The 55,145-nt window shown below is 60.4% G+C and carries 57 protein-coding genes and 3 tRNA genes (1 of these 60 running past the window's edge); 35 read left to right on the forward strand and 25 right to left on the reverse strand.

The genetic code is table 11. The features are described 5' to 3' along the window. The 3 genes from RVY79_RS09575 to RVY79_RS09585 form a co-directional block, all read right to left on the reverse strand. Nucleotides 1-69: transfer RNA gene (locus RVY79_RS09575), tRNA-Leu, on the reverse strand. 36 nt (nucleotides 70-105) lie between these two features. Next, nucleotides 106-192 (reverse strand) — tRNA-Leu (locus tag RVY79_RS09580). 31 nt (nucleotides 193-223) lie between these two features. After that, a tRNA-Leu gene (locus RVY79_RS09585) sits at nucleotides 224-310 on the reverse strand. 203 nt (nucleotides 311-513) lie between these two features. Between RVY79_RS09585 and rnr the strand changes: the two genes are divergently transcribed. From rnr to hemH, 10 genes are all read left to right on the forward strand, one after another. Continuing rightward, nucleotides 514-2,928: a ribonuclease R gene (gene rnr, locus RVY79_RS09590; RefSeq protein ID WP_317463919.1), complete on the forward strand. Its 2,415-nt coding sequence runs from the start codon at nucleotides 514-516 to the stop codon at nucleotides 2,926-2,928. A gap of 31 nt (nucleotides 2,929-2,959) precedes the next feature. Then, on the forward strand, nucleotides 2,960-3,745 hold the full coding sequence (rlmB, locus tag RVY79_RS09595) for a 23S rRNA (guanosine(2251)-2'-O)-methyltransferase RlmB (RefSeq protein WP_317463920.1): 786 nt from the start codon (nucleotides 2,960-2,962) through the stop codon (nucleotides 3,743-3,745). 172 nt (nucleotides 3,746-3,917) lie between these two features. Next, a complete protein-coding gene (gene rpsF / locus RVY79_RS09600; protein ID WP_317463921.1) occupies nucleotides 3,918-4,340 on the forward strand; it encodes a 30S ribosomal protein S6 in 423 nt (140 codons plus the stop codon). Nucleotides 4,341-4,363: 23 nt separating this feature from the next. Next, nucleotides 4,364-4,591 carry a 30S ribosomal protein S18 gene (gene rpsR / locus RVY79_RS09605; RefSeq protein WP_040244525.1) on the forward strand — a complete coding sequence of 76 codons (228 nt, stop codon included), beginning with the start codon at nucleotides 4,364-4,366 and terminating at the stop codon, nucleotides 4,589-4,591. Nucleotides 4,592-4,609: 18 nt separating this feature from the next. Then, on the forward strand, nucleotides 4,610-5,461 hold the full coding sequence (locus tag RVY79_RS09610; RefSeq protein WP_317464296.1) for a hypothetical protein: 852 nt from the start codon (nucleotides 4,610-4,612) through the stop codon (nucleotides 5,459-5,461). A 15-nt stretch (nucleotides 5,462-5,476) separates the two neighbouring features. Continuing rightward, nucleotides 5,477-5,923, forward strand: coding sequence for a 50S ribosomal protein L9 (gene rplI / locus RVY79_RS09615; RefSeq protein WP_317463922.1), 447 nt, complete (start codon nucleotides 5,477-5,479; stop codon nucleotides 5,921-5,923). A 195-nt stretch (nucleotides 5,924-6,118) separates the two neighbouring features. Further along, entirely contained in the window at nucleotides 6,119-7,507 is a 1,389-nt protein-coding gene (gene dnaB / locus RVY79_RS09620) for a replicative DNA helicase (protein WP_317463923.1), read from the forward strand. A gap of 65 nt (nucleotides 7,508-7,572) precedes the next feature. Continuing rightward, a complete protein-coding gene (locus RVY79_RS09625; protein ID WP_317463924.1) occupies nucleotides 7,573-7,872 on the forward strand; it encodes a hypothetical protein in 300 nt (99 codons plus the stop codon). 345 nt (nucleotides 7,873-8,217) lie between these two features. Beyond that, nucleotides 8,218-8,520, forward strand: a complete 303-nt coding sequence (locus tag RVY79_RS09630; RefSeq protein ID WP_317463925.1) for a DUF6482 family protein — start codon at nucleotides 8,218-8,220, stop codon at nucleotides 8,518-8,520. A gap of 372 nt (nucleotides 8,521-8,892) precedes the next feature. After that, nucleotides 8,893-9,879 (forward strand): ferrochelatase, encoded by a 987-nt coding sequence (hemH, locus tag RVY79_RS09635; RefSeq protein WP_317463926.1) that lies wholly within the window; start codon nucleotides 8,893-8,895, stop codon nucleotides 9,877-9,879. Nucleotides 9,880-9,960: 81 nt separating this feature from the next. Here the strand turns inward: hemH and RVY79_RS09640 are convergent, their stop codons facing one another. The 7 genes from RVY79_RS09640 to RVY79_RS09670 form a co-directional block, all read right to left on the reverse strand. Continuing rightward, entirely contained in the window at nucleotides 9,961-10,359 is a 399-nt protein-coding gene (locus RVY79_RS09640; protein ID WP_317463927.1) for a Na+/H+ antiporter subunit G, read from the reverse strand. A 10-nt stretch (nucleotides 10,360-10,369) separates the two neighbouring features. After that, nucleotides 10,370-10,639 carry a K+/H+ antiporter subunit F gene (locus RVY79_RS09645; RefSeq protein ID WP_317463928.1) on the reverse strand — a complete coding sequence of 90 codons (270 nt, stop codon included), beginning with the start codon at nucleotides 10,637-10,639 and terminating at the stop codon, nucleotides 10,370-10,372. Continuing rightward, complete coding sequence (locus RVY79_RS09650) at nucleotides 10,633-11,130, reverse strand: Na+/H+ antiporter subunit E (protein WP_317463929.1); 498 nt, start codon at nucleotides 11,128-11,130, stop codon at nucleotides 10,633-10,635. Before RVY79_RS09650 ends, RVY79_RS09645 begins: the two co-directional genes overlap by 7 nt. Beyond that, a complete protein-coding gene (locus tag RVY79_RS09655) occupies nucleotides 11,127-12,641 on the reverse strand; it encodes a monovalent cation/H+ antiporter subunit D (protein WP_317464297.1) in 1,515 nt (504 codons plus the stop codon). The genes RVY79_RS09650 and RVY79_RS09655 overlap by 4 nt, the downstream gene beginning before the upstream one ends. Continuing rightward, the gene (locus tag RVY79_RS09660) at nucleotides 12,638-12,988 is read right to left on the reverse strand and encodes a Na+/H+ antiporter subunit C (RefSeq protein WP_133695012.1); all 351 of its coding nucleotides are present in this window, start codon (nucleotides 12,986-12,988) and stop codon (nucleotides 12,638-12,640) included. The genes RVY79_RS09655 and RVY79_RS09660 overlap by 4 nt, the downstream gene beginning before the upstream one ends. Next, entirely contained in the window at nucleotides 12,988-15,786 is a 2,799-nt protein-coding gene (locus RVY79_RS09665) for a monovalent cation/H+ antiporter subunit A (protein WP_317463930.1), read from the reverse strand. Before RVY79_RS09665 ends, RVY79_RS09660 begins: the two co-directional genes overlap by 1 nt. Nucleotides 15,787-15,877: 91 nt before the next feature. After that, nucleotides 15,878-16,054 carry a hypothetical protein gene (locus RVY79_RS09670; RefSeq protein ID WP_317463931.1) on the reverse strand — a complete coding sequence of 59 codons (177 nt, stop codon included), beginning with the start codon at nucleotides 16,052-16,054 and terminating at the stop codon, nucleotides 15,878-15,880. Nucleotides 16,055-16,362: 308 nt separating this feature from the next. On the opposite strand from RVY79_RS09670, the gene RVY79_RS09675 reads away from it, so the two are divergent. Continuing rightward, a complete protein-coding gene (locus RVY79_RS09675) occupies nucleotides 16,363-17,652 on the forward strand; it encodes a lytic murein transglycosylase (RefSeq protein WP_317463932.1) in 1,290 nt (429 codons plus the stop codon). 71 nt (nucleotides 17,653-17,723) lie between these two features. Here RVY79_RS09675 and RVY79_RS09680 read toward each other — a convergent pair whose 3' ends face one another. Next, nucleotides 17,724-18,434: a 16S rRNA (uracil(1498)-N(3))-methyltransferase gene (locus RVY79_RS09680; protein WP_317463933.1), complete on the reverse strand. Its 711-nt coding sequence runs from the start codon at nucleotides 18,432-18,434 to the stop codon at nucleotides 17,724-17,726. A gap of 117 nt (nucleotides 18,435-18,551) precedes the next feature. Here RVY79_RS09680 and phaR point away from each other — a divergent pair, with 117 nt between their 5' ends. The 5 genes from phaR to coq7 all read left to right on the forward strand — a co-directional run bounded on the left by phaR (nucleotide 18,552) and on the right by coq7 (nucleotide 22,559). Continuing rightward, nucleotides 18,552-19,010, forward strand: coding sequence for a polyhydroxyalkanoate synthesis repressor PhaR (gene phaR, locus RVY79_RS09685; protein WP_317463934.1), 459 nt, complete (start codon nucleotides 18,552-18,554; stop codon nucleotides 19,008-19,010). Between the two features lie 79 nt (nucleotides 19,011-19,089). Beyond that, complete coding sequence (purD, locus tag RVY79_RS09690; protein WP_317463935.1) at nucleotides 19,090-20,391, forward strand: phosphoribosylamine--glycine ligase; 1,302 nt, start codon at nucleotides 19,090-19,092, stop codon at nucleotides 20,389-20,391. A 138-nt stretch (nucleotides 20,392-20,529) separates the two neighbouring features. Then, nucleotides 20,530-21,402 carry a phosphoribulokinase gene (locus RVY79_RS09695; protein WP_280538755.1) on the forward strand — a complete coding sequence of 291 codons (873 nt, stop codon included), beginning with the start codon at nucleotides 20,530-20,532 and terminating at the stop codon, nucleotides 21,400-21,402. Between the two features lie 37 nt (nucleotides 21,403-21,439). After that, on the forward strand, nucleotides 21,440-21,781 hold the full coding sequence (locus RVY79_RS09700) for a histidine triad nucleotide-binding protein (RefSeq protein ID WP_317463936.1): 342 nt from the start codon (nucleotides 21,440-21,442) through the stop codon (nucleotides 21,779-21,781). A gap of 136 nt (nucleotides 21,782-21,917) precedes the next feature. Beyond that, complete coding sequence (coq7, locus tag RVY79_RS09705) at nucleotides 21,918-22,559, forward strand: 2-polyprenyl-3-methyl-6-methoxy-1,4-benzoquinone monooxygenase (protein ID WP_317463937.1); 642 nt, start codon at nucleotides 21,918-21,920, stop codon at nucleotides 22,557-22,559. A gap of 134 nt (nucleotides 22,560-22,693) precedes the next feature. Here the strand turns inward: coq7 and speD are convergent, their stop codons facing one another. The 4 genes from speD to RVY79_RS09725 form a co-directional block, all read right to left on the reverse strand. Next, nucleotides 22,694-23,488 (reverse strand): adenosylmethionine decarboxylase, encoded by a 795-nt coding sequence (speD, locus tag RVY79_RS09710; protein ID WP_317463938.1) that lies wholly within the window; start codon nucleotides 23,486-23,488, stop codon nucleotides 22,694-22,696. A gap of 182 nt (nucleotides 23,489-23,670) precedes the next feature. Then, entirely contained in the window at nucleotides 23,671-24,090 is a 420-nt protein-coding gene (locus RVY79_RS09715; RefSeq protein WP_317463939.1) for an OsmC family protein, read from the reverse strand. Nucleotides 24,091-24,233: 143 nt separating this feature from the next. After that, nucleotides 24,234-24,902, reverse strand: a complete 669-nt coding sequence (gene murU, locus RVY79_RS09720) for an N-acetylmuramate alpha-1-phosphate uridylyltransferase MurU (protein WP_317463940.1) — start codon at nucleotides 24,900-24,902, stop codon at nucleotides 24,234-24,236. Next, on the reverse strand, nucleotides 24,899-25,933 hold the full coding sequence (locus RVY79_RS09725) for an aminoglycoside phosphotransferase family protein (RefSeq protein ID WP_317463941.1): 1,035 nt from the start codon (nucleotides 25,931-25,933) through the stop codon (nucleotides 24,899-24,901). Before RVY79_RS09725 ends, murU begins: the two co-directional genes overlap by 4 nt. A 217-nt stretch (nucleotides 25,934-26,150) precedes the next feature. Between RVY79_RS09725 and RVY79_RS09730 the strand changes: the two genes are divergently transcribed. The 8 genes from RVY79_RS09730 (at nucleotide 26,151) to RVY79_RS09765 (ending at nucleotide 34,531) form a co-directional block, all read left to right on the forward strand. Next, the gene (locus tag RVY79_RS09730) at nucleotides 26,151-28,571 is read left to right on the forward strand and encodes an LPS-assembly protein LptD (protein ID WP_317463942.1); all 2,421 of its coding nucleotides are present in this window, start codon (nucleotides 26,151-26,153) and stop codon (nucleotides 28,569-28,571) included. A 67-nt stretch (nucleotides 28,572-28,638) separates the two neighbouring features. Next, the gene (locus RVY79_RS09735) at nucleotides 28,639-29,946 is read left to right on the forward strand and encodes a peptidylprolyl isomerase (RefSeq protein WP_317463943.1); all 1,308 of its coding nucleotides are present in this window, start codon (nucleotides 28,639-28,641) and stop codon (nucleotides 29,944-29,946) included. After that, the gene (gene pdxA / locus RVY79_RS09740) at nucleotides 29,946-30,965 is read left to right on the forward strand and encodes a 4-hydroxythreonine-4-phosphate dehydrogenase PdxA (RefSeq protein ID WP_317464299.1); all 1,020 of its coding nucleotides are present in this window, start codon (nucleotides 29,946-29,948) and stop codon (nucleotides 30,963-30,965) included. Before RVY79_RS09735 ends, pdxA begins: the two co-directional genes overlap by 1 nt. A 34-nt stretch (nucleotides 30,966-30,999) precedes the next feature. Further along, nucleotides 31,000-31,815 carry a 16S rRNA (adenine(1518)-N(6)/adenine(1519)-N(6))-dimethyltransferase RsmA gene (gene rsmA, locus RVY79_RS09745; RefSeq protein ID WP_317463944.1) on the forward strand — a complete coding sequence of 272 codons (816 nt, stop codon included), beginning with the start codon at nucleotides 31,000-31,002 and terminating at the stop codon, nucleotides 31,813-31,815. Then, a complete protein-coding gene (gene apaG, locus RVY79_RS09750; RefSeq protein WP_317463945.1) occupies nucleotides 31,812-32,195 on the forward strand; it encodes a Co2+/Mg2+ efflux protein ApaG in 384 nt (127 codons plus the stop codon). The genes rsmA and apaG overlap by 4 nt, the downstream gene beginning before the upstream one ends. 14 nt (nucleotides 32,196-32,209) lie before the next feature. After that, nucleotides 32,210-33,028 carry a symmetrical bis(5'-nucleosyl)-tetraphosphatase gene (locus RVY79_RS09755; RefSeq protein ID WP_317463946.1) on the forward strand — a complete coding sequence of 273 codons (819 nt, stop codon included), beginning with the start codon at nucleotides 32,210-32,212 and terminating at the stop codon, nucleotides 33,026-33,028. Between the two features lie 26 nt (nucleotides 33,029-33,054). Beyond that, nucleotides 33,055-33,387: a thiosulfate sulfurtransferase GlpE gene (gene glpE, locus RVY79_RS09760; protein ID WP_317463947.1), complete on the forward strand. Its 333-nt coding sequence runs from the start codon at nucleotides 33,055-33,057 to the stop codon at nucleotides 33,385-33,387. A gap of 4 nt (nucleotides 33,388-33,391) precedes the next feature. Continuing rightward, nucleotides 33,392-34,531 (forward strand): polynucleotide adenylyltransferase, encoded by a 1,140-nt coding sequence (locus RVY79_RS09765; RefSeq protein WP_317463948.1) that lies wholly within the window; start codon nucleotides 33,392-33,394, stop codon nucleotides 34,529-34,531. Between the two features lie 115 nt (nucleotides 34,532-34,646). Here RVY79_RS09765 and RVY79_RS09770 read toward each other — a convergent pair whose 3' ends face one another. Further along, nucleotides 34,647-35,993 (reverse strand): gluconate:H+ symporter, encoded by a 1,347-nt coding sequence (locus tag RVY79_RS09770; RefSeq protein ID WP_317463949.1) that lies wholly within the window; start codon nucleotides 35,991-35,993, stop codon nucleotides 34,647-34,649. 157 nt (nucleotides 35,994-36,150) lie between these two features. Here RVY79_RS09770 and RVY79_RS09775 point away from each other — a divergent pair, with 157 nt between their 5' ends. Beyond that, the gene (locus tag RVY79_RS09775) at nucleotides 36,151-36,690 is read left to right on the forward strand and encodes a gluconokinase (RefSeq protein WP_317463950.1); all 540 of its coding nucleotides are present in this window, start codon (nucleotides 36,151-36,153) and stop codon (nucleotides 36,688-36,690) included. Between the two features lie 35 nt (nucleotides 36,691-36,725). On the opposite strand, the gene RVY79_RS09780 is transcribed toward RVY79_RS09775, so the two are convergent. Beyond that, nucleotides 36,726-37,733 (reverse strand): LacI family DNA-binding transcriptional regulator, encoded by a 1,008-nt coding sequence (locus RVY79_RS09780; protein ID WP_317463951.1) that lies wholly within the window; start codon nucleotides 37,731-37,733, stop codon nucleotides 36,726-36,728. A 108-nt stretch (nucleotides 37,734-37,841) separates the two neighbouring features. Beyond that, nucleotides 37,842-38,768 (reverse strand): lysine exporter LysO family protein, encoded by a 927-nt coding sequence (locus RVY79_RS09785; RefSeq protein WP_317463952.1) that lies wholly within the window; start codon nucleotides 38,766-38,768, stop codon nucleotides 37,842-37,844. A 242-nt stretch (nucleotides 38,769-39,010) separates the two neighbouring features. On the opposite strand from RVY79_RS09785, the gene RVY79_RS09790 reads away from it, so the two are divergent. The 6 genes from RVY79_RS09790 (at nucleotide 39,011) to RVY79_RS09815 (ending at nucleotide 42,979) form a co-directional block, all read left to right on the forward strand. Further along, nucleotides 39,011-39,568 (forward strand): DJ-1/PfpI family protein, encoded by a 558-nt coding sequence (locus tag RVY79_RS09790; RefSeq protein WP_317463953.1) that lies wholly within the window; start codon nucleotides 39,011-39,013, stop codon nucleotides 39,566-39,568. A gap of 524 nt (nucleotides 39,569-40,092) precedes the next feature. Continuing rightward, nucleotides 40,093-40,503 (forward strand): hypothetical protein, encoded by a 411-nt coding sequence (locus RVY79_RS09795; protein WP_317463954.1) that lies wholly within the window; start codon nucleotides 40,093-40,095, stop codon nucleotides 40,501-40,503. An 89-nt stretch (nucleotides 40,504-40,592) separates the two neighbouring features. Then, complete coding sequence (gene csgH / locus RVY79_RS09800; RefSeq protein WP_317463955.1) at nucleotides 40,593-40,973, forward strand: curli-like amyloid fiber formation chaperone CsgH; 381 nt, start codon at nucleotides 40,593-40,595, stop codon at nucleotides 40,971-40,973. 29 nt (nucleotides 40,974-41,002) lie between these two features. After that, entirely contained in the window at nucleotides 41,003-41,572 is a 570-nt protein-coding gene (locus tag RVY79_RS09805) for a hypothetical protein (protein WP_317463956.1), read from the forward strand. Between the two features lie 24 nt (nucleotides 41,573-41,596). Beyond that, entirely contained in the window at nucleotides 41,597-42,043 is a 447-nt protein-coding gene (locus RVY79_RS09810; protein WP_317463957.1) for a curli assembly protein CsgF, read from the forward strand. Between the two features lie 45 nt (nucleotides 42,044-42,088). Beyond that, nucleotides 42,089-42,979 carry a CsgG/HfaB family protein gene (locus RVY79_RS09815; protein WP_317463958.1) on the forward strand — a complete coding sequence of 297 codons (891 nt, stop codon included), beginning with the start codon at nucleotides 42,089-42,091 and terminating at the stop codon, nucleotides 42,977-42,979. Nucleotides 42,980-43,059: 80 nt separating this feature from the next. On the opposite strand, the gene RVY79_RS09820 is transcribed toward RVY79_RS09815, so the two are convergent. The 6 genes from RVY79_RS09820 to edd all read right to left on the reverse strand — a co-directional run bounded on the left by RVY79_RS09820 (nucleotide 43,060) and on the right by edd (nucleotide 50,379). Next, nucleotides 43,060-44,031 carry a carbohydrate kinase gene (locus RVY79_RS09820; protein WP_317463959.1) on the reverse strand — a complete coding sequence of 324 codons (972 nt, stop codon included), beginning with the start codon at nucleotides 44,029-44,031 and terminating at the stop codon, nucleotides 43,060-43,062. Next, nucleotides 44,028-45,686, reverse strand: coding sequence for a glucose-6-phosphate isomerase (gene pgi / locus RVY79_RS09825; protein ID WP_317463960.1), 1,659 nt, complete (start codon nucleotides 45,684-45,686; stop codon nucleotides 44,028-44,030). Before pgi ends, RVY79_RS09820 begins: the two co-directional genes overlap by 4 nt. A 120-nt stretch (nucleotides 45,687-45,806) precedes the next feature. Then, nucleotides 45,807-46,682, reverse strand: a complete 876-nt coding sequence (locus RVY79_RS09830) for an aldo/keto reductase (protein ID WP_317463961.1) — start codon at nucleotides 46,680-46,682, stop codon at nucleotides 45,807-45,809. Then, a complete protein-coding gene (locus RVY79_RS09835) occupies nucleotides 46,679-47,551 on the reverse strand; it encodes a D-hexose-6-phosphate mutarotase (RefSeq protein WP_317463962.1) in 873 nt (290 codons plus the stop codon). The genes RVY79_RS09830 and RVY79_RS09835 overlap by 4 nt, the downstream gene beginning before the upstream one ends. Then, on the reverse strand, nucleotides 47,548-48,507 hold the full coding sequence (glk, locus tag RVY79_RS09840; RefSeq protein WP_317463963.1) for a glucokinase: 960 nt from the start codon (nucleotides 48,505-48,507) through the stop codon (nucleotides 47,548-47,550). The genes RVY79_RS09835 and glk overlap by 4 nt, the downstream gene beginning before the upstream one ends. After that, a complete protein-coding gene (gene edd / locus RVY79_RS09845; RefSeq protein WP_317463964.1) occupies nucleotides 48,508-50,379 on the reverse strand; it encodes a phosphogluconate dehydratase in 1,872 nt (623 codons plus the stop codon). Nucleotides 50,380-50,557: 178 nt separating this feature from the next. Here edd and gap point away from each other — a divergent pair, with 178 nt between their 5' ends. From gap to RVY79_RS09865, 4 genes are all read left to right on the forward strand, one after another. Continuing rightward, nucleotides 50,558-51,559, forward strand: coding sequence for a type I glyceraldehyde-3-phosphate dehydrogenase (gap, locus tag RVY79_RS09850; RefSeq protein ID WP_317463965.1), 1,002 nt, complete (start codon nucleotides 50,558-50,560; stop codon nucleotides 51,557-51,559). Between the two features lie 370 nt (nucleotides 51,560-51,929). Next, nucleotides 51,930-52,214 (forward strand): hypothetical protein, encoded by a 285-nt coding sequence (locus tag RVY79_RS09855; RefSeq protein ID WP_317463966.1) that lies wholly within the window; start codon nucleotides 51,930-51,932, stop codon nucleotides 52,212-52,214. 75 nt (nucleotides 52,215-52,289) lie between these two features. Then, nucleotides 52,290-53,606: a diguanylate cyclase gene (locus RVY79_RS09860; RefSeq protein WP_317463967.1), complete on the forward strand. Its 1,317-nt coding sequence runs from the start codon at nucleotides 52,290-52,292 to the stop codon at nucleotides 53,604-53,606. A gap of 82 nt (nucleotides 53,607-53,688) precedes the next feature. Next, nucleotides 53,689-54,495, forward strand: coding sequence for a dienelactone hydrolase family protein (locus tag RVY79_RS09865; protein ID WP_317463968.1), 807 nt, complete (start codon nucleotides 53,689-53,691; stop codon nucleotides 54,493-54,495). A gap of 57 nt (nucleotides 54,496-54,552) precedes the next feature. Here RVY79_RS09865 and pncB read toward each other — a convergent pair whose 3' ends face one another. Continuing rightward, nucleotides 54,553-55,145, reverse strand: partial view of a nicotinate phosphoribosyltransferase gene (gene pncB / locus RVY79_RS09870; RefSeq protein ID WP_317463969.1) — the 3' portion only. Its footprint extends 580 nt past the window's final position; 593 of the gene's 1,173 nt are visible here — the last part of the coding sequence; the start codon falls outside the window, past its right edge; the stop codon is at nucleotides 54,553-54,555.

Raw genomic sequence — 55,145 nt, forward strand, 5'->3', positions numbered from 1 at the left:
GAGAGGACTTGAACCTCCACGTCCATACGGACACTAGCACCTGAAGCTAGCGCGTCTACCAATTCCGCCACCTGGGCGCGGCATGCACTTTACTGATGTTTTTGATGGTGCCCGGAAGAGGACTTGAACCTCCACGTCCATACGGACACTAGCACCTGAAGCTAGCGCGTCTACCAATTCCGCCATCCGGGCGTTGCCTCGTATCAATCCAGCGGGGGATCGATGGTGCCCAGGAGAGGACTTGAACCTCCACGTCCATACGGACACTAGCACCTGAAGCTAGCGCGTCTACCAATTCCGCCACCTGGGCAAGGCGCGGTGTATAATACCCATTTTGGGCGTGAATGCAAGCCACTTCGCCATGCTTCATGTCTTGCGCCGTGAAAGGCAGGTAGCCGCCATGGTTGGGTCGACTGGCTGTGCCCGCTATACTGGCAGCATGATTGAATTTCATAACAACGCCATCGGCGCACGACGTTTACTTGCCACTTCGCCTGTAAGGAAGTCATTACCATGAACCATTGGACACTCAGTGACGATCCGCATGCGGAACGTGAAGCGAGTAAATACGATAACCCTGTCCCCAGTCGCGAATATCTTTTCGCCCGGCTGGAAGAGTACGGTAAGCCCATCACACCCGAAGACCTTAGCCGCATGCTGGCGGTGGATGACGAGGAGCGTCTGGAAGGCGTGCGTCGTCGCCTCGCGGCGATGGAGCGCGAGGGTCAGATTCTGCGCAATCGGCGTGGCGCCTACGCATTGATCGATAAGCTCGACCTCATCAAGGGTAAGGTTCAGGGGCACCGCGACGGGATGGGTTTCTTGATCCGAGAAGACGGCAAGAAGCCCGACTTGGTGGTGCCGCCACGTCAGATGCGGCGTGTCTTCGACGGCGACCAGGTGCTGGTGCGTGTCAGCGGTCGTGATCGGCGCGGGCGCGATGAAGCGACCATCGTCGAGGTCATCGCCCGTAACACGCAGTCGCTGGTGGGTATCTACCGCCAGAATACCGCCGAATTCGGCGTGCTGATTCCCGAGAAATCGCGCATCGCTCAAGAAGTCATCATCCCGCATAGCGTCAGCGGTGGCGCGCGTGACGGACAGATCGTCTCGGCCCGTATCACTCAGCAGCCGGCGACGCGCGTCCAGCCAGTGGGTGAGGTCACGGAGGTGCTCGGCGAACGCATGGATCCCGGGATGGAAATCGATATCGCCATCCGCAGTTACGAGATTCCTGCCGAGTTTCCGCCCGACGTGCATGCCGAGATCGCCGATATGTCCACCTCCGTGGACGAGGCCGACAAGGCACACCGCATCGACTTGCGCGACGTGCCGTTGGTGACCATCGACGATGAGTCTGCCAAGGACTTCGACGATGCCGTCTGTGCTTGGAAGACCAAGTCCGGAAGCTGGAAGCTGCTGGTGGCGATCGCCGACGTGTCGCACTATGTCCGCCCGGGCAGCGCGCTGGATCAAGAGGCGATCACGCGCGGCACCTCGGTTTACTTCCCCGGTCAGGTCGTGCCGATGCTGCCGGAGTTGCTCTCGAATGGGTTGTGCTCGCTCAATCCCGAGGTCGATCGTCTGGCGCTGGTCTGCGAGATGAACATTTCGCCGAACGGCGCGATCAGCCGCTATCGCTTCTACGAGGCAGTCTTTCAGTCCCATGCGCGCCTGACCTACAACAAGGTCGCCGGGATCCTCGATGACGAAGGTCCCGAAGGCGATGCACTGCGTGAGCAGTATCGCGACCTCGTGCCGTCGCTCAAGAATCTCAAGAGTCTCTACACGATTTTGCGGGAAGCCCGCGAGGCACGCGGCGCCATCGATTTCGAGACCACCGAGACGGAAATCGTCTTCAACGACGCGCGCAAGATCGAGAATATCGTGCCGCGTTCGCGCAACGACGCGCACAAGATCATCGAGGAGTGCATGCTGGCCGCCAACGTGGCGACGGCGCGCTTTCTCGATAAGCATGACCTGCCGGCGCTGTATCGCATTCACGAGAAGCCCTCGCCGGAACGCCTGGATAAGCTGCGTCTGTTCCTCAACGAGCTGGGGCTGTCCTTGGGTGGGGGCGACGATCCCACGCCGCAGGACTATCGCGATCTTGCCGAGACGATCAAGGGTCGCCCCGACGCCGACGTCATTCAGACGGTAATGCTGCGTTCGATGAGTCGTGCGGTCTATTCGCCGCAGAACGATGGCCACTTCGGTCTGGCGTATCCCGCCTATGCGCATTTCACGTCGCCGATCCGGCGCTATCCGGACCTGCTTGTACATCGGGCCATTCGCTCGGTGATTCGCGGGCCGCGGCAGACCAACACGGTGTTGCGTGCCGAAGGTGCGCCGGTAGAGCCGCCCAGCAAATGGGCACCGTATAGCTTCGAGCAGATGCTCGAGCTCGGCGAACATTGCTCGATGACCGAGCGTCGTGCCGACGATGCCACGCGTGATGTGGAGGATTGGCTGAAGTGCGAATTCATGTCGGACAAGGTCGGTGAGATATTCGAAGGCACCATCGCCTCGGTGACGCAGTTCGGCGTTTTCGTGCGTCTGGATGAGGTCTATGTCGAGGGGCTGGTCCACGTGACCTCGCTGCCGTCCGATTATTATCACTACGAGGCCGAGAAACACCGCCTCAAGGGTGAACGTAGCGGGATGTCCTATCGGCTGGGCGATGGCGTCACCGTGCAGGTGGCGCGTGTCGATCTGGATGATCGCAAGATCGACTTCGAGCTGGCCGACGAGAAACCGCGTCCGCAGAACCCCGCCCGGCGCAAGAAGTCCGCTACCGATGGATCCTCGGCACGCGGCAAGCAAGGCGCAGGGCAAGCCGGCAACGCGACCAAGAAGGAACGTGACGGCAACAAGCCACGTCGGCGTTCGCGAGGTGGCAAGGGCGGTGGTAAAGGTGATAAGCGTTGACCAGGCGCCGTGATTCGGGACACAGGGCATCATGAAAGCTAAATCTTCTCGGGCGCGTATCGCGACGCCTGAAGGCTTGGACCCCGTTTATGGTGTGCACGCCGTGCGGGCATTGTTCGAGCGCGGTCAGCCACCACGTGAACTCTGGATTCAGGAGGGACGTGCCGAGGCGCGCCTGGACAGCCTTTTGGACAGCGCCCGTCAGGCAGGTGTCAAGTGCGTTGGTGTCGCTCGCGAAACGCTCGACGGTGTGGCGAAAGGCGCCGTGCATCAAGGCGTGATCGCCTTCGCGCCACCGCTGCAGGCTGAGAGCGAGGAAGCGCTGTGGTTTCGCCTGGGCGCCTGGCAACAGCCGTCCCCGCCGTTGCTGTTGATACTCGACGGGGTGACCGATCCGCATAACTTCGGCGCCTGCCTGCGCAGCGCCGATGCGGCGGGAGCGCACGGCGTCATCGTGCCCAAGGACAAGGCTGCACCCCTCAATGCCACGGTGCGCAAGGTGGCCTGCGGCGCCGCCGATGTCACGCCCGTCTATCAGGCGACCAACCTGTCGCGTGCGATGGCGCGCCTCAAGACGCATGGCGTGTGGATCGTCGGGACGGCGGGGGAGTCGGCGCAAAGTCTTTACCAGGTGGACCTATCCGGCCCGGTGGCCATCGTCATGGGCGCTGAAGGTAAAGGCATGCGTCGACTCACCCGTGAGGGGTGCGATCTACTCGCCAAATTGCCCATGACGGGCAGCGTGTCAAGCCTCAATGTCTCGGTCGCCACAGGCGTGTGCCTGTTCGAGGCCGTGCGCCAACGCCACGCCTCTTGATGACCGGTCGAGACAAGTTGCAAGCAGGCTGGACGATCACTACAATTGATCGGCTTTCTGGACGCCATTTAGTGGGTTCGGAAACATAGAGACTTTCTCTCCTTGCTTCTCGTGGCCCTGTACGTGCCAAGTGACGGGCCTCGTGGAAGCTGTCAAACCGTAAGGAGCTATCATGCGTCATTACGAAATCGTGTTCATGGTCCACCCGGATCAGAGCGAGCAGGTGCCCGCCATGGTCGAGCGCTATACCGGGCTCGTGACCGACAACGGCGGCACAGTGCATCGCCTGGAAGATTGGGGGCGCCGTCACCTGGCCTACCCGATCAACAAGATCCACAAGGCCCACTATGTGCTGATGAACATCGAGTGCAGCGGCGAAACTCTCGACGAAATCGAGAATATCTTCCGTTTCAACGATGCCATCATCCGTAGCTTGGTGGTGCGTTGCAAAGAGGCGGTCACCGAAGCGTCTCCGATGATGAAGCCGGCCGAAGAAAAGCCGCGTCGTCGTGAAGAGAAAAGCGAGCGTCCGAACGTTGAGCGTTCCGAAACGAACGCCGACGCTGATGCCGACGCCGAAGCTGAAGCCAACTGATTCGTACCTCTGGAGGATAAACCATGGCACGCTTTTTCCGTCGCCGTAAGTTTTGCCGCTTCACCGCCGAGGGCGTGAAGTACATCGATTACAAGGACCTGGATACACTCAAGTCCTATATCACTGAAACCGGTAAAATCGTACCCAGCCGCATTACCGGCACCAAGGCTCGTTATCAGCGTCAGCTGTCCACGGCCATCAAGCGCGCTCGTTATCTGGCGCTGCTGCCCTATACCGACAGCCACCAGTAAAACAAGGCGACTGGCGTGATGCAGGCACTGGCCCGTTGGGTGATGCGCGGTACGCCGCAAGCGGCGATGGTCGCGTTGATTGCGGCGCTGATTCCCTGGCTGTTCTGGCTAAGTGCCGCCGTTGCGGCGTTGGTAACGTTACGTCGTGGTCTGGGCTCCGCTCTGCCCGTATTGATCGCCGCTGCGCTGCCAGCCGGTTGGTGGTGGGTGCAGGGTGATGCCGTTCCGCTTGCCAGCGTGCTGCTGGTGACGTTGATGGCGACGATATTGCGTTCCCGGATGCGTTGGAGCGAGACCTTGATCGCCGGCACCTTGGTATGTGTGGTGCTGGTGCAGTTAGGCATCTTCCTGCCACCGGGCGGGGCTGGGCCGTTGCTTGAGCAGGTGCGTCAGAATTCGGCGGACGTCGATGCCATGCTCACCGAGTTGAGCGCTCAGGGCGTTTCCAGCGAGCAATTGGCGGGCATGCTGATCGGCGGTGTCACCGGGCTGGTGGTACTGCTCGCAGCAGTCGCTTGTTTGGCACTAGCGCGTAGTTGGCAAGCGGGGTTGTATAACCCCGGTGGCTTTCGCGACGAGTTCCATGCGCTGCGCTTGAATATCAAGGAGCTATTGCTGCTGGTAGGCGTGAGTGTACTGGGCGTGTTGGTGGCCATGCCGATGGCCACGATGTTGGCGTGGATACCGTTGCTCGTGGCAGGCATTGCGCTGGTGCATGGTTGGATTGGATTGAAGGGGATGAGCGGGTTCTGGTTGGTCGGCTTTTATGCACTGCTGCTGACGACCTGGCCCACGATTCTGGTTGTGCTGTTGCTGGCCGTTATCGATATTTTCGCGGATTTCCGCGCACGCTTGGTCGGCAACCACTGATGAGAGGTTAACGAGATGGACGTCATTCTGCTCGACAAGATTGGCAAGCTGGGCAACTTGGGTGATCAAGTCGCCGTCAAGGCCGGTTACGGCCGCAATTACCTGGTGCCCTATGGCCTCGCCGTGCCGGCTACCAAGGAAAACGTTGCCGCTTTCGAGGCGCAACGTGCCGAGCTCGAAGCACAGGCTGCCGAGCGCAAGGCGGAAGCCGAAGCGCGCGCCGAGCAACTGTCCGAGATCGAGCTGTCGCTGGTCGCCAAGGCCGGTGAAGAAGGCAAGCTCTTTGGCTCGATCGGTCCACGCGACCTGGCCGATGCGCTGACGCAGGCGGGGCTCGACGTGGTCAAGAGCGAAGTGCGTATGCCGGAAGGCCCGATTCGCCGGACCGGCGAATACGACATTACGCTGCAACTGCATGCGGAAGTCTCCTCCAGCGTTCGCATCGTGGTCGTGGCCGAGTAATCGACCACGACCAGGCAGATATGCCGGAATGGGGCGCGAAGGGTAACCTTCGCGCCCTTTTTGTGCCCACAGCGTCCGTTTCGTGAACATGGCGCTGAGATGCAACGTCAGGGGTATCACGGCATCATGGGCATGGTCGACGCGGCGAATGTTTGTACGTCGCCGACCTCGATATCGACCGGTCAGGAAACGAGCATGAGCGAATACGTCGAGCACGATCAGGAAACTGCGGCCCTCAAGGTACCGCCACACTCGCTGGAAGCCGAGCAATCAGTGCTCGGCGGACTGATGCTGGAAAACAGCGCTTGGGATATGGTTTCCGAGCGCCTGACCGCCGACGATTTCTATCGTTACGAGCATCGCCTGACCTTCAATGCGATGGCACAACTGGCCGACGCGGGACATCCGCTCGACGTGGTCACACTCTCGGAGGCGCTGGAAAACCGCGATCAGTTGGAAAGCGTGGGAGGGCTAGCATACTTGGCCGAACTGGCGCGCAACACGCCGTCGGCCAGCAATATTCGCGCGTACACCGACATCGTGCGCGAGCGTGCCACGCTGCGCAAGTTGATCCAGGCCGCCAATCAGATCGCCGAGGGGGCCTTTGCTCCGCAGGGGCGGCCCTCCGATGAGTTGGTCAACGAGGCTGAGCGCCTGGTGTTTCAGATCAGTGAAGATCGCCCCAAGTCCGGTGGGGCGATCGGCATGAGCGACCTGCTCAGCAAGGCCGTTGACCGCATCGACGAGCTGTTCAACATGCAGGGCGAGATGACCGGCCTTTCCACCGGCTTCCGCGATCTGGACGAGATGACTTCGGGGCTGCAGCCTTCGGACATGGTGATCATCGCCGGCCGCCCGTCGATGGGTAAGACGACGTTTGCCATGAACGTGGTCGAACATGCGGTTATCTCCAGTGACAAGCCAGTGGTGGTGTTTTCCATGGAGATGCCTGCCGATGCCTTGATGTTGCGTATGTTGTCTTCGCTCGGGCGTATCGACCAGACACGCATGCGCACCGGGCAGTTGGAAGACGAGGACTGGCCACGCTTGACCTCGGCGGTCAACCTGCTCAAGGACAAACAGCTCTTCATTGATGACACGGCGGGGTTATCGCCGAACGAGATGCGCGCGCGGGCGCGGCGCTTGGCGCGTGAACATGGCAACCTCGGATTGATCATGATCGACTATCTGCAGCTCATGCAGATCCCCGGCTTTTCCGAGAACCGTACCGGCGAAATTTCCGAAATCTCGCGCTCGCTCAAGGCGCTGGCCAAGGAGTTCAATTGTCCGGTAGTCGCGCTGTCGCAGCTCAACCGTTCGCTCGAGCAGCGGCCCAACAAACGCCCGGTGATGTCGGACCTTCGCGAGTCGGGGGCCATCGAGCAGGATGCCGACGTCATCGCTTTTGTCTATCGCGATGAGGTCTATAACCCTGACAACCCCGACAACCATGGCCTGGCTGAACTGATTATCGGCAAGCAGCGTAACGGCCCGATCGGTACCGTGCACATGGCCTTCATCGGTAAGTACACGCGCTTTGAGGACCTCGCCCCCGACAGCTACGGTCAGCATATGGGCGAGTGACAACGGCAAGGCAAACAGGCCGGTGTTGCCTTATAATGCCGGCTCGCAAGTGAACAGGAGGGGAGATGGCGAGCGGATTTCAACGTGGCAAGAAGCGTACCCCCAAGCTCGAGGGACGTGGTCAACTGGAAAGCGTCGAGCGTGAAGGGCCGTTCAAGGAGTGGTTGGGGATGCCCGACCTCTACCGTTATACCTTGGTCGTCGACGGCGAAACCTACAGCTATCAGACCGAAGATGCCGAACTGCCCGTCTCAGTCGGGGATCGCGTGGTGTTTCGCTACAAGGAAACCCGTGCGGGCAACTGGGTTGATCGTAACTCCTTGGGTGTGGCGATCGATCCATCCACCTATCAGCGCGATTCTTGATACGTTGCGTTGATAGTGTTCCGGGGCCGGTACGCCGGTCCCTGGTAAGTGGCGGGCGTCGAGTCACGGGGCTTCTCGCTGCTTGAGTGTTCCCGTCTTTCCCGTGTGCATTTTCTCTTTGCCCAGCAAGTGCTGGAACTTAACGCACCGCAATGCGTCTCAAGGGTATTCTTTTCATCTTACCGATCAAGGTTTGGGTGAATAGTACGTTCCTTGTCGAGATATTTGTCGTTTCCCTCGCCATACTCATTGCAACATTCTTGTCATTTGCACGAGGCAAGCTGGGCATGCGCCGTGGCAAGCGGTGAACGTCTTGGCGGGTTTTATTTTCTCAAGGAGAACATTATGGAAATCAACGAGCTCAAACGTTTTGTGGATGCGGAGCACCATTTCGAGATTCGCGTCATCAGTCATGCGGGCAGTCGTTTGTACCGGGTTGAGGTGGAAGACCTCGAAGGTCAGCACTATCCGCTGATGCGACGTGGCAAGCCGATGCTGTTCCGTGCTCTGGATGATGTCTACGCCGAACTCAAGCGTGCAGGTATTCATCGTGCCTATCTTGTGCAATGGGTGGCGCACGACGAGGTGGTCGGCCGTGATACGCACTATCAGTCCCCACTAACCTCGCGCATGCCGCTGGTATTTTGAGTTCCCACGTATGATACACCCGACGTGCGTACAGCACTCCACTCACCAACTGCAATGCTGAATTTTTAGCCCGGCGAGATGCCGGGGCCTGGGTGCCGAGGCACCGGGCATTTCCCCCTCCCTTGGAGTATCACTCTCCATAGTCTTTTGCATGCTGGTCCCGATCATAAGTCGGGTATCTACATCAGCGCATCGAGAAATGTCTCGGCCCGCTCGCGCTTTTGAGCCGACATCCTGGCGAGTACTGGCGTATTGAATTGGATATAATTGATCCAATTACTATACAAATCGTGTCTATAGAATAACGCGATAAGCTCAACCTGTTTGTGGCTTGTTACACTACGCGACACGGTCTTTTATAGGAGAGGTTTCATGGGGTCAGCTCCCTTTGGTGTCATGCTCGTCAATCTTGGCACGCCCGAAGCCCCCACCACGTCGGCGGTACGTCGCTATTTGGCAGAGTTTTTGGGCGACCCACGCGTCATCGACTTGGCGCGCATTAAATGGTTGCCGATCCTGCACGGGGTGATCCTGCGCATACGGCCGCCGCGCGTGGCCAAGGCATATGCTTCTGTGTGGCAGGACGAAGGCTCGCCGTTGCTTGCCATCGGGCGCCGCCAGCAACGTGCCTTGAAGGATAGACTGGCAACACGCATGGGTACCGAGATTCCTGTCGAACTGGCGATGACTTACGGCAAGCCGAGCATGGAAGAGGCCGGCCTGGCTTTCCGCAATGCTGGCGTCGAGCGAATCTTGGTGCTGCCATTGTATCCGCAGTACTCCGCTACAACGACGGCGGCGGTGTTCGACCGGCTGGCTCGCGCCTTGGCGCCATGTCCACACTTGCCGGAGCTACGTTTCGTACGGGATTATCATGATCATCCGGCCTACATCGAGGCGTTGGCGGAAAGCATTCGCGAACATTGGGCGACGCATGGCCGCCAGCCGCGTTTGTTGTTTTCGTATCACGGCATCCCCAAACGGTATGCCGACGCAGGCGATCCCTACCCTCGACATTGCGAAAAGACCAGTCGCCTGGTGGCCGACGCGTTGGGGCTCGAGTCCGATGCGTGGCTGCAAACCTATCAGTCGCGTTTTGGGCGTGAGGAGTGGCTCAAGCCATATACCGACGATACGTTGAAGGCGTGGGGGGCCGAGGGCCTCGACGGTGTCGACGTTATCAGTCCGGCCTTCGCTGCCGACTGCTTGGAAACACTGGAAGAACTGGAGGTCGAGAATCGCGGTTACTTCACCGAGGCGGGCGGCGGCGACTATCGATACATTCCCGCGCTCAATGACCGCGCCACGCATATCGACATGCTGGCCTCGCTCGTCGAACAACATACTCAAGGTTGGTAGACAGGCGGCTGACTGATGCAAGAGCCGCCCGAGCCTTTGCACGGCGCGGGCGCTCTTGCGTGGTTGTGGTGTGGATTCGGCTCAAGGGAGTTTTGAATCGCCTTGGGGCGCTTCCTCAACGGTTTGCTCGTCGTCTTCTTGAAACTCCTTGGGTTCGCCGCGCGTGCGAGGATCGCGTGCGAGTTTCTGGTGCAGTGCACTCTTGCTCAGCATGTGCGCCGACACCGGGGCGGTAATGAACAGGAAGATGGTGATCAACAACTCGCGCAAGCTGGGGCCACCATCGAGCAGGCTGAAATAAGTGATAGAGGCCAGCAGTACACAGCCAACGCCCAGCGTGGAGATCTTCGAAGGGCCGTGTAGACGCATATAGAAATCCTTCATGCGCGTCAGGCCTAGCGAGCCGATCAAGGCGAAGATGCTACCGGCGATCAGGAAGAAGGCGATGACGCCCTCCATCAGGGTGTATAACGCAATCATGATCCCTCCGCTATTCGATGATATCGCCGCGCAGCAGGTACTTGCATACCGCCACGGTGCTCACGAAACCGAGCATGGCGATCAGTAGCGCCGCCTCGAAATAGGTGCGATCCCCTAGCCAAATGCCGAACAGCACGATCAAAGCGATGGAATTCACGTACATGGTGTCCAGCGCCAGGATGCGATCAGGCAGGCTGGGGCCGACCGTGACTCGGTAAAGATTGAGGACGATCGCGATTGCAAACAGCGCCACGCTGATCTTGAGGGCAACATCTAGCATTCGAAGATCTCCTTGAGCGGACGTTCGTAGCGCTCATGGATATGACGCTTCATGTCGTCGATATCACCCACATCCAGGACATGGATCAATAGGGTCTTGCCGTCCATGCGCAGATGAGCCGAAACCGTCCCGGGCGTGAGGGTGATGGTGCTGGCCAGCATGGTAATCGCAAAATTCTCCTGTAGCTCGAGCGGATACTCGACGAAGGCGGGGCGCGCCCGGCCTCGCGGGTCGAGTATGACCTTGGAAGCTTCCAGATTGGCGATGATGATATCGATCAACACCCGGAAGAAATAGCGCACCATGAGCCAAGGCCGTTTGATCCTGGGTTGCGCCTCCCAGAAGGGCTCGGTGATCAGCGGAATGACGATGGCCAGAAATCCACCGAGTAGCCATTGCCCCAGTGCGACACTGTTCATCAACAGCAGCCACACGATCAGCAACAAGACGGACAACAACGGCATCGGCAGCCACTTGCGAGGACGAATCATGCGTCACCTCCAGTGTCGCCACGGGCGATGATAGCCTGCACATAGGCGTCACGGTCGAGCAATTGGGCGGCGGTCGCCTGGGTGAACGCTGTGATGGGACCGGCAAAGGCGACTATGAGCGGTGCACAGCCGATCAGCATTAACGTGCCGGCAGCACGCAGAGGACCCAGCGTGGCGCCGGTCTTCTCGCCCGAGGCCCGCCAGAAGATGGTCGAACCGGTGCGCGATAGTGCTACCAGGGTGGCCAACCCGCTCGTCAGCAGTATTGGCCACAGCCAATACTGCTGCGCCGTCGACGCCGCCTGAAGAAGCAGTGCCTTGCCAAAGGCTCCGGACAAAGGTGGCAAGCCGGCCATGGCGATTGCCCCGGCGAAGAACAGCAGTCCCAGCATGGCGGGCTGGGTCAGCGTGCGGGACTGTACGATGCGTGCTCCGGCCTTGCCGCGTTGTTGCGCGATGGCATCGACCAGCAGGAACAAGCCGCCACTGATCAGGGTCGTATGGATCAGGTAAAACAGCAGCGCACTCAGTGCGGCCTCGCTGTTCATGCCGATACCCGCCAGGAGTGTGCCCACCGAGATCAAAATCAGATAGGCCACTTGGGTACGCATGTCGCGTGCGGACAGTACGCCCACGGCACCGAGTGCGAGCGTGACCAAGCCTAACCACCATACCCATGGCTGGGCGAGGTTGGCCAAGGGGCCGGCCTGCTCGCCGAAGATCAGCGTGTAGACACGAATGATCGCATAGATCCCGACCTTGGTCATGACCGCGAATAGGGCTGCTACCGGCGCAGGTGCGGCGGCGTAGGCGCGTGGCAGCCAGAAATATAGTGGCAGCATGGCCGCCTTGAGTCCGAACACGATCAGCAGCAGAAGGGCGCCCGCCTTGACAAGCCCGATATCGGCGGGGCTCAGGGTCGGGATGGCCATCGATATGTCGACCATGTTAAGCGTCCCCGTCGTTCCATAGAGCACGCCGAGTGCAATCAGAAACAGCATCGATCCGAGCAGGTTGAGCGCCACGTAATGAAAGCCGGCATGTGTGCGTGCCTTGCCGCCGCCATGCATCAACAGTGCATAGGAGGCGATGAGCAACACCTCGAAGAAGACGAATAGATTGAAGATATCGCCGGTCAGGAAGGCCCCGTTGATGCCCATCAACTGCAGTTGAAAGAGTCCGTGAAAGTTGGAGCCCTGCTCATCATCACCGGCGCAGGCGTATAGCAAGCTGCCCAACGCCAGTAGTGATGTGAGCATCACCATCAACGCGGAAAGACGGTCAAGCACCAGGATGATGCCGAACGGCGGCTGCCAGTCGCCCAGGGCGTAATAGCGTATGGTGCCATCGGTGCTTTCGGCGACCAGCAAGATCCCCACGACGACCAGCGCAAGCGTGGCGAGCACGCTGGTCGTGCGGCGCAGAGTCAGTGCTCCGCCACGGTGGATCAGTAGTGCTAATCCGGTGAGCAGCGGCAGCAGAACCGGCAGAATGATCAAGTGCTGCATCAGGACTTGTCCTCCCGCGGCTCGTCGATGCGATTGCCGTTGACGTGATCACTGCCCACATCGCCGCGCACGCGCATCGCGAGGATTACCGAGAAGGCGGTCATGGCGAAGCCGATGACGATGGCGGTGAGCACCAATGCCTGCGGTAGCGGGTCGGTGTACTCGCCTGCGTCTCCGCTGATGACGGCCGCCTTGCCGGTGGTCAGCCCTCCGGTGGAAAACAGGAAAAGGTTGACGGCATAGGACAACAACGTCAGACCGACGACCACGGGGAAAGTGCGTCCGCGTAGCGCCAGGTATAGTCCGCTGGCGGCCAGAATGCCCGTGGTGGTCGCGAATAGCGCTTCCATCACGCTTTCTCCTTCTGCTTGGAGGGACGGTGCGGCGTGGTCACCTTACCGAGGTTGGCAAGGATCATCAGCGTGGCACCGACCACGGTGAGGTAGACACCGAGATCGAACAGCATGGCAGTGGCCAGTTCCACGTCACCGATCAACGGAATATGGAAATGGCCGAAGGCCGAGGTCAAGAACGGATGCCCGAAGGCCCAACTGCCGATACCGGTCAACGTAGCGATGGTGACGCCGGAGACGGCGATCGGTTGATACTGGAACGACAAGCGCTGCTGCGCCCATTCGACCCCATGGGCGATGTACATCAGGATCAACGCCACCGCTGTCACTAGCCCGGCGATGAAACCGCCACCCGGCGCGTTATGGCCGCGCAGGAAGATGAAGACCGAGACCAACAAGGCCATGGGTAGCAGCGTCTGGGAGACCGAGGCCAGGATCATCGGGTAGCGGTCCGGTGACCAGGGCCGCCCTTCGCTGTCACTGGATGGCATGAACAAGCGTAGGCGATTGAGCAGCTTGTAGATGCCGATCCCCGCGATGCAGAGCACCGTGATCTCGCCTAGGGTATCGAAGCCACGGAAGTCGACCAGAATCACGTTGACCACGTTATGGCCCCCGCCTTTGGGTACGCTATTTTCGAGGAAAAAATCCGAAATCGAGTTTAACGGACGGGTCAGTAGTGCGTAGTTGAGACTCGCCACCACACCACCGAAGCCTGCCGACAGCAGTACATCGCGCACGATGCGCGACGCGCTCGACTCCTTGGGTGTCTTTTGCGGCAGGAAGAACAGTGCCAGCATCAAGAGAATCACCGTAACGACCTCAACCGCTAACTGAGTCAACGCCAAGTCGGGTGCCGAGAAACGCGCGAAGATCAGCGATGCCATCAAGCCGACCACCGAAAGCATGATCAGCGAAATCAGGCGACGGCGATGCAGAAAGGCCGTTGCCAGGCCGGCGAAGCAGGTGATCGCGGCGCCGACGATGATCAAGGGGCTGGCCTCTTGAACGGCCAACCCGCCTTTCAAGGATTCGATGCCGGTTAGACTTATGCCGGCGACGACCAGGGCACTGATCACTACCCACAGCATGTAGCGTTGCAGTGAGCCGTTCTCGAGGGTGTCGATGCTCCACTGCGAGAAGCGAACAAGTCGCTGAACGGCGCCCTCGAAGATTGCCAATGAGTCGCGCGACGGGAATTGGCGATGGAAGGTGAACAGGTGCTGGCGCAGTAAATACACCACCAGGCCGCCGGTCAGCGCGATCGCACTCATCAGCAAGGGCAGGTTGAAACCGTGCCAGATGCTGAGGTGGAGCTCGGGTGCTGTCGTCGTTAGTGCCGCATCGGCGGCAGCCGTCAACAGTCCCGTGGCGGTGAGGGCAGGGAAGAGCCCCACGACCACACACACGATTGCCAGTACCAGGACCGGTAAACGCATGGGAAACGGTGGTTCATGGGGTGTCTTCTTGAGTTCGCGCGGCTGGCCATCGAAGAAGGTGTTGCGCACGTAACGCAGCGAATACGAAACGGACAGAATGCTCCCGATGGTGGCCAACGCGGGAATAAGCCAGGCCAGGCCGCCAAGGAGCTGCGTTTCCAGCGTCTCGGCGAGCATCATTTCCTTGGATAAAAAACCGTTGAGGAGAGGGAGCCCGGCCATCGAGGCTGCGGTGACGGCGGCCAGCGCGGTGGTCATCGGCATGTAGCGCCATAGCCCCTTGAGCTTGCGGATGTCCCGCGTGCCGCATTCATGATCGACGATACCGGCGGTCATGAACAGCGCTGCCTTGAAGGTAGCGTGGTTGAGAATATGGAAAATCCCGGCGACCACTGCCATTTGGCTGTTGAGCCCGAACAGCATGGTGATCAACCCCAGATGACTGACTGTCGAATACGCCAGAATCGATTTGAGATCGAGCTTGGTCAGTGCGAAATAGGCACCGAACAGCATGGTCACCAATCCAGTCAGACTGACCAGATACAACCACTCCTGCGACCCGGCCAATGCCGGATGCAGGCGGGCCAGCAGGAAGACCCCGGCCTTGACCATGGTCGCCGAGTGCAGGAAGGCCGACACTGGCGTTGGCGCGGCCATGGCCTGGGGAAGCCAGAACTGGAACGGGAACTGGGCCGACTTGGTGAATGCGCCGAGCAGTATTAAAAGCAAGGCTGGCAGATAGCGTGGATCCGCGAGGATGACATCGCGGCTGTCGAGCACCGTCTGCATGTCGAAGGTGCCGACGATCTGGCCGATCAGAATCAGGCCGGCGAGCAACGCCAGTCCGCCCATTCCGGTGACGGCCAATGCCATGCGAGCGCCCTTGCGTGCGGCCGACTGATGGCTCCAGAAACCGATCAGCAAGAATGACGACAGGCTGGTCAGTTCCCAGAACATCCATAGCAGAATGAGATTGTCGGCCATCACGATGCCCAACATCGCGGTCATGAAGAGCATCAAATACGCATAGAAACGCGGCATATTGTCCGCTTCGGACAGGTAGTGGCGCGCATAGAGGATAATCAGCAGCCCGATCCCCAGGATCAGCAGCACGAACAGCAGCGAAAGACCATCGAGGCGCAAGGCGAGGTCCAGCCCCAGAGCCGGTACCCACGAAAAGGCCAGGCGTGGAACCTCGCCGGCGAGAACGCCGGGGGTTTCGCGTAATGTGACCAGCAGTGCGATGAGAGGCATCGCAGCGGTCAACAGGGCGCATCGATGGCGTCGCTGGTTCGAACTCAGCAATGGCAACAGACTGCCGAGCAGCGGCAACAGCACGATCAGTAGCAATGACATGCAACTTGCTCTTGTCGTTTAGCGTTTGAGAGTACCCGAGACCTTCCGGGCGGAGGCTCGGATACGAGTATGGACGGCGGCGGCGCGAACGTCAGTCGCGGACGGCGGGAGGATCCGTCAGATAAGGCCGTCTGATACCTCGTGGTGCCAGCATCCAAGCGGGGGTGCGGTCGGTTGCATCGCCGGCTGGCATGAGTGACAGACGATGGGCACCGTAATGGCAGGGCATGCGCAGCGGCAGGCAGCCGGGCAGGGAGTGTCCTGTCATGGTGTCTCTCCTTCTTCGGGACGTTTCGGCGCGACGCTGTGCGTACAGCGGCTTGTATTGCTTGATGATTTGTTACGTTGGGCGCCAAAACGAGATGTTCGATCGAATGTACCATGCACCTTCCTGGCCTCGCTATAGCCTGGGTGGCGAAAGATGCAGCAGTGCATGTTTTTCCCGGCGTGTTGGCTCTGGTGACAGCGTTGCCTGCTAGGTAGCATGACCCTGCCCGGCACGTGCTTGTCGGTTTGATTTTTCCCCGCATCGCCAGGCGCTTGTTGCTCATCGTCGTCATTGACAAGGATCGATACATGAAACATCCCATTTTTAGTCTCGCATTGGGACTTTACTTGGCGGGATGCCAAGGTATGGCGACCAGCGATACCGCTGCTTCCTCAGGCCCCGTCGACAGCTCAACGGCGCAGACTACGAGTGCCGGCACCAACGACCCTATGGAGGACGAGCAGGTGTCCCGGGACTTCGCCACCTGGGTGAAGGACTACCGGGCGTATGCGGCGAGTCAGGGCATCAATGCTGTCACGTTGTCGGCGGCCTTTGACGATGTTGCTTTTCAGCCTCGAATTATCGAGTTCGACCGCTCGCAACCGGAGTTCTCCCGGCCGGTATGGGCGTATCTGGACACAGCTGTCTCCGATCAGCGTGTCCGCCAGGGGCGTGCAAAACTCGACGCTTACCGTGATGCCGCAACCCGCGCGGAAAACCGCTATGCAGTGCCGGCCGAGATATTGACGGCGATCTGGGGCGTGGAAAGCAACTACGGTAGCTATTTTGGCCATTTTTCGACCATCAACGCGCTGGCTACGCTGGGATTCGAAGGGCGGCGCCAGGACTTTGCCCGTCGCGAACTGCTCGCGGCCTTGAAGATTCTGCAAAGCGGCGACATCGACCGCGAGCACATGCGTGGCTCCTGGGCGGGTGCCATGGGGCACACGCAATTCTTACCGTCGAGCTTCCTCTCTTATGCCGTCGACGCCGACGGTGACGGTCGGCGCGATATCTGGGGCAGCATCGATGACGTGTTGGCCTCGACGGCACATTATCTCGAGCAGGCCGGTTGGCGGGCAGGCCAACCCTGGGGTGTGGAAGTCACATTGCCCGATGATTTCGATTACGCCCAGAGCGAACTCTCGGTGCGTCACTCCAGCGATGCGTGGCGTTTGCAAGGCGTGCGTGTGCGTGGTGGCGCGTGGCCGTCGTTCGACGAGGCCTCGGTGATTGCCCCGGCGGGCGCACGCGGTCCCGCCTTTATGGTGGGCCCTAACTTTCGAGCCATCATGCGCTACAACGCTTCTACCAGCTATGCCTTGGCCGTGGTGATGCTGGCCGAACGCATTGCGGGGGGGGACGGTGTTCAGGGCGACTGGCCGTGCGATCTCGAACCGCTTTCGCGCACCCAGGTCAAGGAGATGCAGCGTCGACTCAATGCGCTGGGCTTCTCCACCGGCGGGCCGCCGGATGGCATTGTGGGCCCCAATACGCGGCGAGGCCTGCGTGAATTTCAGCGTAGCCAAGGCATGACGCCGGACGGCTTCCCCACGCATGCCTTGCTCGAAAGCGTGCGCGATGCAGGAGAGTCGTGAGCGTACTGCCATCAGGCCGGAGCGGCGGGTTGGGTGGTATCGTGTCGCAGAAGGCGTTGAAGAAAACGAGGTTAGAAAAGTCGCGCGAGCAGCGCGGTCACGGCGGTTTCGACGCGCAGGATGCGCTCGCCGAGGTGCACGCCTTCGAAGCCGAGGGCCTCGAAACGCTCGACTTCGTAAGGCACGAAGCCGCCTTCGGGGCCGATGGCCAGTGTGACGGGTTCGTCGAGGCCGCGGGGGCAGGTCGTGGTCATGCCGGGGTGCGCGATCAGCGCGCGACGCCCGCTCAACTGTGCAGGCAGGCGGTCCTCGATGAAGGGCTTGAAACGTGGCTCGAATGTCACGCATGGCAGATGCGTGTCGCGTGCCTGCTCGAGCCCGAGGATGAGATGATGGCGGATCTTCTCGGGGGTCAGCTCCGGTGACTGCCAGTAGCTTTTTTCGACGCGCCGAGTATGCAGCAGGGTGAGTTGTTTGACCCCTAGTGCGGTGACATGCTCGAGCGTGCGCGCCAGCATGCGTGGACGCGGTAGCGCCAGCAACAGATGAACCGGCAACGATGCAGGGGGCTCGCGATCCAGAGTCACCGTAAAGACGGCGCCCGTGTCATCCAGCGATTGCAGCCGCCCGCGCCCCAGCGCGCCGCCGACCAGGCCCACACTCAGTTCGTCGCCGGGGACGGCACGGTGTATTTCGCGCAGGTGGCGCAGACGCACGGGGTCGCGCAGATGCATGCGTTGGGCATCGAGGCGGTCGTTGTCGTCGAAGAGGATGAGGTTCATGAAAGCTCCGCGAATGGCGTGCGTAGTCTACTCTCATGCCCCTGTTCTGTCGTGGGTGGCTTGCGCTGCTCGAATGTCGGTGCACAATGCAATGAAAGCCTCAGTAAGGACTGCGCCGTGCGCGTGATACGCAAATATGCCAATCGTCGTCTCTACGATACTCAGCAGAGTCATTATGTGACGCTGGAAGACTTGCGGCGTCTGGTGCTCGACGAGGTCACGTTTCGTGTTGAGGATGCCAAGAGCGGCGAGGATCTGACCCGGCCCATCCTGCTGTCGATCATCACCGAGCAGGAGCAGCGTAACGACAATGAGGCTGACGTCTTTTCCAACGCCTTGCTCGAACAGTTGATCCGCATTTATGCCATGGCGCAGCCCTTGCCGTTGGCGCGTTATCTCGAACAAGGCACGCAACTGATGCTCGAGCAGCAGCGCCGTATGCAGGATCAGTGGCAGCAGGCGATACGTCACTCGCCGGTAGAAACCATGCACGAGCTGGCCGAGGAGAATCTGCGCTTTTGGCAGCGCATGATGCGTCAGAACCAAGCTCAGGATGATGATCAGCCGGAACGCTGACTTCTCGTTCTGTGGTGGCGCACGCTTTCTGCCATAATACTCCGATCTTTTCGTCATAGCTCCATAAGGTCTTATCCAGATGAAGGTTTTGATCATCGGCGGCGGTGGCCGCGAGCACGCACTCGCCTGGAAGGCGGCTCAATCCCCACGGGTCGATGCCGTTTTCGTGGCGCCGGGAAACGCCGGCACGGCGCGTGAGTCGAAACTCACCAACGTGGATATCGCCGCCACCGACCTGCCAGGGCTGGAGGCTTTTGCCCGCGAAAACGGCGTGGGGCTGACCATCGTCGGCCCCGAGGCGCCGCTGGTCGAGGGAGTGGTCGACCGTTTTCAAGCGGCGGGCTTGGCTGTTTTCGGTCCCACTCAGGCTGCTGCCCAGTTGGAAGGCTCCAAGGCGTTCGCCAAGGATTTTCTGGCCCGACATGCGATTCCCACCGCCGCCTATGCCACTTTCACCGATCTCGAACCGGCGCTGGCTTACGTGCGCGAACAGGGCGCGCCGATCGTCATCAAGGCCGATGGCCTCGCCGCCGGTAAAGGGGTGATCGTGGCCATGACGCTGGAGGAGGCCGACACGGCGGTGCGCGACATTCTCGCCGGCAATGCCTTCGGCGATGCCGGTGCGCGGGTGGTGATCGAGGAGTTTCTGGAAGGCGAGGAAGCCAGCTTCATCGTCATGGTAGATGGTGAGCACGTGTTGCCGATGGCCACCAGCCAGGACCACAAGCGTGCCGGTGATGGCGACACCGGCCCCAACACCGGGGGCATGGGCGCCTATTCGCCGGCGCCTGTGGTGACCGCGGCGGTCGAGCAGCGCATCATGGATGAGGTCATCCTGCCCACCGTGCGCGGCATGGCAGCCGAAGGGCACCCCTATACCGGTTTTCTGTACGCTGGGTTGATGATCTCGCCGCAAGGCGCGCCCAAGGTGATCGAGTACAACTGCCGCTTCGGCGACCCTGAAACCCAACCCATCCTGCTGCGCTTGAAGTCTGACCTGGTGGCGCTGTGCCTGGCGGCGACCCAAGGGCAGCTCGTGGCCCAGCAATGCGATTGGGACACTCGCGCGGCGGTGGGCGTGGTCATGGCGGCGGGCGGTTATCCCGACGCCTACCGTAAAGGCGATGTCATCGAAGGTCTGGAGGGCGCCGAGGCCGTGGGCTGCAAGGTGTTCCATGCCGGCACCGCTCTGCGCGACGATGGTCGAGTCGTGACCAGCGGTGGTCGCGTGCTATGTGTGACGGCCTTGGGGGCACGTGTCACAGTGGCACGCGAGCATGCTTATGAAGGCGTGGCGGCGATCGATTGGCCCGAGGTGGTGTACCGCCGGGACATCGCCCATCGCGCGGTGGCCCGGGAGCGCGATGACGCCAACGCATGAGGCGCTCGGCATGCCGCCCAAACAACGATAAGCGACGAGCAGGGTAACGCGACATGGAAGCTGTACGATCGAGCAGTGCCGACCGCGCGGTGAGTATGTGCCGAGTGTCGAGATTTTCGCGAGCCGGAGAGACGCGTCATGTCGCGTGAATATCCGATCATTGCGGTGACCGGATCCTCAGGGGCTGGCACCACGACCGTCAAGCGGACGTTCGAGCGCATGTTCGCGCGCGAGGACATTCACGCGGCGTTTGTCGACGGCGATGCTTTCCACCGCTACACGCGCGATGAACTGGCGCGCATCTTCGAGGAAGAGCCTAGCCGCAAGTCCGAACTCTCGCATTTTGCGGTGGAAGCCAACTTGCTCGATCGCCTCGAAGGCCTGTTCCAAGAGTACGGCGACCTGGGCATGGGCATGCATCGTCATTACATCCATGCCGAGGACAAGCAGCATATCGAGGCCGGGTATCAGGTGGGCACGTTCACCGAGTGGGAGCCAGTGCCCGGCGGCACCGACCTGCTATTCTACGAAGGCTTGCATGGTGGCCTGGTGACGCATGAATACGATATCGCCAAGCATGTCGACCTGCTGGTCGGTGTGGCCCCGACGATGAATCTCGAGTGGATCCAGAAGATTCACCGCGATACCAATCTGCGCGGTCATTCCCAGGAGTCGGTGATCGATACCATTCTGGGGCGCATGCACGATTACGTGCGTTATATTCAGCCGCAGTTCTCGCGTAGCCATATCAACTTTCAGCGTGTGCCGACGGTGGATACGTCCAACCCCTTCGAGGTGCAGGACATTCCCACCGATGCCGAGTCCATGGTGGTGATTCGCTTTCGCGACCCGCATGCGGTGGATTTTCCGTATCTACTGACCATGATTCGCGATTCCTTCATGACGCGCCCACATACCCTGGTCGTGCCGGGCGCGCGCATGTCGCTGGCCATGGATTTGATTCTGGCGCCGCTGGTGACGCAGTTACTGGATCAGCGCCGCTTTCGTTAGACGGCTATTTCTACATCGACGCGAAAAGGAAAGGCTCATGGATTGTCTGTTCTGCAAGATGGTCAACCGCGATATCGAGCCCGATATCGTCTATGAGGACGATCATGTGTTGGCGTTCAACGACATCAATCCCCAGGCGCCCACGCATGTGCTGATCATTCCCAAGAAGCACATCGCCACGCTCAATGACATCGAAGAAGGCGATCTGGCGTTGGTCGGGCGGTTACAGCATACCGCCGCACGCTTGGCGCGGGATCTCGATTTTGCCGAGGACGGGTATCGCGTGGTGATGAATTGCAATGACCATGGCGGCCAGTCGGTCTATCATGTGCATATGCATCTGATGGGCGGTCGTCGCTTCACTTGGCCAGCGGGCTGACCGTAACGCGCCAGCGACTCTTGCGCGTTTCTTCCCAGCGATGGACGCATCGATGCTGCCGGGTCGCTCCTTGAGCGACCCGGTTTCACGATGGTCGCGCTTTTCACCCTCTGCTTCATTGCATGGAGACTCCCATATGTCGCGTCAGCTTTCCCGCACCGACAACCTGATTCAGCAGTTCGATACCATCCTGCGTACGCTCGTGCCGCACGCCGCCAGTGCGTCGCGCGCCAACCCCGCCGTGGGCACGCAGGATGCCGAAATGACCGACGCCGAGCGTCGTCATTCCGCAGGACTGATGCGCATCAATCATACCGGTGAGGTGTGCGCCCAGGCGCTCTATCAGGGACAGGGGGCAACCGCCAAGCTGCACGAGACGCGCGCTCAGATGGAGCAGGCGGCGGCCGAGGAAATCGACCACCTCGCTTGGTGCGATGAACGCTTGCGCGAGCTCGATGGCCGGACCAGCTATCTCAACCCGGCGTTCTATGCGGCCTCGTTCGGCATGGGCGCGTTGGCCGGCAAGCTGGGCGATCACATCAGCCTGGGCTTCGTCGCCGCCACGGAAGAGCAGGTCGGCCGGCATCTCGACGATCACATGCACGAGTTGCCGCATGGCGACAGGCGCTCGCGGGCGGTGCTCAAGCAGATGCGTACCGACGAAGCGCATCACGAACGCTGGGCGCTGGAGGCGGGTGGTTCGCGTTTTCCCATGCCGCTTAAACTGGGCATGCGCGTGATGTCGAAGGTGATGACCAAATCGGTTTATCAGTTATAAGCGTATTAGAGTTATAAGCTTGAAGCCGGAAGCTGAAAGTAACTCCAAAAGCAGAACCCCACCTCGGCTAGATCGAGGTGGGGTTCGCTTTTTCTTCAAGCTTCGAGCTTACGGCTCCGCCGTCCCGTAGCGAATCAGTCGAGGTTGCGGGAGTAGAAGATTTCCAGCATTTCCTTGCGTAGCCGATCCTCGATGTCGCGGGCTTCCTCGAAGGTCAAATCGCGGCGAGTGCTGCCGAACAGGTAGTGGTCGAGTTCGAAGTCTTTCAGCAACATTTTGGTATGGAACATGTTTTCCTGATAGACGTTGACGTCGACCATTTGGTAAGCGCGCTTGGTGTCTTCCGCCAGGTAGTCCTGGATGGAGGTGATATCGTGGTCGATGAACAGCTTGCGGCCGTCGACGTCGCGAGTGAAGCCGCGCACGCGATAATCCGTGGTCACGATGTCGGAATCGAAACTGTGGATGAGGTAGTTCAACGCCTTGAGTGGGCTGATCATGCCGCAGGTAGACACGTCGATGTCCAGGCGAAAGGTGCTGATGCCGTTGTCCGGATGTGACTCTGGATAGGTATGCACCGTGACGTGGCTCTTGTCGAGATGCCCGACGACGGTTTCGGGTAGCGGCCCCGGGCCCGGCTCGATATGTTCGGGATCGTGTTCGTCGAGCTCGTGCTCGGCGATGAGAACGGTCACGCTGGCACCGTGCGGCTCGTAATCTTGGCGCGAAATGTTGAGCACGTGCGCACCGATGATATTGGTGACGTCCTTGAGGATCTGCGTCAGGCGTTCGGCATTGTAAAGCTCGTCGATATATTCGATGTAAGCCTTGCGCTGCTCTTCCGTCTTGGCATAGCAGATATCGTAGATATTGAAGCTCAGCGAGCTGGTCAGGTTGTTGAACCCGTGGAGTCGGAGATTATCGGTCACGCCCGAGCCTCCCAGTTGGCAGGTTGGTACTGAACCCGACGAACAGGCGCCGGAACCCGAGCAGATGCGTATGCAGGAAGGCGCGATTATGCACATCCACCGTGATCGGCGCATCTGTCGATTGGAATTTCTTTCGCGCCGCCCTGCGGATTATATCGTCACGCACACGCCGCGCGGGCGCTTCACGCCTCGACGATCTCGTAGGAATGCGTCATCTCGACGCCGCCGCGCGCGAGCATGATCGACGCGCTGCAATACTTATCGGCGGAAAGCTCCACCGCGCGCTTGACCTGGGCTTCCTTGAGACTGTGGCCCGTCACCGTGAAATGCACATGAATCTTGGTGAATACCGAGGGCGTGCCATCCGCGCGTTCGGCCTCGACGCTGGCCACGCAGTCGGTCACGTTGGCACGGGCCTTGTCGAGGATCTGCATGACATCGAAGGAGGTGCAGCCTCCCAGGCCCATGAGCATCATCTCCATGGGACGTGCACCGGTGTTGCGACCGCCGTGCTCGGGGTTGCCATCGAGCACCACGCTATGGCCACTGCCGGCCTCGGCGACGAACTGGCGACCATCGGTCCACTTGATGCTGGCTTTCATGGGCTGGGATTCCTCATCTGTCTGCGTGTGCCGCGCGCTTATGGCGTGGCCTGGAAACGTTGCATGGTAACGGGATCGGTATGTCGGTGTCGCCTCTCGCCGTGCGGGGCGTCCACTCAATGTGGGGATACCCTTGGCCAATCTCAAATGCCGCGGAGTTGAGCGTCCAATGTCGCGAGGCGCTCGGGGGTGCCGACATCCATCCAGCCTCCGCGATGATGAGTGCCGCCTGTACGTCCCGCCGTGATTGCCTCGCGGAGCAAGGGCGCCAGTTTGGCCGGTGTGTCGTCGGGTAAGCCGGCGACGAGCGTGGGCGCGAGTACCGCCATACCTGAATAGGTCAGGCGGGGCGCGATATCGAGCTGTACGCGTCCTGCGTCGTCGAGGGCGAAGTCACCCTCGGCGTGGTGATCGGGGTTGTCGACCAACACCAGGTGGGCGAGGTCGTCACCCAGGCCGGGCAAGGTCGTCAGTGCGATATCGCACCAGACGTCACCGTTGATCAGCAGAAAAGGGGCATTGCCCAGCAAGGGCAATGCATGACGAATGCCGCCTGCCGTCTCGAGGGGGGTGGTTTCGTGGCTGAAGGCGAGCGACACGCCGAAGCGTTGGCCGTCGCCGAGAGCCTCGACGATCTGCTCGGCGCGATAGCTGACGTTGATGACGATGTCGGTGATGCCCGCCGCGGCCAGGCGCTCCAGGTGATGCACGATCAACGGCTTGCCCGCGACCGGCAACAGCGGCTTGGGGCAATGGTCGGTGAGGGGGCGCATCCGCGTCCCCAGCCCGGCGGCAAGTATCATGGCCTTCATGACGCGCGCTCTTTCAAGGAGTGAGCGATGCCTCGACGGTCGAGTTCTCGGCACAGAGCAGGGGTGAAGGTGGTCTCCACCCAGGCGAGAAAGTCGCCTTGCGCGGGTAACGCCGTGAGCCCTTGCTGCAAATGCGCGAGGAAGTGCGGGAGGCGCTCCATGTAGCGCGGCTTGGCATCGCGCAGTGCCAATCGGCAGAAGATCCCCAAGACCTTGAGTGAGCGCTGCACGCCCATCGCTTCCACCTGGCGCAAGAAAGTAGTGGCATCGCTCTCGGCGGGTAGTCGGCCATCGGCCTGTGCCCGCTGGTGAAATGTGTCGATGAAAGCGTCCATGCGTTCACGTGACCACAGTCGGTAGCGTCCGCGCAGCAGCGAGACGAGGTCGTAAGTGAGAGGGCCGCGTACCGCATCCTGGAAGTCGATCAGCCATAGCGCGTCATCACGGACCATCAGGTTCATGGCATCGAAGTCGCGATGGACGGCGATCCGGGGCTGGGCGAGTGCGTTGTCGATGAGCGTCTCGCGTAGCGCCGGCCAGTTGGGCGGTGCGGGAATTTCGAGCAGCCGTGTGAGACACCATTCGGGAAATAGGTCTAGCTCACGTGCCAGCAGGTCACTGTCGTAGGTCGGCAGCGCGACACTTGGCGCCTGGCGCTGCACGCGTTCGAGCAGCTGTAGCGCGCGCTCGAACCATACGCTGGTTTCGGCAGCGGTATCCAGGTGTTGATGCATGACATCGTCGCCGAGATCTTCGATCTCGACGAAGCCGGCCTCGAGGTCCACGGCATAGAGCCTGGGCACGGGAAGCCCAGCTGCACGCCAGTCGCGTGCGATATCCACGAAGGATTGGCTGTTCTCGTGCTCGGGCGGCGCATCCATGAGCACCCGTGGGGTGCCGTCGGGCAGGCGCAAGCGATAATAATGACGGAAGCTGGCATCGTCGGCGACTTGTTCTAGTCGGCAGTCGCCGAGGGACAGATCGTGTTGCCGGGCGATCCAGCGTTGAAGGGTCTCCGCGCGCTCGTTCATGCGGGCTCCTCGTGGGTTGCGTGTTGACGGGCCTGGTTCGCCGCCGCATGCTGGGCGTCAACTCCCTGGCGCGTCCATTGTCGTTGCGTATCGCCGACGATCAAGGCGTCGCGTAGTATCTTCGTGCCGCGTCACTCAATAGCGCGCCCTCGCGAGGCAGACGCACGCGACAGGGACTGTATAATACCGATTCCACTCGGCAAGGACACAGAGGACCATGGGCAAGCGACTCTTCTGGACTGCCCTCTCAGGCTTGATGGTAAGCGCTGCCCACGCGGCGCCTCCCGCGCCCCTGCCCGCGCAGCAGCTCGATTGGCAATCCTGGGGCGACCAAGCGCCGAATGGCGCACTTTGTAGCGGGCGTTACATCGAGCCGGGCTATCAATTGTCCGCCGGTGACACTCCCCGGCAAGTTCGTACCGCTTCCGCCACCGCTGCCTATGGCGATGGCGGTGCCTCCATACTCGCTGGCGAGGTGGTGTTGCGGCGCGGCGATACCCAGCTCGAAGCGCCGCGTGTGCGTGTCAACGCGGCACGTGATCGCGCGTTCGCCGAAGGACCGACGGCAGTTCGTTATCCCGGCTTGCTCGTGCGTGGCGGTGACGCGAGCATGGCGTTAGAGAGCGACGCCGCACATGTCAACAATGCGCACTACGTGATCCACGAGCAACGCGTACGCGGCGATGCCGTCGAGCTTCGGCGCTTGCCGGATGGCCGCTACCGTCTCGAAGAGGCCAGCTTTACCACCTGTGAGCCAGGCAACAGTTTGTGGCGCATGGTGGGTAGTGACGTGACTTTGAATCGCGCCGAAGGCTTCGGTACCGCGACCCATGCGCGCCTGGAGATGGGTGATGTGCCGGTGTTCTACTGGCCATGGCTACGTTTCCCCATCGATGACCGCCGGCAGAGTGGCTTTCTTTGGCCGACGCTCGGTTTCTCGAGCGCTGGACTGGATTATACGCAGCCCTATTATCTCAACTTGGCCCCCAATTACGATGCCACCCTATCGCCGCGATGGATGAGTGAACATGGCGCCATGTTGGGCGGTGAGTTCCGTTATCTGTTCGGTAGCGATCAGGGCTCCATAGAGGGCGCGTATCTGGCCAGTGATCGGGGCGGGGCAAGTGACAACCCTAATGATCCCGATGACGCCTTCGAGGGCGAGTCGCGTTGGTACATCGATTATCAGCACGCGGGGCGTTTCTCGCCGCGTCTGGATTACCAACTGGCCTATGGGGCGGCAAGCGATGGCCGTTACTTCGATGATTTCGGGCGCAATTTCGCCGAGCAAGATACCGATCATTTGCGGCGTCTGGCACGCACGACCTACCGGGGCGATACCTGGCTGCTCGATGCACGTGCTCAAGGCTATCAGAAGCTCGAATACCCGCTCGCCGAGAACGACAAGCCGTTCTACCGCTTGCCTAGCTTGACCGCCGATGCCCGCTGGCGCCAGGACAGTGGCTTCTATCAGGAGTGGAATTCCAATGTGACCTACTTCTGGCGTGACATCAATGAGCAGAAGGTGCCCATTCGCGAGTCTGCGACCGGCTCTCGCGTGCACCTGACGCCGGCGTTGGGGTGGCGCGCCGATCCCAGTTGGGGCTTCTTCGAGCCACGTGCCCAGCTTTGGCAATCGAGCTATGAACTCGACTACGGCAACCGGCAGACTGACCGCGATGAAAACCCCTCGTTGACGGCACCGGTTCTGTCGGTGGACTCGGGGCTGATCTTCGAGCGCGAGACCACGTTGTTCGGCAATGATTGGCGTCAGACGCTAGAGCCACGGCTCTACTATGCTTATGTGCCGGAGCGCGACCAGACCGGTTTCCCCGATTTCGACACCAGCGAACGGGCCGTGTCCTGGGGGCAGCTATGGTCGCCTTACAGGTTCACCGGCGCCGATCGTCTGGGGGATGTCAACAAGCTGTCTTACGGCGCATCCACACGCTTTCTGGAAGACGAGACTGGGCGCGAACGCCTCTCCCTGTCGGTGGGGCAGAGCAGCTATTTCTCCAATCGCAACATCAACATGAACGGCAATCCCGACACGCTGCCGGATCGCGAGTCGGACTATCAGGACTGGTATAACGCCACGCGGGACCGCTCGCCGGTGATTACTCAACTGGAATGGCAGATGAGCGAGCGCTGGCGGAGTCGTTATTCGTGGTTCTACGATCCCGATCGCAGCCTGACCGAGAAGGCGTCGGCATATCTGCAGTACCAAGATCCCGCCGGTCATGTTTTGAACCTTGGTTACACGTGGCAAGTCGAAGGGTTCCAGCCAGCCGATGATGCAGAAGACCGCTTGGGTTACAACCGTGAGAATTACGATGTGTCCTTCGCGTATCAGGCGCTGCCGAGCTTGGACCTGATTGGCCGCTTCTTGTATGACAACACCAATGATCGTGCCCTGGAAGAGTTGGCAGGGGTGCAGTTCAATGATTGCTGTGCGGCGGTGCAGCTCGTTTGGCGTAAGTGGATCGAAGATAACGATACCGCCAATACCATCAAGGACGACTATACGAACCGTGGCGTCTTCTTGCGCTTCGTGTTCAAGGGATTGGGTGGCGTTGGGCAGGGAGCCGACAGCTACTTCGAAGAAGCGGTCCCCGGTTATCAGGCGACGCGCTTCTAAACCAGCTTGCCAATATTCACCGTCGGCGTCCGCGCCGACGCTAAGACAGTAACGTAGAGAGGACTTCATGCGCTTGAGATCGTTCGCCTTTCTGGCCTGCATGCTACTGATGGCGATGGCGCCACTGGTGGCGTCGGCGCAGCCCCAGCCGCTGGACCGCATCGTGGCGGTCGTCAACAAAGACGCGATCATGCTGAGCCAGCTTGAGGATCGTGTCGCCCAGGTGAGCAAGCAGATGGCCAGTCGCAATATGCCCGTGCCGGATAAGCAGGATCTGCGCCGCCAAGTGCTCGATCGGATGATCGTCGAGCAGATTCAGTTGCAGATGGCCGAGCGCGCCAATGTGAGCATCGACGACACGCAACTCAATGCCGCCGTGCGCAAAATCGCCGAGAACAATGGCATGTCGCTGGATGAGTTCGCCGACTCGCTCGAGAAAGACGGTATGTCGCTGGCCACGGTACGCGAACAAGTGCGTCGCGAAATGCTGCTGCGTCAAGTGCAGCAGGGCCAGGTCGCCAGCCGCGTCAACATCACCGACCGTGAAGTGGACCGCTATCTCGATCAGCAAGGCAGCTCATCCGACACGGCCTACCATCTAGCGCACCTTCTCGTGTCGCTGCCGCAATCGCCCACCCCCGAGCAGGTCGAGCAGGCACGGGCCAAAGCGCGCGACCTGTATCGCCAGTTGCAGAACGGGGCCGATTTCCAGCAACTCGCCACGGCCGAATCCGATGGCGAGCAGGCGAGTTCCGGCGGTGATCTGGGCTGGCGCCGTGGTGACCAGTTGCCGACGATCTTTGCCGATGTGGTACCGCAGCTTGCCGACGGCGAGGTCAGTGAGCCGGTGCGTAGCCCCAGCGGCTTCCATCTGGTCAAGCGTATCGACACGCGTGGCGGTCAGGGGGAACAGAAGACGGTGGTTACCGAGAACCGCGTACGCCATATCCTGATCGGTACCAATCCGAACCGTAACGATGAACAGGCCAAAGCGTTGGCCCAAGACATTCGTCAGCGGATCGTGGGCGGTGAAAGCTTCGCCGCGCTCGCGCAGCAGTATAGCGACGACGATGGTTCTGCGCTCAACGGCGGTGAACTCGGCTGGGTGCGTCCCGGGCAGATGGTGCCGGCGTTCGAGGATGCCGTGAACGATATGCAGGTCGGTGAGTTGTCGCAGCCGGTGCGCTCACGCTTCGGGTACCATGTAATCAAGCTCGAGGATCGGCGCCAGAAGGACGTGACCCGTGATGCGCAACGTGAGCAGATTCGGCAGACGCTGTTTCAACGTAAGGTGAATGACGAGATGGAAGCCTGGGTGCAGGAAATCCGCGCCGACGCCTATATCGACAATCGGCTGGAAGACGGCCAGCAGTGATGGCGTCTTCCCCGCTATTGGCACTGACCACCGGGGAGCCCGCAGGGATTGGGCCGGATTTGACACTGGCCTTGGCCGCGTCGTGGGGAGTGCTCGAGGCACGTGTCGTCGCGGTCGGCGACCCTGAGTTACTGGCCGCGCGGGCTGCGGGATTGTCGCTTGCGGTACGCATCGTGCCGCTTGCCGACGGCGAAACGGTGCCGGCGTCTCGCGATGGCGTTCTGCCGGTGTGGCCAGTGCGACTGCGAACTCCTACCGAGGCCGGTCGGCTCGACCCTGCCAACGCCGCCTATGTGCTTGAAACGCTCGATGTGGCTATCGCGGCCTGCCGTGATGGCCATGCCGATGCCATGGTCACTGCACCCTTGCACAAGGGGGCGATCATCGAGGGCGGCTATCCCCGTTTTACTGGTCACACCGAATACCTGCGTGATGCCTGTGGTGTCGAAGAAGTGGTGATGATGTTGGCCACCGAGCGTACCAAGCCGCCCTTGCGTGTGGCGTTGGCAACGACGCACCTGCCGTTGCGCGCGGTAGCCGATGCCATCGATGCCCAGAGCCTGCGCCGCGTGATCACGATTCTGGCAGCGGATTTGCGTCGCCACTTCGGCGTCGCGCGACCGCGTATCCTGGTCTGCGGCCTCAATCCGCATGCCGGCGAGGACGGTCACTTGGGCATTGAAGAGCGTGATATCATCGCGCCGACGCTGGCTGAGCTACGCCATGATGGTCTAGACCTCGTCGGCCCCTTGCCTGCCGATACGTTGTTCACGCCGCATCACTTGGACGACGCCGATGCCGTGCTCGCCATGTATCACGACCAGGGCTTGCCGGTACTGAAGTACGCTGGCTTTGGCGAAGCCACGAACGTGACGCTGGGGTTGCCGCTGATTCGTACCTCGGTCGATCACGGTACGGCGCTCGACTTGGCCGCGAGTGGCCAAGCCGACGCCGGTAGCTTACGGGTGGCGCTCGAGGTGGCCGCCAGAATGGCTCGTGATGGTGCGCCTCGCCCCTGAATGCCCGATTTTCCCCAAGGAATACGCAACGCCCATGTCCAATCGCCCTCCGGTCCACCAGGCCCGTAAACGTTTCGGCCAGAATTTTTTGCGCGACACTGGTGTGATTGACCGGATCGTGCACGCCATCGCGCCGCGAGCCGACCAGCGCTTGATCGAAATCGGCCCCGGACAAGGCGCGTTGACGGAGCCGTTGCTGGATGCCGCCGGCGCGCTGGAGGTCATCGAGCTGGATCGTGACCTGATTCCGGGGCTGCGCGTGCAGTTCTTCAATTATCCTGCGTTCGTCATCCACGAGGGGGATGCGCTCAAGTTCGATTTCGCCGCCCTTGCCGCGCAAGGAGAAACGCCTGGCAAGCCGCTACGCGTCATCGGCAATCTCCCCTACAACATCTCTACGCCGCTGATCTTTCATCTATTGACGGCGCGCGGCGCCATTGCCGACATGCATTTCATGCTGCAAAGGGAGGTCGTCGAGCGTCTGGCGGCGTCACCGGGCAGTTCGGCATGGGGCCGCCTGTCGGTCATGGCGCAGTATTACTGTTGCGTAGACAACCTATTCGTGGTTCCGGCAGAGGCCTTTACTCCGCAGCCCAAGGTGGAATCGGCGATCGTGCGCCTGGTGCCGCATGCCGAGCCGCCACATGTCGCGCATGACGAAGCGCTGTTCGCCGAGATCGTGCGCGAGGCCTTTGGTCAGCGCCGCAAGACACTGCGCAACAACTTCAAGGGCCGCCTTGATGACGCGGCTTGGGACGCGTTGGAGATCGACGCGGGGCGCCGCCCACAGACGCTGAACGTCGGAGAGCTGGTGCGTATTACCAATCATGTCGCGGGAGCGACGCCATGAGTGAAGTGGCCGCCGATGTGCAGGTGGAGGTCGAGCCCGTCTACCAGGCAGGTGAGTCCGCCCCCGCCGAGCAGCGCTATGTTTTCAGTTATACGATTACTGTGCACAACCGTTCGATGCGCTCGATTCAACTGCTGGCACGTCATTGGCAGATAACCCAGAGCAGCGGCAAGGTGCAGGAGGTGCGCGGTAAGGGGGTCGTCGGGCAGCAGCCATTGATCGGCCCCGGTCAGCGCTTTCGTTATACCAGCCGCGCGGTGCTCGATGGCCCGGTGGGCGTCATGGAAGGGAGTTACACCTGCCTGGACACGACCGAGCAGCGTGCCTTCGAGGTGCCCATCGCGGCCTTCCGTCTCGCGGGGCCCAACCAGATACACTGAGTGTCGGGAGAGATATGTCGACATATGCCATCGGCGACTTGCAGGGCTGCCATGAGGAGTTCGCGGCACTGCTCGAACGGATTGCTTTCGATCCACGGCGTGATCGCCTGTGGCTAGTGGGCGACTTGGTCAATCGTGGGCCGGGGTCGCTTGATTGTCTGCGTGCGGTAAAGGCACTGGGTGACAGCGCTCGGGTCGTGCTCGGCAACCACGACTTGCATTTGCTGGCGGCGGCCTGGGCCGACGCGCCGCTCAAGCGTTCCGATACGCTGCAACCGATTCTGGAGGCGGATGACCGCGATGAACTGCTCGATTGGTTGCGTCGCCAGCCGTTGCTGGTACATGACGCTGCGCTCGACGCGGTCATGGTCCATGCCGGACTGCCGCCGCATTGGTCGCTGAAACAGGCGCGCGACTACGCTGACGAGGTCGAGGCGGTGCTGCGTGGCGATGCGGTGGGCGCTTTCCTGGCGTCGATGTACGGCAATTCGCCGGCGCGCTGGACGGACGACCTTGAGGGTATCGAGCGCCTAAGGGTGATCGTCAATACCTTCACGCGCATGCGTTTCATCGCGGCCGACGGCACCCTCGATTTCGCCGCCAAGGAAGGCTTGGACAGCGCGCCTGCTGGTTTTGCGCCTTGGTTCACCTACCCGCGCCATGATGATCCACGTATCGTCTTCGGCCATTGGGCGGCGCTTCAGGGCAAGACCCCCGACGCCCGCGTGCGTGCCCTGGCGCTGGATACCGGTTGCGTATGGGGCGGCGAGCTGACCGCGGTCGATCTGGAAAGCGCTGAACGCTACGTCGAGCCGGCGCATCCGCGGCGTTGATACTGACCCCCACAAGGAGCGATTACATGTCCGACGAGACGAGCTTTACCCACCTTGCGCCGACCACGCTGGCTCATTGGCTCGATAACGCCCGTGAGGTGACGCTGGTCGATATCCGCGATCCCTTGAGTTACTCACAGGGTCATATTCCCGGCAGCCACCACCTCGACAATGCCAGCGTGGCGGCATTGTTCGAGCGGGCGCCGCGCGAACGCCCCATGGTCGTCGTCTGCTATCACGGCCATTCCAGTCAGCAGGCGGCGACCTGGCTGGCGGCCCAGGGCTTTAGCGATGTCTATAGCCTGGACGGCGGCTTCACCGACTGGGCCGCACGTCATCCCGAGCGAGTCGAGCACTGAACCCATGAACGAGCCGCGCGATGTGCTCGAGGATTTCGCCGTCTACCGGGTCGGTGGGGCGGTGCGTGATGCGCGCCTGGGTTGGCCGGTAACCGACGAAGACTGGGTCGTGGTCGGTGCCACCCCGGAAGCACTTACCGCGCGGGGATTCATCCCGGTGGGGCGCGACTTTCCGGTCTTCCTGCACCCGGTGACCCATGAGGAGTATGCCCTGGCGCGTACCGAACGCAAGCAGGGCCACGGCTATACCGGGTTCGTGGTTCACGCCAGCCCCGAGGTGACCCTCGAGGAAGATCTGGCTCGCCGCGACCTGACCATCAATGCCATGGCGGAAGACGCGGAGGGGCATCTTGTCGATCCTTTCCAGGGCGCACAGGATCTCGAGGCGCGCGTGCTGCGTCATGTCTCCGAGGCGTTCGTCGAAGACCCTTTGCGTGTGCTGCGCACGGCACGCTTCTGGGCGCGCTACCGTGATCTGGGCTTCGTCATCGCCGACGACACGAAGCGCCTGATGCGTCGGTTATGCGGTAGTGGCGAAATCGGTCACCTCGTTGCCGAGCGTGTCTGGCAGGAGACCGTCAAGGCGTTGGCAGAACCGCGTCCCATCGCCTACTTCCGGGCGCTGCGAGAGTGCGGGGCCCTGGCCGTATGGATGCCGGAATTGGATGACGACCACGTTCTCGCGTGCGGTGAAGCGTCCATGGCGGTATTGCCTGCCAACGAAGAGCCCGCGATGTGGCGTTGGGCGCGATTGCTCGAAGCGTTGACGGACGATGCCCGCGACGCCTTGTGCGAACGCCTGCGTGTGCCCAATGCGTGGCGCGACCTGGCTCGCCAGGTCGCACGCACCCGGACGCTGCAGCAGACGGCTGAAGGCCGGGCCTTGGCGGCGAACGACATGATGGCCTGGTTCGATGCCATCGACGCCTGGCGGCGTCGCGAGCGTGTCGAACCCTTGCGGCGTTATCTGGCGTTGACGGCCCCGGCCTTGGCCGAATTCGTCGCCGAGGCTTGGCAAAAAGCGATCGAGATCGAACCGCGCACGTTGCTCGACGAAGGGTATCGTGGCAAGGCGCTGGGAGAAGCGCTGGGCCAGCGTCGACTGGAAGCCATTGAGGATGCGGTCAGGATGTATGATTTATAAGAACCGCCCGTGCCTGGCAAGGCATAGAGCAAGGGTATAGACACCGTGATATACAACGCAGAGAGGGCCAGATTGCCCCCTCTGCGTTTTTATGCGTTGCGTGCGCGGCGTGGCATTACACGAACAGACCGATGATCAGTGCGACCACCAGACCCACCAGCCCGATCAATGTCTCCATTACCGTCCAGCTTTTCAGGGTCTGTGCCTCGGTCAGGCCGAAGTAACGGTTGACCAGCCAAAAACCGGAATCGTTGACGTGACTGAGCACGGTGGCACCGGAGGCGATGGCGATCACGATCAAGCCGAGTACCGGCCCTTCCAGGCCCAGTGTCGAGATCAAGGGCGCCATCAGTCCGGCGGCGGTAATCATCGCCACGGTAGCGGAGCCTTGTACCACGCGCACGGCGGTAGAGATCAAGAAGGCGAGCAGAATCGGCGGCAGGGCACTGTCGGCCATCATCTGGCCCATGACCTCGCCGACGCCGGAGTCGATCAGCATCTGTTTGAAGACACCGCCGGCACCGGTGACGAGGATGATGATGCCGGCCGGTTCGAGTGCCTTGGTGGCGACTTCCATGACATTCTCGCGGCTCATGCCACGCCGTGTGCCCAGGAACACGAACGACAGTAGCGTCGCCAGCGTCAGCGCCACGAAGGGATGACCCACGAACGCCAGGGCGGCGACGATTGGGCTATCGTCGGACAGCACCGCACCGGAGACGGTGTTGAGCACGATCAGCATCAGCGGCAGCAGAATGATCGAGAGAATCAGCTTGAAGCTCGGCAGGCCGGTGTTGTCGATCTCGTCCTTGGGCAGTTCCATGTAGTCTGGAATGCCAGCGTCGATATGCTTGGCGATATAGCGCCCGAAGATCGGCCCCGCGATGATCATGGCCGGCAGGCCCGCCATGGCCCCGAAGAGAATGACGTAGCCCAGGTCGGCGCCGATCAGTTCCGCCACGGCAATCGGTCCCGGCGTCGGGGGAATGAACGAATGGGTAACTGCAAGTCCGGCGAGAAGCGGGATACCATAGTAAAGTAGGGAGCGTCCGGTGCGGCGTGTCAGGGCATAGATCAGCGGCACCAGAATGATGAAAGCGACATCCAGGAACACCGGGATTGCCACCAGGAAGCCAGTCAACCCCATGGCCCACTGTGAGCGGTCTTCTCCGAAACGATCGAGCAATGTGCTGGCCAGGCGATCGACCCCGCCGGAGACTTCCAGCATCTTACCGAACATGGCGCCAAGACCCACGACGGTCGCAACGAAGCCAAGCGTGCCCCCCATGCCGTCCTGCACGGACTGCAGAATGGCCTCGAGATTCATCCCCGTGGTGAGACCCACGATCAAGCTGACGGTCAAGAGTGCAACGAAGGCATGCAGGCGCAGGCGCATGACCAGATACAACAGCAATATGATGCCGCCCAGCGCGGAAAGGAGCAGGGGGGTGGCGTTATCCATGTGAACGAAACCTCTATTGGAGGCGCGACCGGCAGCGGGGAATACGGCGATGGTCGCGTTGTGCCTTGGCGTCGGATTTAGGAAAATGAATGTTACCGGTAACATTGCATGCATAACAATGCTTTGAAAGGCGAATAGAGAACGAGGAAGAGTGAATATGAGCGAATCGACAGGCAAGACGCAGCGGGTCATCGTCATGGGCGTGTCGGGTTGCGGCAAGACCTCGGTCGGTGAACGCCTGGCCGAGGCGCTCGATGGACGTTTCATCGATGGTGATCACTATCATTCGACGACTAGCGTGGAAAAGATGTCACGCGGTGAGCCGCTCGATGATGACGACCGCGCTGGTTGGCTGGCACGTTTGGCTGAACTCGTGCGCGAAGGGCGCGACAATCGTGAAACGGTGGTAATCGGTTGTTCGGCGCTCAAGCGCGAGTATCGCGACGTATTGCGTGGCGGTGATGATGCGCTATGTTTCGTACATTTGGCCGGCACGCGCGAGGTGCTGCTGGAGCGCTTGAAGGCGCGTCAGGATCACTTCTTCAAGGGTGAAGCCATGCTCGATAGCCAGTTGGCCACACTCGAGGCGCCGGGAGAAGGCGAGGCTGTTACCGTTAACATCGATGCGTCGCTGGACGACGTCGTCGCCCTCAGCGTGCAAGGCCTGGTGCGTGGTGATACCGAGCATGCCTCTTGAGAGTGCGAGCGGTGGTTGAGAGAAGAGCTAGTGCGTCAGGTGCTTTGACGCAGTGCGATCTCGAAGCCCATGTCATGGCGGGATGGCTCGCGCGGCGCCCCTTGCAAGCGCTTGACGAGCAGACGCGCGGCTTGTTCACCAATGGTGCGACGTGGCGTGATCACGGTGGTGAGCGTCGGCCAGGTCGCGTCGGTGATATCCAGGCCGTTGAAGCCCGCCAGGGCCAACTGACCGGGCACATCGAGACGCCGTCGCTGGCATTCGAACAAGGCGCCTGCCGCCAGGTCATCGTTGCAGCAGAACACGGCATCCATGTCCGGCCAACGTTCGAGCATGGCTGACAGCAGTTCCCCGCCCAGGCGATAGGACGAGGGACGCGGCGTCGTCTGGCAGCGCTGCGTCGACAGTTCCGCCGCTTTCAAGGCATCTTCCCAGCCGGCCAGACGTTGCTGAACGCGATAATCGAGCCGTGCGCCGCAGAATCCGATGCGCCGATAGCCGGCAGCGATCAAGGCCTCCCCGATGGCGCGACCGGCCGCGCGTTGATCGAGACCGACATTGATATCGAGCGGAGTGTCGGTCAATTCCATGGTCTCGACCACCGGCAGGCGCGATCGACTCAGCAGGCGCTGGGCGTAGTCGGTGTGTCGAGTGCTGGAGAGCACGAAGCCGTCGACGCCGTAGGCGAGGAAGATATCGATCAGTCGTTCTTCCTCGAGAATCGAGTACCCGGTGTGGCCCATGAGCACCTGGTAACCCGCCTCGCGCAGCCCTTCATCGACGCCGCGCTGGACCTCGGAGAACACCGAGTTGGAAATCGATGGCACCAGCAATGCCACGCTCAGGCTGCGTCCGCTGGAGAGTGCCCCGGCTTGGCGATTGGGAACGTAATCCAGCGCCTCAGTGGCCTCCTCGATACGTAGCCTGAGAGTTTCGGAAACGCGTTGGGGTTCACGTAAGGCCCGCGATACCGTGATTTTGCTGACGCCGACGCGTTCGGCGATATGCTGCAGAGTGACGCGACCCGACGAACGACGCGGCATGTGTCTCCCCATTCCGTTGTTATTTTATGCCGCCATGTTAGCGGTAACGTTTCTGGAGATTAGCATTCTCGCCAGGACATGGCAGTTGGGCCATGGTCGCAAGCGGCGTCAGAAGGACAGCAATAAGAGGATCAGCGGTGGCGAGAGTAGCGATAGCAAGAAGCCGTTGACGATGGCGATGGGCACGCAGGCCACGCCGCCGTGCTGCTGGATGACGGGCAGGGTGAAGTCCATGGACGTGGCGCCGCCATAGCCGATGGCCAGCGGTGTGGCCCGATGAATGAGCAGCGGAATGAGCAGAAAGGCGAAAAGCTCGCGCGCCAAGTCGTTGAAGAAGGCGACCCCGCCGAGTACTGGGCCGAGCTGATCGCCGATGAGAATTCCCGAGAGTGAATACCAGCCGAAACCGGCAGCCATGGCGAGGCCTTCGTTCCAGCGCAGGTCGAGCAGTGGAGCGGCCAACAAGCCGCCGAGCAACGAACTGAGGGCCACGCTGGTCGCAATGATCAAGCCATGGCGGTTGAGAAGAATCTGCTTGAGCGGCATGCCTGAGTTGCGCAGTTGGCAGCCGATTAATGCCAGCAGCAAGTAGAGTGCCCATTCGGCGAGTGGCTCCGACCAGGCATGCACGATTCCGGCGCCCCAATGGCCGGCCGCCGCGCCGAACAGGGTTCCCAAAATTACCACGCCGGCGAGCGACAGCGACCCGAGGAAAGCCGCGCCGGTGCTGGTCGGTGCATCGGGGAGGCGAGGCGACTGTCCGGCGCGCAGGCGGCTGCGGCGTGATAACCAGGCCAGCGCGATCAGATTGAGGGGGGTGATGATCGCGAACAGCGTCGCGGCCTGGCCGCTCATCTGCGACAGCTGGCCGAGCAGATCCTCGAGCCCCGCCAGGCTGATACCCATCAGAAACAGGATGACGTAGACAGAGCCATTGACGCCGCGGTCGATCATGGCAAGCACGCCACTATGACGTACCGGCACCAGGTAGCCCACGATCAGGGGAAGCAGTATCAACAAAAGTCCGGCCAGCATGCCCGCTCCTGGTGGTGTAAGTCGCTTCGGAAGCGGCCACTCTATGTGAGCCGGGTGGGGCACGCAAAAGCTTTTGCTTATGGGGGGTTAGCACCTTTCATCGGCTCAACTCGCCGTCACGGTAGTATTCCACGCTGATTGGTAAGCCGGAAGTGTAACGCCGTCTTGATGTGCGGCATGGCGTGCCAGGCACTACGCTGAAAGAGCAACCCGTTTCCCACCTTCCCGCAGGAGCTCAACGCATGGCCAGAATACTCGTGATTGTCGGTGATTTCGTCGAGGACTACGAGATCATGGTGCCTTTCCAGGCACTGCAGGCGATGGGACATGACGTCGACGCGGTCTGTCCCGACAAGAAAAAGGGCGATAGCGTCAAAACGGCCATCCACGATTTCGAGGGTGATCAGACCTATTCCGAAAAGCCCGGCCATCACTTCATCGTGAATGCCAGCTTCGCCGAGATCGAGGCATCAGACTACGCTGCGCTGGTGGTGCCGGGAGGGCGCGCCCCAGAATATCTGCGCCTTGATGAGCGTGTTCTGGCCATCGTGCGGCACTTCCTGGAGGCCGACAAGCCCGTTGCCTCGATCTGCCACGGAGCACAATTGCTTGCCGCTGCGACGTCGCTTGCCGGACGGCGCGTCTCGGCATATCCCGCCTGTGCGCCGGAAGTACGCTTGGCAGGCGGCGAATTCGTCGATCTTGCGGCCGATCAGGCGGTGACCTGTGGTCGCTTGGTCTCGGCCCCGGCGTGGCCCGCGCATCCCGAATGGCTCAAGCAGTTCAACGCCTTGCTGTAAGCCTCACTACCTTTCGAAGCGCATCACGAACCACTCGACATGCCAGTCGTAATGCTCCCTCAAAACTGAGTCGATAGCCACGACGAGCGCCCGTAACGGGCGCTCGTCGTGTTTCCGCGTCTGGTGTTGAGCGCATTGCTTTACTGAGCGGCGATGCATTCAGATGGCCGTGTGCGCATCGTTTTCAGCGAGCGGCGCTCTGGTACTGAATAGTGCGATGACTCAAGACGTAACGTGTTGAGTTGAAAGCTACTTAAATAGGTCTTCTGTTTTTTCGGATGATGACGCATATCGATAGGTATGAGGAGTTTGGTTGTTGTTATTAAAAATTTCATGATTTATCTGATGTCATACTTTTATGTATTTAGGACTTTTTGTGTTTGACGGTTTTTTACATTGCGATAAGAATTGTTAGTGAGCGTTAAGTTAGTGTTTCAAACATTATAATTCGCTCGCGAGTGAGCCTAGGGATCAAGGGGTCCAGGGCTCTGAAGGTTTGTTATAACTGTACAAAGGTGAATAAGATGAAAAAGTTGATTCTGGCTGCAAGCATTCTGTCCGTGATGAGCGGATACGCCGCTGCCGATAGTAATGAAGTCTATATGAATCAGGTAGGCGCTAAAAACTCCTTCAATACCACGCAAACAGGAGATGGCAACAGAGTTGCCACGGATGGTAGCAGGGCAATTCAGCATGGTGCCTTCAATAAGGCAGCTCTGACCCAGGAAGGGAATAATAACTTTGTCCGTCAGGCAGAGCAGTACGGCTTTGGTAACAAGATGACAGGGTTGCAAGATGGGAGCTATAATACCATGTCCTATCATCAGGGTGGCGTTGATAACAAAGGGATCGCACGGCAGTACGGGAATAATAACGTGACCGTTCATACGCAGCATGGTTATAGTAATTCCTTCAACGCTCTTCAGAAGAACTAATATCAGCTGAGCGCGTTGATCCCCGGGCGCTCGTTGTGGCCCGGGGAGCTTTATTGGTAAGCAATATTAAGCGCTATGAGAGCGTCATCATGTTCTACAGGATAAAACAATTCGTATGCGCTTGTGTGCTTTTTTACCCTCTTGCCAGTGAGGGGCAACAGGTGTTCAACCAGTTGTATTGCCGGATAGCGGTAGAGCAGCAGGAGGATATCGTGACGGCAGTCGGCATTATTGAGAGTGTCAAGCCGACGCGTGCGGACTATGTTCTACGAACGCTAAAGATTGATCCAGGTGGGTCGGGAACGATTGAGCAATCCGGTTCCCAACTACTTCAACCGGGTGAGCAGGCGGTCACCTCACGCGTGCAGTTTCGGCTGGCACCGGCAGGCTGGTTGGAGTTTCATTTGACAGTGACCGAGCGGCTTACCGGTACCACCTGTGAAGCAGAAGAGGTCGTGAGTCCTCTCTAGGGCTTGCAAGGTGAAATGGGAGGAAGATCATGAAACACCACCCCGCAGTGCTTGGCTTCCTTGTGTTAGTGGCTATGGTGCCGATGTTACCCGCCGCCATGGGAGAGAGTTCCCTAGCCTTCGTGGAACAGATATCCGAGGCTGAACGTACGACCTATAACAATGGGCGTCAAGTCGCCAGTTTCTCTACACCAGGAGAAGGGTTAATCAATGCCATCGAGACAGGATACTTCGATGATCTTTCTCTTTCTCCCCCCGAGAAAAGTAATGTGACCTATACCCTACAATATGGGAATCGTAACAAGGCAGTGGTGAGTTTACAGGGAGATAAGAATTTGACCTACCAACGTCAGGTGGGAGACGACCTTGAGTCTCATATCAGTTTGGTAGGTCGGCGCAATGCCATCGTCGTCGATCAGAAAGGGAGTCTTCTTACTTCCGATATCGTCGTTGTGGGTGGAAATAAAAAGGTATTGCATCTGCAGCGAGGCGAGAATATTCAAAATCGTCCGCCATTGGTGTTTTCTGGAAGTGAGCATGAAGCGTCTGTGGTGCTGGATACGCCGCACGGCCGTATCAGTAAAGCGATTTCTGAATAATTCTGATAGATAGGGGAGAGTGTCATGATACGTCGAGTGAATTTTCGTCTTTTCCTGGGGGGGGCGTTGCTTGCAACGCTCGGCATCACACCCAGTGCTTTGGCGGGTGATCTGGTATATCAACCTATTAATCCTGCATTCGGGGGAGATCCCTTTTATATAAATTATCTTATGCAGACGGCCGATGTGCAGAATCAGTACAAGGATGATGGCGATGACTACTCATCTTTGTTCGAGGAAGAGACGACGGCTGACAAGTTTGCGGATGCCATACGCAATACTATGATCGCTGGTTCGGCGAGTCAGCTATCGGAGGCTATTTTCCAGGATGGTGCTCCACCCTCGGGAAGCTTTTCCCTGGACGGTGCCATGGTGTCTTACGAGACGGTTGGCGACAGAGTTGTCGTGAATATTTCGGATGGCATCAATACCAATGTTGTAAATATTCCTAGATCGCCTATAGGTCAGTAATGCTAGTGCGATATATCTTATACTATAAGAACTCACGGGTGCGGTATGAATATTATCAAGGGACTTTTGGGGCTGAGCGCGTTGCTGATGATGGGCGGCTGTGTATCTGGCCAGATGATGCCGTCGGAGCCCGCTGGCTTCGTTCAGGAAACCAAGACATCATCGTTGCTCGAAAAACTTCCGGCTGCCGCGCGTCCGATCGATATTGCTGTGTATGAGTTTTCCGATTTGACCGGGCAATACAAGCCGAATGAGAATTTTGCGGAATATTCGCGTGCGGTCACACAAGGTGCTGACGCCATCATGGTGGATGTATTGGAAAAAGCAGGGGAAGGTCAATGGTTCAATGTCATGGAGCGTCGAGGGCTGCCCAATCTACTCAGAGAGCGCCAAGTCATTCAGTCCACTCGTCAGCAGTTCAACGGTGCATCGGCAACGCCTCTACCTCCCCTGACATTTGCCGGTGTCATTGTCGAAGGGGGGATTATCGCCTATGAGACGAACCTCTCCACAGGCGGCGTTGGAGCCCGATACCTCGGCATTGGTGCCAATACTGAATATCGCAGCGATCTGGTGACCGTGAATATGCGCCTCGTCAGCGTGAAAACAGGCCGTGTGTTGAACAGTGTTACGACAACCAAGAAGATTTATTCCTTCCTGGTGCAGGGCTCGGTATTTCGTTACGTTGCCGTCGATGAGCTTTTCGAATTGGAAGCAGGGTTTACGCGCAATGACCCCCCGCAGCTAGCCGTTCGAGAAGCGATTGAGCTGGCCGTCTATACCACTATTATCGAGGGGGCCGAAAATGAGACTTGGTCATTCGCCGATGCCGAGACGGGCAGGCAGGCGATCACAACGTATCATGATCGGATCCAGACGCTGGAAGGCACCCTGGGTAAGATGAATGACGATAAAGAAGTGGCAGCAGCGCTGTAGAGGCAGAGCGGCGTTGTTGATGTCCGCATGGCACGAGACGACAACCACGGCGAGCGCCCAAGATGGGCGCTCGGCTTGTTTCAGGGCATAGCGTCGAGGTCGTCGCGCGTGGGCAGTGCCGTGTAAGCGCCGGGGCGGGTGACGGCGAAGGCCCCGCAGCGACAGGCGCGTTGGGTGGCGTCTCGCAAGCGGGTCTCGTCCTGGCACCAGTCGCCGAGGGTGGCGGCCGTGACATCGGCCTCGGCCAGTTGTGCCAGCAGGCCGCCCACGAAGGCGTCTCCCCCCGCAGTGGTGTCCACGGCCGTCACTTCGGGCGGTGTGACGTGAATCACCTCGCCAAGCCGGTGCACGATGACGGGGGCTGACCCGTCGGTGATCACGATCATTCGCACGCCGGCGGCCAGGCGCCATTGCAGCCAGGTATCGGTGTCGTGATCGCCGCGCAGCAGGTCGAGCTCCTCGCGGGACAGCTTGAGTAGATGCGCGTGGTCGAGCAGGGCAGTGACACGGCCGATATCGACGCGATTATCGGGCCACAGGTTGTGGCGCAGGTTGGCATCGACGCTGATCAAGGCTTCGCCGCGCCGGGCGATATCGGCGATGCTCAGCGTGGTCTCGGCGATTGCATCATCGGTAAGGCTGTTACTGCAAAGATGCAGGATCACTGGCTCGGCGAAGATACCTGCGGGAAGGTCCTCAAGGCGGTAGAGCAGATCCGCCGCGGGCGGACGGTAGAAGTCGAAACGCCGCTCGCCGTGGGCATCGCGCGAGACGAAGGCCAGAGCCGTGCGCGCCTCGCGCGTGCGGCGAATGTCCTCGACCGACACACCATGACGCGCGAGTTCCTCGACGAGAAAGTCGCCGAAGCGGTCGTCGCCGACCATGCCCAAGAAACGACTCGGCAGCCCCAGGCGAGCGCAGGCCACGGCGACGTTAGCCGGCGCGCCGCCCGCATAGGGTGTGAAGGTTTCGGGGAGGTTGCCGGTGGCGCCATCCAGGCGATTGGACAGCATGTCGACGAGCGCCTCACCGAAGGCAATGAGCGGTGTCATGACGTCTTTCCTCGTGGTTTCTTGTTGCTGCCCGGTTTCTTGTCGTCCGGCGTCGACGCCGCCTGCGGCGCGGGGAAGTGCTCGCGCACCAGCGACAGCAGGCCTTGGGTCGACACATCGAAATCTGCGGCGTTGGTGTCAATGCGCTCGCTGATTTCGCCGGCGATGCGCTTGCCAAGTTGTACGCCCCACTGGTCGAAAGAGTTGATATTCCAGATCACGCCCTGGACGAAGACCTTGTGTTCGTACAAGGCGATCAACGCGCCCAGATTCTTGGGTGTCAGCTCATCGAGCAGTAGTGTACTCGAGGGGCGGTTGCCGGGGCAGCTGTAGGGGTCGAGCTGGCTACCGTCCTGGCTGCCTTCCATGAAGGCGTTGGCCTGCGCCAGCATGTTGGTGAGCAGGGCGAAGTGGTGATCTTCGAATTCCGGCTCGGGCTTGAGCGAGGCGATGAAGTCGATGGGCACGTAGCGCGTGCCCTGGTGCAGCAGTTGGAAGAACGCATGTTGCCCGTTGGAGCCCGTTTGCCCCCAGACGATGGGGCCGGTCTTGTAGTTCACCGGCTGGCCGAAGATATCCACCGACTTGCCGTTGGATTCCATGTCGAGCTGCTGAAGAAACGATGGCAGCTGATGCAAGGCCTGGTCGTAGGGCACGATGGCATGCGTCTCGGCGCCGATGAAATTGATGTACCAGATGCCGATCAATGCCATGAGGACCGGCATGTTCTCCTCGAACGGCGCCTCGATGAAGTGCTGGTCCATCTCGTAGGCACCTTCGAGGAGTTCCATGAACCCTTCGAAGCCGATGGACAACGCGATGGGCAGACCGATCGACGACCACATCGAGTATCGCCCGCCGACCCAGGCCCAGAATTCGAAGACGTTTTCCTCGCGGATGCCGAATTCCATCGCGGCTTTGCGGTTGGTCGAGGCCGCGATGAAATGCGCGCCGACATCGGCATCTTCGCCGGCATGGTCGAGGAACCAGCGCCGCGCGGTCTTGGCGTTGAGCAGCGTTTCCTGGGTCGAAAAGGTCTTGGTCGAGACAATGAACAGCGTGGTCGCCGGATCGAGTGCTCTCAGCACTTTCTGGATATGTGCGCCGTCGACGTTGGAAACGAAGTGAAAATTGAGTTCGCCGTTGCGGTGCTTGAGAAGCGCTCGGCAGGCCATGTTGGGCCCCAGATCCGAGCCGCCTATGCCGATGTTGACCACGTCCTTGATCCGCTCGCCGCTATAGCCCTTCCAGTCACCGCTGCGTACTTCTTCCGAGAAGCGCTTGATCTGCTCGCGCGTGCTCTGAATCTCGGGCATGACATCCTTGCCATCGGCGTAGACCGGTTCGTCGCCTAGATGACGCAGGGCGGTATGCAGGACCGGGCGGTCTTCGGTGACATTGATGATGTCGCCGGAAAACATCTGTGCGCGACGCTGGACCAGTGCCGAGTGGTCGGCGAGCTCGATCAGCTTGGCGAGTACGGCATCCGAAACGTGGTGCTTGGAATAATCCAGGAACAGGCCGCCGACACGCAGGCTCATTTTGTCGAAACGTTTGGGGTCGGCGGCGAAGTAATCACTGATGCGATCATTGGCTGTCTCGCGGTGAAGACGTTCGAGAGCGCGCCAGGTGACGCTGCGCGTGAGTTGGAACATGGCGTCATCCTTCTTCATGAGTCGAGCGGCATGACCACGCGGGTCGGTTTGGGTGAATCGTGTCAGCTTGCCATCGGGTCCACAATAGTCATTCGACGAAAGCCGCATGCGAGACGCTGGCTAGGCCACACGGTGACTACGTGCCTCTTCGAGCAATGCGAACCAAGTGGCCCGATCCAGCGTCAGGTTACTGTCACGGTGCAATGCTTGAATACGACTTTCCTTCAGGGTACCGATGACGGGCGCGGGGTGCCCCGGCAGGCGTCGTAGCCATGCCAGTGCCAATCCGGCGGTGCTCGACTCGAACTCTGTGGCGAAATGCTCCAGCGCGCTGCCCAGGACATCCTCGAAGACTAATCCACCGCCTAGTGGCGACCAGGCCATGGGCGCGAGGTCGTCGGCGATGACGGCATCATAGAATCCATCGAAAAGCACTTCCGGACGTGCCAGTGACAGCTCGAATTGATGCGCGCCAAGCGGATGGCGCATGGCGGCTTGCAGGCGTCGCCATTGCTCGGGCAAGAAGTTGGAAACCCCCACCGCACCGATCTTGCCGGCGTCGATGGCGGCATCCAGCGCGGCTGCAGTAGCGTGGGCATCGAGCAGCGGGTCTGGGCGGTGTAGCAGGAAATGTTCGAGGCGTTCGACGCCGAGTTGTGCCAGCGAGGCGTCGATCCGCGCGTTGAGATAGCCGGGAGAGGTATCGTAGTGCTTGACCCCGAAACGCGACGTGTCGCGAGCGGGCAGCACGATATCGGTCTTGGTGATCACCTTGACACGGCCTTTGAGTGCTGGACGCTGTGACAAGGCCTCACCGAACAACCGTTCACACTCGCGGTTGCCGTAGATGTCGGCGTGATCGAACCAAACGAGCCCCTCATCGAGGCGTGCCTCGATCCAGTCGGCCAAACGCGTGGCATCGGCCAGCTCGGGGCGATCGTGGAGGCGCATCATGCCCAGCACGAAAGGGACGTCGAAAGTCAACTCGTCGCTCATTGGGGCATGTCCTCGTGGGTCAGCGTGGTGGCCAGGAGATGCTGGGCGCCGGGCACCAGCCATACGGGGTCGATGCGGGTGCAGGCGGCCTCGACACATAGGAAACGATGGCCGGCATCGGTGGGTGTGTCGCCGGGCAAGTCGGTGTCGGGATGCCAGACTACCGTCGAATCGCTGCCTTGTTTGGCGATCTTGAAACGGCGTACGCCGTCGTCGAGCACTAGGGGGCGGTTGGATTCGTAGATGCGATCCAGCGGGCCGCGTACGCCGAGTTCGCCCTGTTGGTGCGCCTCGGAGAAGTCCAGGCGCTTGTCCAAGTAGCGCGCGCCGGCCAGACCCTCGATACGGCATTGGTGAGCGTGTGCAACGGTGAAGTAGGTATGCAATGCCGCTGTCAGTTTCACCGGTGTTTCACCCAGGTGTTCGGTGATCAATTCGACATGCAGACGCCGGGCGCTAGCGTGGATCACCACGCGGGGCGTGAGTTGTTCGTCGAGGCGCGTGGTCGGTGAAAAGTGCACTTCGACGCCTTCGTCCTCGTCGTCGACCCCGTCCAGTCGCCACTCTGCCTGACGCGCAGTGCCATGCATGGGGCCGCGACCGTCCGGCGACTCGTCGGCGAACCATGGCCAACACACTGGGATGCCGCCACGTATCGTGCCCGGTACGGCTTGTGGCGTGGACGTGACCCACAGCCAACCATCACCGTGTTCGGAGGCGGGCCGAAAATGCAGCACCTGGGCGCCTTGCAGAGAGACCGCTAGCTCGCCCCAGTCGGCATTGAACAATAGTACGCGGCGCCCTTGCCATTCGGCTTCGCGTTGCCCCTGGGTCGCGTCGAGCAATTGACGCAGGGAATCAGGAATCATGCCACCTCCTCGTTATGTAACGCTTCGCAGGCACCCAGCAACCCATTCCAGGGTGCTGTGACCACCCACACGGGAATGTGTGCAGTGTACGCGTGCATGCGCCCTTTGTCGGCGAAGGCGTCACGGAAGTGGCTGTGGGGCAGCCAATCGAGCAGGCGTGGCAGGATACCGCCACACAGATAGACGCCGCCGCGCGCACCGAGCATCAAGGCCGCATCGCCGCTGACATCACCGAGAATCTTGAGGAAACGTTCGAGGGATTGACGTGCCAGCGGATCGCCTGCGCGTGCCGCGCCGGTGACCTCGGCGGGCGTATTGTAATGTGCGACTTGCTTGGCCAAGTGCGCGTGTGCGCGATATAGATCCAGCAAGCCTTGTCCGCAAAGAATGCGTTCCACCGAGACACGCTCGTAGTGCTGATGAAAGTACGCCAGCAGCTCGCGTTCATGCGCGTCGGTGGGCGCGAAGGACACGTGACCGCCCTCGGTGGGCAGTGGTATCCAGTCGTGTTGACCGGGAAAGAGACCCGCCATGCCCAGCCCGGTGCCGGGGCCGAAGATCAATCTTGCGCTGCCGGGAGCGGCTTCGCCTTCCCCCAGCGGCACCAAGTCTTTGGTATCTACATGGGGGACGCCGAGGGCTTGCGCGGTGAAATCATTGATGACCTTGAACAGCTCGAAGCCGAATTCCTCAGTGACCTGGCGCTTGGAGAAGTGCCAGGCATTGTTGGTCATGCGGACTTCATCGTTGTGCACGGGGCAGGCGAAGGCGAGGCAGGCCTCGCTAGGAACGTCTGCGCCCACCTCGTCGAGATAGGCGCGGATTGCATCGGAGAGTGTGGGATAATGGGCACAAGGGAGCGTTCGAATGGCTTGAAGATCGAACGCTCCCGGCGTCACCAAGGCGAAGCGGGCATTGGTGCCGCCGATGTCGCCAATCAAGGCAGGTCGAGTCATTCAAGCGTCCCCGCCTTGCGTTCGTGTCTCTTGGCGCTGAAGGTCCGCAGCCTCGAAGCCACCCAACACGCTGCAGCCTTCCTCGCCGCGCATGGCGAGCTGGCGGAAGCCGGCGAAGAGTTCGCGTCCCAGGCCCACATGATAGTGGTCGAGATTGCCGACAGCCTGCTCGCGTTGTGCCCAGGTTTGTGCGTCGAGTTTTACTTCCAGGCTACCGTTGTCGGCGTCGAGGCGCACGATATCGCCGTCGCGCAGCTTGCCCAGCGGGCCGCCGTCGAGGGCTTCCGGCGTCATGTGGATCGCCGCGGGGACCTTGCCGGAGGCGCCGGACATGCGGCCGTCGGTCACCAGTGCGACCTTGTAGCCGCGATCTTGTAGAACCCCGAGATAGGGCGTGAGCTTGTGCAGCTCGGGCATGCCATTAGCCTGGGGCCCTTGAAAGCGGACGACGGCGATGACGTCACGGTCTAGCTCACCGGCTTCGAAAGCGCCCTGCAGGTCGTTCTGATCCTCGAAGATCCGAATGGGCGCTTCTACCAGGCGATTTTCTTGCTTCACGGCGGAGATCTTGATCACGCCGCGCCCCAGGTTGCCGTCGAGCACCGTCAGTCCGCCGGTCGGGGAGAAGGGGTTCGACACCGGGCGCAGGACGTCTTCGTCGAGGCTTTGCTCGGGGCCTTCGCGCCAGATCAGTTCTCCGTCCTCGAGGAAGGGCTCTTTGGTGTACGCCGTCATGTCGGTACCGAACGCGGTCGGGATGTCGCTGTGGATGAGCCCGGCCTTGATCAGTTCACGGAACAGGAAGCTCATGCCGCCCGCGGCCTGGAAATGATTGATGTCCGCCTGGCCGTTGGGATAGACGTGCATCAGGCTCGGCGTCACCGCAGACAGATCGGTGAAGTCGTCCCAGGTCAGGGTTAGCCCCGCAGCGGCCGCCATGGCCACCAAGTGCAGGGTATGGTTGGTGGAGCCGCCCGAAGCGAGCAGGCCGACGATGGCGTTGACGATGGCACGCGCGTCGACCTGCTTGTAGAAGGGCCGATAATCGCCACCCGGCTCGGTGTTGCGAATCGTCTGCTGGGTGGCGAACTGAGTCAGGGCCTCGCGCATTTCGGTGCCAGGATTGACGAACGATGTCCCCGGCAGGTGAAGGCCCATCATCTCCATCATCAACTGGTTGGAGTTGGCGGTGCCATAGAAGGTGCAGGTGCCGGGGCTGTGGTAGGACTGCGACTCGGCTTCCAGCAGGTCTTCACGCGTGGCCTTGCCCTCGGCAAACAGCTGGCGGACCCGGGCCTTTTCCTTATTGGGTAGGCCGCTGGGCATCGGGCCTGCGGGCACGAAGGTGGCCGGCAGGTGGCCAAAACGCGCCGCTGCAATGAACAGCCCCGGAACGATTTTGTCACACACCCCGAGGTACAAGGCGCCATCGAACATGTTGTGCGACAGGCCTACCGCCGTCGCCATGGCGATGACATCACGTGAAAACAGCGACAGCTCCATGCCCGGCTGACCCTGGGTAACACCATCGCACATGGCGGGGACGCCACCGGCGAACTGGGCGGTCGAGCCCATTTGTCGAGCGGCGTCCTTGATGGTGGCGGGAAAGGTTTCCAGGGGCTGGTGCGCCGACAGCATGTCGTTGTAAGCCGATATGATGCCTAGGTTGGCGGAATTCATCAGCTTGAGCTGGTTCTTGTCCTGGCTGCCGCAGGCGGCCACGCCATGGGCAAGGTTGCCGCAGCTTAGTTCGCCGCGGTGCACTCCGCGCTTGTACTGATCGTGCATGTTCTTTTCATAGAGCGCACGGCGTTCCTTGGAACGCTCTTCGATGCGGCGAGTAACGTCGGCAACGGTCTGATTCAGTGGCATGTCAGGACCTCATCAAGTGCGGTGGGTGATCATGTAAGTAAATTTAGCAAAAAATACCTTGATGGTCGTGCGTCTTTTGGCCAAATTGAGGGAATGGTTGTAGTATTCTTCCAAAAGGTTCTTATCGTATCCTTGGGTTCACGCCAATCAAAGTGCCAATTAAATAGAGGAAGCCATTATGACGCTGCGTATTGCAATCAATGGGTTTGGGCGTATCGGCCGTAACGTCCTGCGGGCTCTCTACGAAAACGGTTATCGCGACCGCGTCGAGGTCGTGGCCATCAACGATCTGGGGGACCCGTCGCTCAACGCCCATCTACTCAAGCATGATAGCGTGCATGGGCACTTTATGTTCGAGGTGGGGCATGACGATGAGTCGTTGAACGTCGATGGCGACCGCATCCGCATATTGTCCGAGCGCGACCCGGCCGCCTTGCCCTGGACATCGCTGAATGTCGATCTGGTCATGGAATGTACGGGGCTCTTCACCAAGCGTGACGCCGCCGCCAAGCACCTTGAAGCTGGCGCCGAGCGTGTGCTGATCTCCGCGCCCAGTGGCGATGCCGATGCCATGGTGGTGTTCGGCGTCAATGAGGACGTGTTGACCAGCGAGCATCGCGTGGTCTCCAACGCCTCTTGCACCACCAACTGCCTGGCGCCGGTCGCCAAGGCGCTCAACGATGCGGTAGGCATCGAAAACGGTTTGATGACGACGGTGCATGCCTACACCAACGACCAGAACCTGTCCGACGTCTACCATAAGGATCCCTACCGGGCGCGTAGCGCGACCCAGTCGATGATTCCTACCAAGACGGGGGCCGCAGCGGCCGTGGGTAGGGTATTGCCAGAGCTCGAGGGCAAGTTCGATGGCCTGGCGGTTCGCGTGCCGGTTATCAACGTGTCGCTGGTCGACCTGACCTTCACTGCAGGTCGTGACACCACTCAGGATGAAATCAACGCCATCGTCGAGAAGGCGGCCGAGAATTCTCCGGTGCTGGCCTCCAATGCCCAGCCACTGGTGTCGATCGACTTCAACCACGATGCCAACTCGTCCACCTTCGATGCCAATCACACGCGCGTCAACGGGCGTCTGGTCAAGGTGATGGCGTGGTACGACAACGAGTGGGGTTTCTCCAACCGTATGCTGGATACGGCACTGGCAATGCACGCGGCCAAGTAAGGCTGTCGTCGGTGACGTAACCACTCCGTGTGGGAGCGTCCGGATACACGTCTCGCGCACTCACGGCTCCGCTCGATCGTTATCCGTTCGCTCTCGCTTCCATCGGGTACGCCAGGTGCCCGGGAAATCAGGCGCCTCAGGGCGCCTTTTTTCTGTCGGGACACTCAAGGTTCGATCCCCTGTGGCCGATGTTCAAAGTAAGGCAGCACTGCATGGCCATCGGATTGCAACTTTCGTGACGATGCCTAAGCTCCTGTAGAGATGACGCAACGCCGTGGCGGGCCTAGGCTCAAGGTAGGGTCGGGCTCATGTCCCTTCTGTGGTAGACTCACAGGGGCATGCATTATTTCTCATCAACGGAACGGGCATCATGCGCGATTTTGTGCAACAGGCTCATCGGCTGGTCGGTGTCATGCTGCGCGACGGACATCGCAATCGCCAAGGCAGAATTACGGGTGTCGATCAATCGCGCGAGACACCTGCCGTCTACGTCGCTTGGTCGGGACAGTCCCGTTGCGAGCGTGTGGCGCTGAGCATTGAAGAGCTGCGCACCTTGGTGTCGGCCTATCTCGAGACACATGATTGCCAAACCGTTGAGCAACCCGAGCCGGAGGCCTCACCCGTCTCGCCGCAGCGGCGAACCGGGGTGCGGTAGTCAGCGGGTGCTTTCGTCTAGTCAGCGGTCGTGTGAATTCGTCACTAAGCCTGTGAAGTGGGGCTATGACTCATTATGGATATACCGGCCGCGAAGGATTTCTCCACGCTTCCTAGTGATTGCGAAGCATTGCTGGAGGGCTCTCCCGCCACCCTGTATGCAACCGGCCCCGGCTGGTGGCGCAACGATCTGCACTACGTTAGCTATAATCTCGCGACGCTGATCGGCGCTACGCGGGCGCAACTTCAGGCCACTCCAGCTTTGTGGCTGGAGCATGTGCGCGATGCCCAGGAAGCCGAGGCCCGTCTGTTTGCGGGGCTGGCAACGGGCGAGTCACGTATTCGCCTATATTACCGCATCTTGGATACCGAAGAGCGTGTTCGTTATGTGCAAGACGATATTGCAGTGCAGCGTGATGCCGCAGGCGAAGTGATCGAGTTGGTCGGTTCCCTGGCCGATATCAGCGAGACTCAGGCCGCGTTGACGCGCCTCGAAGCGCTAGCCGAGAATGAGCGCTTTTACCGATTCATTGTCGAAAATATCAGCGATGCCATCGTACTGATGGACGCTGAGAGCGAGTGTCGCTTCGCGTCGCCGTCGATACGCGGCCTGCTCGGGCATTGTCCTGAATACTTGCACGATCGCGGACTACTGGCGTTGTTGCCGCCGGACGATGCGCCGCGCGTGCAGCGCCTGATACGCGATGCCTCGCGGCGTGGCGAGCCGTTGCGCATGGAGCTACGCATGCGCCATCGACGCGGCCACTATGTGTGGCTGGAAACTTGCTGCTCGCCCTATTTGAACCCTGCCAGTGAGCGCTACGAATGGATCCTCGCGGTGGCCCGCGATATCACTGATCGCAAGCATCGCGAGCATCGCCTGCAGGAGCTTTCGACAACTGATAGTCTCACCGGGGCGCTCAATCGAGACGCCTACTTGAGTTGCTTGCGTAGTGGTCTGGAAGCCGCCGATCATGTCGCTCAGCGTGTTTCCTTGGTAATTTTTGATATCGACCATTTCAAGACGATCAACGACACTTGGGGGCATGCGGCCGGAGACTTGGTGTTGGCTTGTGTGGGTGAAATGTGCCGCACTGCGTTGCGTGATCACGATGTTTTCGGGCGCATCGGCGGTGAAGAGTTCTCGTTGATGCTGGCTGGTCAGTCGCTGAACGACGCGGCGTTGCTGGCAGAGCGGCTACGCAAGAAATTCGAAAGCGTTCGGGTGGAGTTTCATGGCGAATGGTTGAGCTTCTCGGTGAGTTTCGGCGTGGCGGAACGCTACTCCCACGAGGGCGTGGAGTCGCTGCTACACCGTGCTGACATGGGGCTCTATGACGCCAAGCGCAATGGCCGCAACCGCGTGCATCAGGCGCCGCCATCGCCCGTATGAGCATGTTATGCAATAACCCGATCCTCGTATGCGATATCGACGAGCGTTATCCGGACACGGTATAAGAATCAAGGAGAAGAACATGATGCGAATTCTGCTGATCTGCTTGCTGAGCATGCTGAGTTTCGGTGTCTGGGCGGAGACCGTGGAAGGCCCGAAGGTCGTCGGTGAAACGTTTGAGTATTCCACCGGCGGGAAGACATATCAGGGGTATCTGGCACGCAACGTCAACGACGATGAGCCGCGCCCGGCGGTATTATTGGTGCATGAATGGTGGGGGCTCAACGATTACGCCAAGTCACGTGCCGATCAGTTGGCGGCACTGGGCTTCGTCGCCCTGGCGGTCGATATGTATGGCCAGGGTAAGACAGCGGCGCATCCGCAGGATGCCAAGGCGTTTTCCCAGCGCGTGATGAGCGATTGGCCGACGGCGCGCGCGAGTCTCGAAGCGGCCATGGCCAAGCTTCGCAAGCAGCCGTATGTAAGCGATGGTGGCATGGCTGCGATCGGGTATTGCTTCGGCGGTGGCGTGGTGATGAACATGGCGCTGGCGGGCATGCCGATCGAGGCGGCGATCAGTTTCCATGGCAGCCCCACCCAGGCGGTGTCCGAACCGCAACCCTTCGATGGCATCGTACAGATCCATAATGGTGCGGATGATGGGTTGGTGGAGACGCAGGCATTGGAGTCGATGGCACAAACGTTGAGCGAGCAAGGCGCCGAGGTGCGGGTGGTTCAATATCCTGGCGCCAAGCATGGTTTCAGCAATCCGGCATCCGATGCCAAGGCCAAGGAATTTGAGTTGCCGCTGGCCTATGACGCCGCCGCTGACGCGGCATCCTGGCAGGCTGCGCTGGTGGCGTTGGATCAGGCACTCAATAAAGACTGACGCGCAACCTGGCGGCGTACATCGAGCCGCCCTCGCCACTGCTATCTCGCGGGTGTATCAGACTCGCCGGGAGAGGGCTAGCACGCGTTTGGCGAGCTCGATCATGTCGGCGTCACCGGTGTTCTTGTCGGGGACGTCGGAGAGCTTGATGACGGGTATCCAGTGCTGCCCCTCAGGACGTGCCTCGGTCATCTTGATGACCATGTTCATGGGGGTGACGCCGACATCGTTGGTGAAGTTGGTGCCGATGCCGAACGCGGTGGTGATGCGTCCACGACAGAAATTGTCGATACGCTCCACACGCTCCGGGGTCAAGGCATCGGAGAAGATGATGGTCTTGGTGCGTGGGTCAATGCCCATGCGTTCGTAATGCGCGATGGTGGCGGCTGCGAACTCGAGAGGGTCACCGCTATCGTGACGCACGCCGTCGAAGAGCTTGGCGAACTTCTTGTCGAAGCTATCGAAGAAGGTGGCGGAGGTGAAAGTGTCGGTCAGCGCGATGCCTAGATCGCCGCGATAGACATCTACCCAATGCTCCAGGGCCAGGCTATTGGCCATCTTGAAGCCGAAGCGCGCACCGTGAAACATGAACCACTCATGGGCATGCGTGCCGATCGGCTTGACGCCGTGACGCATGGCAAGATGCACGT

The organism is Chromohalobacter sp. HP20-39 (assembly GCF_033052815.1).
Classification (GTDB): domain Bacteria; phylum Pseudomonadota; class Gammaproteobacteria; order Pseudomonadales; family Halomonadaceae; genus Chromohalobacter.

Bases quoted from the DNA above. Each gene is read 5' to 3' on its own strand.
- dnaB (WP_317463923.1), top strand. From the start codon at position 6,119: ATGAGCGAATACGTCGAGCACGATCAGGAAACTGCGGCCCTCAAGGTA.
- RVY79_RS09680 (WP_317463933.1), bottom strand. From the start codon at position 18,434: ATGAACCTCATCCTCTTCGACGACAACGACCGCCTCGATGCCCAACGC.
- RVY79_RS09860 (WP_317463967.1), top strand. From the start codon at position 52,290: ATGGATATACCGGCCGCGAAGGATTTCTCCACGCTTCCTAGTGATTGC.
- RVY79_RS09765 (WP_317463948.1), top strand. From the start codon at position 33,392: ATGAACGAGCCGCGCGATGTGCTCGAGGATTTCGCCGTCTACCGGGTC.
- coq7 (WP_317463937.1), top strand. From the start codon at position 21,918: ATGTCGCGTCAGCTTTCCCGCACCGACAACCTGATTCAGCAGTTCGAT.
- RVY79_RS09755 (WP_317463946.1), top strand. From the start codon at position 32,210: ATGTCGACATATGCCATCGGCGACTTGCAGGGCTGCCATGAGGAGTTC.
- gap (WP_317463965.1), top strand. From the start codon at position 50,558: ATGACGCTGCGTATTGCAATCAATGGGTTTGGGCGTATCGGCCGTAAC.
- RVY79_RS09610 (WP_317464296.1), top strand. From the start codon at position 4,610: ATGCAGGCACTGGCCCGTTGGGTGATGCGCGGTACGCCGCAAGCGGCG.
- RVY79_RS09830 (WP_317463961.1), bottom strand. From the start codon at position 46,682: ATGAGCGACGAGTTGACTTTCGACGTCCCTTTCGTGCTGGGCATGATG.
- RVY79_RS09660 (WP_133695012.1), bottom strand. From the start codon at position 12,988: ATGGAAGCGCTATTCGCGACCACCACGGGCATTCTGGCCGCCAGCGGA.
- csgH (WP_317463955.1), top strand. From the start codon at position 40,593: ATGTTCTACAGGATAAAACAATTCGTATGCGCTTGTGTGCTTTTTTAC.
- RVY79_RS09670 (WP_317463931.1), bottom strand. From the start codon at position 16,054: ATGACAGGACACTCCCTGCCCGGCTGCCTGCCGCTGCGCATGCCCTGC.
- RVY79_RS09725 (WP_317463941.1), bottom strand. From the start codon at position 25,933: ATGAACGAGCGCGCGGAGACCCTTCAACGCTGGATCGCCCGGCAACAC.
- hemH (WP_317463926.1), top strand. From the start codon at position 8,893: ATGGGGTCAGCTCCCTTTGGTGTCATGCTCGTCAATCTTGGCACGCCC.
- RVY79_RS09675 (WP_317463932.1), top strand. From the start codon at position 16,363: ATGAAACATCCCATTTTTAGTCTCGCATTGGGACTTTACTTGGCGGGA.
- RVY79_RS09790 (WP_317463953.1), top strand. From the start codon at position 39,011: ATGGCCAGAATACTCGTGATTGTCGGTGATTTCGTCGAGGACTACGAG.
- RVY79_RS09795 (WP_317463954.1), top strand. From the start codon at position 40,093: ATGAAAAAGTTGATTCTGGCTGCAAGCATTCTGTCCGTGATGAGCGGA.
- purD (WP_317463935.1), top strand. From the start codon at position 19,090: ATGAAGGTTTTGATCATCGGCGGCGGTGGCCGCGAGCACGCACTCGCC.
- murU (WP_317463940.1), bottom strand. From the start codon at position 24,902: ATGAAGGCCATGATACTTGCCGCCGGGCTGGGGACGCGGATGCGCCCC.
- RVY79_RS09640 (WP_317463927.1), bottom strand. From the start codon at position 10,359: ATGATTGCGTTATACACCCTGATGGAGGGCGTCATCGCCTTCTTCCTG.
- RVY79_RS09785 (WP_317463952.1), bottom strand. From the start codon at position 38,768: ATGCTGGCCGGACTTTTGTTGATACTGCTTCCCCTGATCGTGGGCTAC.
- RVY79_RS09775 (WP_317463950.1), top strand. From the start codon at position 36,151: ATGAGCGAATCGACAGGCAAGACGCAGCGGGTCATCGTCATGGGCGTG.
- RVY79_RS09650 (WP_317463929.1), bottom strand. From the start codon at position 11,130: ATGATTCGTCCTCGCAAGTGGCTGCCGATGCCGTTGTTGTCCGTCTTG.
- RVY79_RS09770 (WP_317463949.1), bottom strand. From the start codon at position 35,993: ATGGATAACGCCACCCCCCTGCTCCTTTCCGCGCTGGGCGGCATCATA.
- rlmB (WP_317463920.1), top strand. From the start codon at position 2,960: ATGAAAGCTAAATCTTCTCGGGCGCGTATCGCGACGCCTGAAGGCTTG.
- rplI (WP_317463922.1), top strand. From the start codon at position 5,477: ATGGACGTCATTCTGCTCGACAAGATTGGCAAGCTGGGCAACTTGGGT.
- rnr (WP_317463919.1), top strand. From the start codon at position 514: ATGAACCATTGGACACTCAGTGACGATCCGCATGCGGAACGTGAAGCG.
- RVY79_RS09815 (WP_317463958.1), top strand. From the start codon at position 42,089: ATGAATATTATCAAGGGACTTTTGGGGCTGAGCGCGTTGCTGATGATG.
- RVY79_RS09865 (WP_317463968.1), top strand. From the start codon at position 53,689: ATGATGCGAATTCTGCTGATCTGCTTGCTGAGCATGCTGAGTTTCGGT.
- RVY79_RS09645 (WP_317463928.1), bottom strand. From the start codon at position 10,639: ATGCTAGATGTTGCCCTCAAGATCAGCGTGGCGCTGTTTGCAATCGCG.
- rpsF (WP_317463921.1), top strand. From the start codon at position 3,918: ATGCGTCATTACGAAATCGTGTTCATGGTCCACCCGGATCAGAGCGAG.
- RVY79_RS09730 (WP_317463942.1), top strand. From the start codon at position 26,151: ATGGGCAAGCGACTCTTCTGGACTGCCCTCTCAGGCTTGATGGTAAGC.
- edd (WP_317463964.1), bottom strand. From the start codon at position 50,379: ATGCCACTGAATCAGACCGTTGCCGACGTTACTCGCCGCATCGAAGAG.
- RVY79_RS09735 (WP_317463943.1), top strand. From the start codon at position 28,639: ATGCGCTTGAGATCGTTCGCCTTTCTGGCCTGCATGCTACTGATGGCG.
- apaG (WP_317463945.1), top strand. From the start codon at position 31,812: ATGAGTGAAGTGGCCGCCGATGTGCAGGTGGAGGTCGAGCCCGTCTAC.
- RVY79_RS09700 (WP_317463936.1), top strand. From the start codon at position 21,440: ATGGATTGTCTGTTCTGCAAGATGGTCAACCGCGATATCGAGCCCGAT.
- RVY79_RS09780 (WP_317463951.1), bottom strand. From the start codon at position 37,733: ATGCCGCGTCGTTCGTCGGGTCGCGTCACTCTGCAGCATATCGCCGAA.
- glk (WP_317463963.1), bottom strand. From the start codon at position 48,507: ATGACTCGACCTGCCTTGATTGGCGACATCGGCGGCACCAATGCCCGC.
- RVY79_RS09630 (WP_317463925.1), top strand. From the start codon at position 8,218: ATGGAAATCAACGAGCTCAAACGTTTTGTGGATGCGGAGCACCATTTC.
- RVY79_RS09820 (WP_317463959.1), bottom strand. From the start codon at position 44,031: ATGACACCGCTCATTGCCTTCGGTGAGGCGCTCGTCGACATGCTGTCC.
- RVY79_RS09695 (WP_280538755.1), top strand. From the start codon at position 20,530: ATGTCGCGTGAATATCCGATCATTGCGGTGACCGGATCCTCAGGGGCT.
- RVY79_RS09805 (WP_317463956.1), top strand. From the start codon at position 41,003: ATGAAACACCACCCCGCAGTGCTTGGCTTCCTTGTGTTAGTGGCTATG.
- rsmA (WP_317463944.1), top strand. From the start codon at position 31,000: ATGTCCAATCGCCCTCCGGTCCACCAGGCCCGTAAACGTTTCGGCCAG.
- rpsR (WP_040244525.1), top strand. From the start codon at position 4,364: ATGGCACGCTTTTTCCGTCGCCGTAAGTTTTGCCGCTTCACCGCCGAG.
- pdxA (WP_317464299.1), top strand. From the start codon at position 29,946: ATGGCGTCTTCCCCGCTATTGGCACTGACCACCGGGGAGCCCGCAGGG.
- RVY79_RS09625 (WP_317463924.1), top strand. From the start codon at position 7,573: ATGGCGAGCGGATTTCAACGTGGCAAGAAGCGTACCCCCAAGCTCGAG.
- pgi (WP_317463960.1), bottom strand. From the start codon at position 45,686: ATGTTCCAACTCACGCGCAGCGTCACCTGGCGCGCTCTCGAACGTCTT.
- RVY79_RS09855 (WP_317463966.1), top strand. From the start codon at position 51,930: ATGCGCGATTTTGTGCAACAGGCTCATCGGCTGGTCGGTGTCATGCTG.
- RVY79_RS09715 (WP_317463939.1), bottom strand. From the start codon at position 24,090: ATGAAAGCCAGCATCAAGTGGACCGATGGTCGCCAGTTCGTCGCCGAG.
- RVY79_RS09810 (WP_317463957.1), top strand. From the start codon at position 41,597: ATGATACGTCGAGTGAATTTTCGTCTTTTCCTGGGGGGGGCGTTGCTT.
- glpE (WP_317463947.1), top strand. From the start codon at position 33,055: ATGTCCGACGAGACGAGCTTTACCCACCTTGCGCCGACCACGCTGGCT.
- RVY79_RS09665 (WP_317463930.1), bottom strand. From the start codon at position 15,786: ATGTCATTGCTACTGATCGTGCTGTTGCCGCTGCTCGGCAGTCTGTTG.
- RVY79_RS09835 (WP_317463962.1), bottom strand. From the start codon at position 47,551: ATGATTCCTGATTCCCTGCGTCAATTGCTCGACGCGACCCAGGGGCAA.